Origin of the sequence: Prosthecobacter sp., from assembly GCF_044232965.1 — a bacterium.
Lineage (GTDB): Bacteria > Verrucomicrobiota > Verrucomicrobiia > Verrucomicrobiales > Verrucomicrobiaceae > Prosthecobacter.
Genome location: NZ_JBIIKX010000011.1, coordinates 1 through 56,627, shown reverse-complemented (window position 1 = coordinate 56,627; position 56,627 = coordinate 1). Strand labels below are relative to the sequence as shown.

At 60.7% G+C, this 56,627-nt stretch carries 52 protein-coding genes (1 of these 52 running past the window's edge); 30 read left to right on the top strand and 22 right to left on the bottom strand.

The features are described 5' to 3' along the window. Positions 1–1,157: the 3' portion of a DUF1501 domain-containing protein gene (locus tag ACILSI_RS07020; protein ID WP_395721148.1), read on the top strand. Its footprint begins 259 nt before the window's first position; the window shows 1,157 of its 1,416 coding nt (coding positions 260–1,416); its start codon lies off the left edge, out of view; the stop codon is at positions 1,155–1,157. 40 nt (positions 1,158–1,197) lie between these two features. Continuing rightward, positions 1,198–2,172: a ThuA domain-containing protein gene (locus ACILSI_RS07015; protein WP_395721147.1), complete on the top strand. Its 975-nt coding sequence runs from the start codon at positions 1,198–1,200 to the stop codon at positions 2,170–2,172. Here ACILSI_RS07015 and ACILSI_RS07010 read toward each other — a convergent pair whose 3' ends face one another. Continuing rightward, positions 2,173–4,098 (bottom strand): type II secretion system protein GspD, encoded by a 1,926-nt coding sequence (locus ACILSI_RS07010; protein ID WP_395721146.1) that lies wholly within the window; start codon positions 4,096–4,098, stop codon positions 2,173–2,175. Positions 4,099–4,378: 280 nt separating this feature from the next. Between ACILSI_RS07010 and ACILSI_RS07005 the strand changes: the two genes are divergently transcribed. The 13 genes from ACILSI_RS07005 (at position 4,379) to ACILSI_RS06945 (ending at position 21,367) form a co-directional block, all read left to right on the top strand. Continuing rightward, on the top strand, positions 4,379–5,974 hold the full coding sequence (locus ACILSI_RS07005; protein ID WP_395721145.1) for a choice-of-anchor K domain-containing protein: 1,596 nt from the start codon (positions 4,379–4,381) through the stop codon (positions 5,972–5,974). A gap of 4 nt (positions 5,975–5,978) precedes the next feature. Continuing rightward, on the top strand, positions 5,979–7,043 hold the full coding sequence (locus tag ACILSI_RS07000; protein WP_395721144.1) for a type IV pilus twitching motility protein PilT: 1,065 nt from the start codon (positions 5,979–5,981) through the stop codon (positions 7,041–7,043). Next, a complete protein-coding gene (locus tag ACILSI_RS06995) occupies positions 7,030–7,899 on the top strand; it encodes a hypothetical protein (protein ID WP_395721143.1) in 870 nt (289 codons plus the stop codon). Before ACILSI_RS07000 ends, ACILSI_RS06995 begins: the two co-directional genes overlap by 14 nt. A gap of 22 nt (positions 7,900–7,921) precedes the next feature. Then, on the top strand, positions 7,922–8,476 hold the full coding sequence (locus ACILSI_RS06990) for a hypothetical protein (RefSeq protein WP_395721142.1): 555 nt from the start codon (positions 7,922–7,924) through the stop codon (positions 8,474–8,476). Between the two features lie 19 nt (positions 8,477–8,495). Then, positions 8,496–9,104 carry a hypothetical protein gene (locus ACILSI_RS06985; RefSeq protein ID WP_395721141.1) on the top strand — a complete coding sequence of 203 codons (609 nt, stop codon included), beginning with the start codon at positions 8,496–8,498 and terminating at the stop codon, positions 9,102–9,104. Positions 9,105–9,107: 3 nt separating this feature from the next. Then, entirely contained in the window at positions 9,108–9,932 is an 825-nt protein-coding gene (locus ACILSI_RS06980) for a hypothetical protein (protein ID WP_395721140.1), read from the top strand. Beyond that, the gene (locus ACILSI_RS06975; protein ID WP_395721139.1) at positions 9,929–10,912 is read left to right on the top strand and encodes a hypothetical protein; all 984 of its coding nucleotides are present in this window, start codon (positions 9,929–9,931) and stop codon (positions 10,910–10,912) included. The genes ACILSI_RS06980 and ACILSI_RS06975 overlap by 4 nt, the downstream gene beginning before the upstream one ends. A gap of 9 nt (positions 10,913–10,921) precedes the next feature. Next, positions 10,922–12,544, top strand: a complete 1,623-nt coding sequence (locus ACILSI_RS06970) for a hypothetical protein (RefSeq protein WP_395721138.1) — start codon at positions 10,922–10,924, stop codon at positions 12,542–12,544. Continuing rightward, positions 12,541–13,074, top strand: a complete 534-nt coding sequence (locus ACILSI_RS06965) for a prepilin-type N-terminal cleavage/methylation domain-containing protein (RefSeq protein WP_395721137.1) — start codon at positions 12,541–12,543, stop codon at positions 13,072–13,074. The genes ACILSI_RS06970 and ACILSI_RS06965 overlap by 4 nt, the downstream gene beginning before the upstream one ends. Before the next feature lie 42 nt (positions 13,075–13,116). Then, entirely contained in the window at positions 13,117–14,343 is a 1,227-nt protein-coding gene (locus ACILSI_RS06960) for a type II secretion system F family protein (protein ID WP_395721136.1), read from the top strand. Between the two features lie 151 nt (positions 14,344–14,494). Next, on the top strand, positions 14,495–14,758 hold the full coding sequence (locus ACILSI_RS06955; protein WP_395721135.1) for a hypothetical protein: 264 nt from the start codon (positions 14,495–14,497) through the stop codon (positions 14,756–14,758). Positions 14,759–14,937: 179 nt separating this feature from the next. Beyond that, positions 14,938–16,020: a L,D-transpeptidase gene (locus ACILSI_RS06950; protein WP_395721134.1), complete on the top strand. Its 1,083-nt coding sequence runs from the start codon at positions 14,938–14,940 to the stop codon at positions 16,018–16,020. A 421-nt stretch (positions 16,021–16,441) separates the two neighbouring features. Then, positions 16,442–21,367: a protein kinase domain-containing protein gene (locus ACILSI_RS06945; protein ID WP_395721133.1), complete on the top strand. Its 4,926-nt coding sequence runs from the start codon at positions 16,442–16,444 to the stop codon at positions 21,365–21,367. On the opposite strand, the gene ACILSI_RS06940 is transcribed toward ACILSI_RS06945, so the two are convergent. After that, the gene (locus tag ACILSI_RS06940) at positions 21,330–21,869 is read right to left on the bottom strand and encodes a hypothetical protein (protein ID WP_395721132.1); all 540 of its coding nucleotides are present in this window, start codon (positions 21,867–21,869) and stop codon (positions 21,330–21,332) included. The two genes, ACILSI_RS06945 and ACILSI_RS06940, sit on opposite strands and share 38 nt — an antisense overlap. 295 nt (positions 21,870–22,164) lie before the next feature. On the opposite strand from ACILSI_RS06940, the gene ACILSI_RS06935 reads away from it, so the two are divergent. Next, a complete protein-coding gene (locus ACILSI_RS06935) occupies positions 22,165–22,662 on the top strand; it encodes an FKBP-type peptidyl-prolyl cis-trans isomerase (protein WP_395721131.1) in 498 nt (165 codons plus the stop codon). A gap of 4 nt (positions 22,663–22,666) precedes the next feature. Here ACILSI_RS06935 and ACILSI_RS06930 read toward each other — a convergent pair whose 3' ends face one another. Next, a complete protein-coding gene (locus tag ACILSI_RS06930; protein WP_395721130.1) occupies positions 22,667–23,965 on the bottom strand; it encodes a PQQ-binding-like beta-propeller repeat protein in 1,299 nt (432 codons plus the stop codon). 72 nt (positions 23,966–24,037) lie between these two features. Next, positions 24,038–25,465, bottom strand: coding sequence for an adenylosuccinate lyase (gene purB / locus ACILSI_RS06925; RefSeq protein ID WP_395721129.1), 1,428 nt, complete (start codon positions 25,463–25,465; stop codon positions 24,038–24,040). A 439-nt stretch (positions 25,466–25,904) separates the two neighbouring features. Between purB and ACILSI_RS06920 the strand changes: the two genes are divergently transcribed. After that, a complete protein-coding gene (locus ACILSI_RS06920; RefSeq protein WP_395721128.1) occupies positions 25,905–26,474 on the top strand; it encodes a response regulator in 570 nt (189 codons plus the stop codon). 69 nt (positions 26,475–26,543) lie between these two features. Here the strand turns inward: ACILSI_RS06920 and ACILSI_RS06915 are convergent, their stop codons facing one another. Next, on the bottom strand, positions 26,544–27,473 hold the full coding sequence (locus ACILSI_RS06915) for an amidohydrolase family protein (RefSeq protein ID WP_395721127.1): 930 nt from the start codon (positions 27,471–27,473) through the stop codon (positions 26,544–26,546). A gap of 112 nt (positions 27,474–27,585) precedes the next feature. Between ACILSI_RS06915 and ACILSI_RS06910 the strand changes: the two genes are divergently transcribed. Continuing rightward, positions 27,586–28,176, top strand: a complete 591-nt coding sequence (locus ACILSI_RS06910; RefSeq protein ID WP_395721197.1) for a TIGR00730 family Rossman fold protein — start codon at positions 27,586–27,588, stop codon at positions 28,174–28,176. Here the strand turns inward: ACILSI_RS06910 and nspC are convergent. The 4 genes from nspC to ACILSI_RS06890 form a co-directional block, all read right to left on the bottom strand. After that, the gene (gene nspC, locus ACILSI_RS06905; RefSeq protein WP_395721126.1) at positions 28,173–29,366 is read right to left on the bottom strand and encodes a carboxynorspermidine decarboxylase; all 1,194 of its coding nucleotides are present in this window, start codon (positions 29,364–29,366) and stop codon (positions 28,173–28,175) included. The genes ACILSI_RS06910 and nspC overlap by 4 nt on opposite strands. 100 nt (positions 29,367–29,466) lie before the next feature. Then, complete coding sequence (locus tag ACILSI_RS06900) at positions 29,467–30,564, bottom strand: PfkB family carbohydrate kinase (protein ID WP_395721125.1); 1,098 nt, start codon at positions 30,562–30,564, stop codon at positions 29,467–29,469. Positions 30,565–30,655: 91 nt separating this feature from the next. After that, entirely contained in the window at positions 30,656–30,955 is a 300-nt protein-coding gene (locus ACILSI_RS06895; protein WP_395721124.1) for a hypothetical protein, read from the bottom strand. Between the two features lie 64 nt (positions 30,956–31,019). Next, positions 31,020–31,982 carry a phosphoglycerate dehydrogenase gene (locus tag ACILSI_RS06890; protein WP_395721123.1) on the bottom strand — a complete coding sequence of 321 codons (963 nt, stop codon included), beginning with the start codon at positions 31,980–31,982 and terminating at the stop codon, positions 31,020–31,022. A 177-nt stretch (positions 31,983–32,159) separates the two neighbouring features. Here ACILSI_RS06890 and ACILSI_RS06885 point away from each other — a divergent pair, with 177 nt between their 5' ends. Together ACILSI_RS06885 and ACILSI_RS06880 are read left to right on the top strand one after the other, a co-directional pair. Then, positions 32,160–32,747 (top strand): acyloxyacyl hydrolase, encoded by a 588-nt coding sequence (locus ACILSI_RS06885; RefSeq protein ID WP_395721122.1) that lies wholly within the window; start codon positions 32,160–32,162, stop codon positions 32,745–32,747. Between the two features lie 63 nt (positions 32,748–32,810). Further along, positions 32,811–34,040, top strand: a complete 1,230-nt coding sequence (locus tag ACILSI_RS06880) for a serine hydrolase domain-containing protein (protein WP_395721121.1) — start codon at positions 32,811–32,813, stop codon at positions 34,038–34,040. A 12-nt stretch (positions 34,041–34,052) separates the two neighbouring features. On the opposite strand, the gene ACILSI_RS06875 is transcribed toward ACILSI_RS06880, so the two are convergent. After that, positions 34,053–34,880, bottom strand: coding sequence for a LamG-like jellyroll fold domain-containing protein (locus ACILSI_RS06875; protein WP_395721120.1), 828 nt, complete (start codon positions 34,878–34,880; stop codon positions 34,053–34,055). 57 nt (positions 34,881–34,937) lie between these two features. Further along, on the bottom strand, positions 34,938–35,171 hold the full coding sequence (locus ACILSI_RS06870) for a hypothetical protein (RefSeq protein ID WP_395721119.1): 234 nt from the start codon (positions 35,169–35,171) through the stop codon (positions 34,938–34,940). Positions 35,172–35,322: 151 nt separating this feature from the next. On the opposite strand from ACILSI_RS06870, the gene ACILSI_RS06865 reads away from it, so the two are divergent. Continuing rightward, positions 35,323–35,676: a hypothetical protein gene (locus ACILSI_RS06865; protein WP_395721118.1), complete on the top strand. Its 354-nt coding sequence runs from the start codon at positions 35,323–35,325 to the stop codon at positions 35,674–35,676. 53 nt (positions 35,677–35,729) lie between these two features. Here the strand turns inward: ACILSI_RS06865 and ACILSI_RS06860 are convergent, their stop codons facing one another. The 4 genes from ACILSI_RS06860 to ACILSI_RS06845 form a co-directional block, all read right to left on the bottom strand. Then, on the bottom strand, positions 35,730–36,473 hold the full coding sequence (locus tag ACILSI_RS06860; protein ID WP_395721117.1) for a TolB family protein: 744 nt from the start codon (positions 36,471–36,473) through the stop codon (positions 35,730–35,732). A gap of 80 nt (positions 36,474–36,553) precedes the next feature. After that, complete coding sequence (locus ACILSI_RS06855) at positions 36,554–37,174, bottom strand: hypothetical protein (RefSeq protein ID WP_395721116.1); 621 nt, start codon at positions 37,172–37,174, stop codon at positions 36,554–36,556. 67 nt (positions 37,175–37,241) lie between these two features. Continuing rightward, entirely contained in the window at positions 37,242–37,706 is a 465-nt protein-coding gene (locus ACILSI_RS06850; RefSeq protein WP_395721115.1) for a CYTH domain-containing protein, read from the bottom strand. Positions 37,707–37,829: 123 nt separating this feature from the next. Beyond that, entirely contained in the window at positions 37,830–38,855 is a 1,026-nt protein-coding gene (locus ACILSI_RS06845) for a DKNYY domain-containing protein (protein ID WP_395721114.1), read from the bottom strand. Positions 38,856–39,202: 347 nt separating this feature from the next. Here ACILSI_RS06845 and ACILSI_RS06840 point away from each other — a divergent pair, with 347 nt between their 5' ends. From ACILSI_RS06840 to ACILSI_RS06830, 3 genes are all read left to right on the top strand, one after another. Further along, positions 39,203–39,550: a hypothetical protein gene (locus ACILSI_RS06840; protein ID WP_395721113.1), complete on the top strand. Its 348-nt coding sequence runs from the start codon at positions 39,203–39,205 to the stop codon at positions 39,548–39,550. Positions 39,551–39,725: 175 nt separating this feature from the next. After that, a complete protein-coding gene (locus ACILSI_RS06835) occupies positions 39,726–42,830 on the top strand; it encodes a DUF1553 domain-containing protein (protein ID WP_395721112.1) in 3,105 nt (1,034 codons plus the stop codon). After that, positions 42,827–44,233, top strand: a complete 1,407-nt coding sequence (locus ACILSI_RS06830) for a DUF1501 domain-containing protein (protein WP_395721111.1) — start codon at positions 42,827–42,829, stop codon at positions 44,231–44,233. Before ACILSI_RS06835 ends, ACILSI_RS06830 begins: the two co-directional genes overlap by 4 nt. Positions 44,234–44,240: 7 nt before the next feature. Here ACILSI_RS06830 and ACILSI_RS06825 read toward each other — a convergent pair whose 3' ends face one another. After that, complete coding sequence (locus ACILSI_RS06825) at positions 44,241–45,365, bottom strand: ROK family protein (protein ID WP_395721110.1); 1,125 nt, start codon at positions 45,363–45,365, stop codon at positions 44,241–44,243. A 135-nt stretch (positions 45,366–45,500) separates the two neighbouring features. On the opposite strand from ACILSI_RS06825, the gene ACILSI_RS06820 reads away from it, so the two are divergent. The 5 genes from ACILSI_RS06820 to ACILSI_RS06800 all read left to right on the top strand — a co-directional run bounded on the left by ACILSI_RS06820 (position 45,501) and on the right by ACILSI_RS06800 (position 50,548). After that, positions 45,501–46,652, top strand: coding sequence for an LLM class flavin-dependent oxidoreductase (locus tag ACILSI_RS06820; protein ID WP_395721109.1), 1,152 nt, complete (start codon positions 45,501–45,503; stop codon positions 46,650–46,652). A gap of 1 nt (position 46,653) precedes the next feature. Beyond that, positions 46,654–47,700 carry a Gfo/Idh/MocA family protein gene (locus tag ACILSI_RS06815; RefSeq protein ID WP_395721108.1) on the top strand — a complete coding sequence of 349 codons (1,047 nt, stop codon included), beginning with the start codon at positions 46,654–46,656 and terminating at the stop codon, positions 47,698–47,700. A 29-nt stretch (positions 47,701–47,729) separates the two neighbouring features. After that, the gene (locus ACILSI_RS06810; protein WP_395721107.1) at positions 47,730–48,566 is read left to right on the top strand and encodes an alpha/beta fold hydrolase; all 837 of its coding nucleotides are present in this window, start codon (positions 47,730–47,732) and stop codon (positions 48,564–48,566) included. 105 nt (positions 48,567–48,671) lie between these two features. After that, on the top strand, positions 48,672–50,195 hold the full coding sequence (locus tag ACILSI_RS06805; RefSeq protein WP_395721106.1) for a peptidyl-prolyl cis-trans isomerase: 1,524 nt from the start codon (positions 48,672–48,674) through the stop codon (positions 50,193–50,195). A gap of 11 nt (positions 50,196–50,206) precedes the next feature. Then, the gene (locus ACILSI_RS06800; RefSeq protein ID WP_395721105.1) at positions 50,207–50,548 is read left to right on the top strand and encodes a tetratricopeptide repeat protein; all 342 of its coding nucleotides are present in this window, start codon (positions 50,207–50,209) and stop codon (positions 50,546–50,548) included. A gap of 4 nt (positions 50,549–50,552) precedes the next feature. On the opposite strand, the gene ACILSI_RS06795 is transcribed toward ACILSI_RS06800, so the two are convergent. The 6 genes from ACILSI_RS06795 to ACILSI_RS06770 all read right to left on the bottom strand — a co-directional run bounded on the left by ACILSI_RS06795 (position 50,553) and on the right by ACILSI_RS06770 (position 54,502). After that, complete coding sequence (locus tag ACILSI_RS06795) at positions 50,553–50,744, bottom strand: hypothetical protein (protein WP_395721104.1); 192 nt, start codon at positions 50,742–50,744, stop codon at positions 50,553–50,555. 297 nt (positions 50,745–51,041) lie between these two features. Next, the gene (locus tag ACILSI_RS06790) at positions 51,042–51,854 is read right to left on the bottom strand and encodes a VacJ family lipoprotein (protein ID WP_395721103.1); all 813 of its coding nucleotides are present in this window, start codon (positions 51,852–51,854) and stop codon (positions 51,042–51,044) included. Next, positions 51,851–52,432: a phospholipid-binding protein MlaC gene (locus ACILSI_RS06785; RefSeq protein ID WP_395721102.1), complete on the bottom strand. Its 582-nt coding sequence runs from the start codon at positions 52,430–52,432 to the stop codon at positions 51,851–51,853. The genes ACILSI_RS06790 and ACILSI_RS06785 overlap by 4 nt, the downstream gene beginning before the upstream one ends. Further along, a complete protein-coding gene (mlaD, locus tag ACILSI_RS06780; protein WP_395721101.1) occupies positions 52,429–52,917 on the bottom strand; it encodes an outer membrane lipid asymmetry maintenance protein MlaD in 489 nt (162 codons plus the stop codon). Before mlaD ends, ACILSI_RS06785 begins: the two co-directional genes overlap by 4 nt. Next, a complete protein-coding gene (locus ACILSI_RS06775) occupies positions 52,914–53,723 on the bottom strand; it encodes an ABC transporter ATP-binding protein (protein ID WP_395721100.1) in 810 nt (269 codons plus the stop codon). Before ACILSI_RS06775 ends, mlaD begins: the two co-directional genes overlap by 4 nt. 2 nt (positions 53,724–53,725) lie before the next feature. Next, complete coding sequence (locus ACILSI_RS06770) at positions 53,726–54,502, bottom strand: MlaE family ABC transporter permease (protein WP_395721099.1); 777 nt, start codon at positions 54,500–54,502, stop codon at positions 53,726–53,728. Positions 54,503–54,710: 208 nt separating this feature from the next. Here ACILSI_RS06770 and ACILSI_RS06765 point away from each other — a divergent pair, with 208 nt between their 5' ends. Then, a complete protein-coding gene (locus ACILSI_RS06765) occupies positions 54,711–56,516 on the top strand; it encodes a GAF domain-containing protein (protein WP_395721098.1) in 1,806 nt (601 codons plus the stop codon). The last annotated feature ends 111 nt before the right edge of the window (positions 56,517–56,627 follow it).

Sequence of the window (56,627 nt, the reverse complement as noted above, 5' to 3'; positions counted from 1 at the left end):
TCACCGGCATGACCTCGGGCCAGAAGACGTTTCCGGTGGCTCCGTCGATGTTTAAATTCGCGCAACACGGCCAGAGCGGCGCGTGGATCAGCGAGTTGATGCCGAATATCTCGAAGATGGCCGATGAACTGTGCTTCATCCGCTCCATGCACACGGAGGCGATCAATCATGATCCGGCGATCACCTTCTGCCAGACCGGTTCGCAGCTCGCTGGACGTCCAAGCATCGGCTCATGGCTCAGTTATGGCCTTGGCAGCGCGAATCGTGATCTGCCAGCCTATGTGGTGCTCACCTCGTTCGGCACAGGCCGTCGTGACGATCAGCCGCTTTACGACCGCCTCTGGAGTTCCGGCTTTCTGCCCACTCAGCATCAGGGTGTGAAATTCCGCAATGTGGGCGATCCAGTTTTGTATCTCTCTGATCCCGCCGGGGTGAACCGTGGCATGCGGCGCGGCATGCTGGATGAACTCGCTGCTTTGAATCAGCATGATCATCAGCTTTTCGGCGATCCTGAGATCACCGCCCGTGTGGCGCAGTATGAGATGGCCTTCCGCATGCAAGCGAGTGTGCCGGACCTGATCGACATCTCCAAGGAGCCGCAGCATATGATTGATGCTTATGGCCCCGATGTGAAGACGCCCGGCACCTATGCTGCCAACTGCCTGCTGGCCCGTCGCCTGGCGGAACGTGATGTGCGCTTCATCCAGCTCTTTCACATGGGCTGGGACCATCACGGCGGCCTGCCGAACGCGATCAAGGGCCAGTGCCGCGACACGGACCAGCCCACGGCCGCCTTGATCAAAGATTTGAAGCAACGCGGCCTGCTTGACGACACGCTGATCGTCTGGGGCGGCGAGTTTGGGCGCACGATCTACTCCCAGGGCGCGCTGACGGAGACGAATTACGGTCGCGATCATCATCCGCGCTGTTTCACCGTCTTCATGGCTGGTGCAGGTGTGAAGAAGGGCACGACCTACGGCGAGACGGACGATTACTGCTACAACATCACGCGTGATCCGGTGCATGTGCATGATTTGAACGCCACCATACTGCACCTGCTCGGCATCAACCATGAACGGCTCACCTTCCCGTTCCAAGGCCGCGATTACCGCCTCACCGACATCCACGGCACCCTGGTGAAGGGCGTGATTGCTTAGACGAGCTTGATTTGAGGCGGCAACGACGAATGATGAGCGCATGAAGCCGCTCATCTTCGCCGCCCTCTCTCTCACCACCCTTTCCACACTTCAAGCCGTCACGCCCGACGGGAAGCAGAAGCTTGTCTTTATTGCTGGAAAGCCCTCGCATCCGCCTGGCATGCACGAATTCCGTGCTGGCACGATGCTCTTGGAACAATGCCTCAAGAGCGTGCCCAACCTCGTGGTGGACCGTCATGACAACGGCTGGGTGAGCGATGAGAAGACCTTTGCCGATGCCGACGCGGTGGTGATCTACGCGGATGGCGGCGGCAAGCACCCGGCAGTGGTGGAAGGGCACCTCGAAACACTGCGCAAGCTGATCGCCAAGGGCGTGGGCTTCGGCTGCATGCACTACGGTGTCGAGGTGGTGGCCGACCAGGCAGGAAAGGAGTTTCAGGAATGGCTGGGCGGGCACTACGAAAACAGTTTCTCCTGCAATCCGATCTGGGACGCGAACTACACCCAACTGCCGAAGCATGCGATCACGCGCGGCGTGCAGCCGTTCACCACGAAGGATGAGTGGTACTTTCAGATGCGTTTCCGCCCGGCCTTCAAAGACGGCATCGCCGTGGCGGAAGATGCGACGGCAAGTTTTGCGCCGATCCTGACCGCGACACCGACCGATGCGACGCGTGATGGTCCGTATGTGTATCCCAAAGGCCCGTATCCACACATCCAGGCAGAGAAAGGCCAGCCGGAGACGATGATGTGGGCCATTGAGCGAAAGGATGGCGGACGCGGCTTCGGCTTCACCGGCGGCCACTTCCATGACAACTGGAGCAATGACAATGTGCGCAAAGCCGTGTTGAACGCGCTGCTTTGGGTGACGAAAATCGAAGTACCGGAGCAAGGCGTCGAGTCGGCCGTCACGGCAGATGATTTGAAGCAGAACCTTGATCCCAAGCCTGCACCGAAGCCCAAGAGCGCGGGAATCAGCACGCCACGCGTGTTTGAGCGCGTGGTAGCCCGCTGATCAGAGGTACTTCTTCGTGAACATCATGCGCTGGAAGTAAACCAGACGTTCCAGCGTGTTTTTCAGCATGAGCTGGTGCTGGTCGATCATGGCGTAGCTGCCCGGCTCTGAGATTTTCATGGACTCACACTGCTCCAGCACCTGCTCGACGGCGATTTTGAGTTCCTTGAGCTTCTGGCCGACCTCGTCGGTGATGCGACCTTCCTGGATGGTGTTGCCGAGTTTTTCTCCTTCGCGGGAAAGATAAGCGGCGGTGTTGGGAAGCGCTGAACTGCCCCCCATGAGCATGCCGCTGGCGTAATCGACCTTCGGTTTGCCCGGCAGATTCGGGCGCTGCGGAACCACGGACTGCGGCTCTGACGGAAGTCCGCCATTTCTGGCATCAATGATGGTCGGCGTGATGAAGAGCATCAGGTTCTTGTGGTTCTTGCTGCGGCTTTTGTATTTGAAGAGCCACTTCAGCCCGGGAATTTTGCTCAGGAATGGAACGCCGGCCTCCCCTTCACGCTCCCGCGCCTCATCCATGCCGCCAACCGCCACGGTGTAGCCGGAGTCGATCTCCACTGGAGCGCTGTACACGCGGGAAGAGGCGATGGGATAAGGATTGCCGGAGATGACCTCGGTGCCGATGATGCTGGAGACCGTGACGGCCATGTTGAGGAGCACCTTGTCTGACTGCATGCGCTTCGGCAGGATGTTCAGCACGGTGCCGATGGGAAGATAGGCCACCTGCGTCGTCGTCGTGGCACCGACAGCACCGGCGCTGGCCGTGGAGCTGGCATCGAGCACGGGCTGGTTCACCACGCTGCGAATGGCCACCTCGCGATTGCTCAAGGTGACCATGCGCGGATAGGAAGTGGTGTTGGTCTCCTCGTCACGCATGATGGCGCGGAGCTTCACATTCACATCCTGGGCGCTGAGGATGCTCAAAGCAGGCCATCCGAGAGTGCCTCCAATGTTGCCCACATCTAGGGCGCTGAGCAACGGTGCCAGATCCGTGCGATAACCTCCATTGGTGGGCACAGAGTTGTATTCGATATTAAGCTGTGGCTGGCCGCTGGCATCGTTTGTGACCTCCGTTTTATCCACCTGACGGAAATTGCCGTTTTCCAAGGTGCCGGTCCAGTCGATGCCGAACTCGCGCTTCGGATCACGCGAGGTTTCGATGAATTTCACCTCAATGGCGATGAGCGACTGCGGCTTGTCTGCGGCGGCGAGATAACCCTCCACCCACATGTGCTGAAGACGGGTGGCGACGATGTAAAGCGTGTTGGAGTCAGACTTCCAGATGACCTTCGGTTTGCGTACAGAACTAAGCTCGTTGGAATTCATCGCCCGGGCGGCATTTTCGTCCTGGCCGCCGAGCACGCCTGCCGCAGCACTCTGCCCAGCTTCCATCTCCTCCGGCGGCAGTCCGAGCAATGCACGAATGTCATTGATCACCTCGCTGCGCCGAACGGCAAAGGTCTGGCTTGTCCCTTGAAGATCGAGCCCGCCTGATGCTCCGCCACCACCACGGCTGCCACCGCCACCACCACTGGCCGCCCCCGTCGAGGACATTCCGCTGCCGGAAGACACTCTGTCCACTCGTTCGAGCGCGTTGTGACGGATCTCATAAGATTTGCCGATCAGTTCACGATCATCCGCCGGACGAATGTACCAGATTCCGTTGTCTGGAATGATGGCAAGACCATTGGCCTTGCAGAGGGTCTCCAAAACCTGAAACGGGCTGGATTTGATGGAAAAGGTGATCAAGCGGGAGCCTTCCGAGCTGTCGTCTGGCAGTGAGAAAAAGGAAATCCCGGCATCGGTGGCCAGGAAGCGCAACACGTCGCTCAGCATGGCTTTGGAAAAGTCATATTGCTGCGGTGCTGAGCTCCTGAGTCGTGAAGCCTCAGCTTCATACTCCGGGGAAAGCAGGTGCATATTGCTTTGGTTGAACTGAGCACTCGAACGCCTCGCGGGAAACAGCACCAAGGCTATCGCGAGGAGTAAAATGAGCGACGAATTTGCTAGAAAATAGCGCATATTATGGTAAATATAGCAAACAGCGAAAAACAAATCAATCAACATTTATCACCGTGACAGGATGATGTTCAAAAAAGGCTAAGTTTATCAAAACTTACAGCCGTGGCCTCAGATACAATATAATTTCCATATTTAATAGCTTGAATTGAAGCGCTTTTAAATATTTAATATATCCATTATGTATTCCAGATCGTCTTCAGCTACAGCCCATGAGGCGTGCGGTTCGTTCCGCCGTGCCGGGTTTACGCTGCTCGAACTGGTAATCACCATCTCACTCATTGGAGTGATCACTTCCGTTGGGGTATCCCTGCTTTATGACGACTCCGGCTCGGCCAAAACCGCCAAGCTGGAGTCTGACCTGGCAACGCTCAATCAAATGGTGGCCATCTACACAGCAGATGGTGGCAGCGTTGCCGGACTCACCAGCCCCCAGGCGGTCATCGACAAAATGAAGCGTATCCGGCCGCAGGCGGAGTGGCAGCGCCATGTGGGAGCTGCCTCCGGCAGACTGGTGGATGTGCGGCTTCGCGCCCGTCTCACCACCCAATCCCCTCCAGATGGCAATCCACGCGCCACCTGGAACCGCACGAAGCAGCGGTTTGAGCTGACCACGGGGACTGGCAGCGCCGTTTCGGAGTTTTATCTGGATGAATCACTGGCCGGAACAGATTTTGGCTCCGAGTCACGCACCAAATCAGCGGTAACCTTCAACACCAGCTCCAAAGGCTGGGTCTGGGGAGACTCCTCCAACGCCCCAGCGGTCAACTACCTCAATCCGCAGCCTTTCGACCCTGCCGCGCCTGCGGAAGGCTTCAACCCTGACGAGGCTGCCCCGAGCACCTCTGATCCCACCACCACAGACAATTCGGGAGGAGGCAGTGGCGGCGGAGGTGGCAGCGGCGGGGGGGATGGCAGCACGCTTCCCACCTTGGTAAAGCTGCCACAGCCCACCATCTCGCCCTCGGGCGGCACCTTCGCCTTTGCCAGTTTTCCCTCTTCCGCCACGATCAGCCGCAACGGTGCGCCACCTTCGGCTTCGGACATGATGTACCGCATCAATTCAGGCTCATGGGTGGTGTATAACGGCGGCCCTATCCCAATCACGCCAGCCATGAGACTCCAGGCTCGCAATGTGAGCACGCGCCCGGCTGAGTATGCCGACAGCAACATCACCTCGCAGACCTACTACCGTCTCACCAGCGGCTTCAGCGGCACGGGTGATGGGAACTGGGGCAACGCCATCGGCGGCACGAACCTCGTCACCAACATTCAAAATGGCAGCGAGACCTCCACCTTCAAGCATGGCAACACCAAGCTCGACCTCGGCAATGGTGAGTACCTCGATGCCGGTGTGGAAAACGTGATCTCCTTCGCCCCGGAACAGTTCGACACCATCACCCCGAACACCTGGTTTAAGTTTGGTGAGATGACGATGCTCAACGGCACCACGTTCTACAACAGCGAGGCCACCGCAGTTACTCTCTCAACGAATCTGAACCTGACCCAGCCATCGCTGGATTTCACCGCACACATCGATCTGGGGCTCACCAGCACAGAAAACACCAGCGATCGTCTGGCCAGCGCCGACATCGTTGAACTGAAAAACCCCACCACGGACGTGCGCGTCACCATCGACGGCGTCGAATATCGCCTGGAGCTGTCCTGGACCACGCTCGATCCGGGCGCGGGCGTCGTGCAAGGAAACAAATTCTACATCTTTGAAGGCGCCACCGCGAAAGCAGAGCTGCGCGCCCGATTCACCAGCAACCGCTAACACCATGGAAGACATTCACGAACGCAGTCAGCTCGGCTACCGGATGCTCCATCTCTCGAAGGACTCCGGGGTGAGCGACTTTTACGTCACCCCGTGGGAACCGCTGACCTACAAGCGCAACGGCAAGCTGTTTTATGACTCGTTCATCTATCAGCCGGAGCGCCCGTTGGAGTTCACCGCCGGCTGTATCGACTACGCCCTACAGCTCGGCCCGCGCCGCTACCGTGTGAACCGCATGGTCACACGCGGACGTCCGCGCTGGGTGCTGCGCTTGTTGCCTGAAAACATCCCCGATATCAGCAAGCTCATGGTGCCGCCGCCGGCGATCAAAGCCTTCCTGGAGGCCAAAAACGGCCTGTTCCTCGTCTGTGGCGCCACCGGCTCCGGTAAATCGACCACGATTGCCTCCATGATCCTTGAGCGGGCCAAACGCCGACAGGAGCATGTGCTCACATTCGAAGATCCCATCGAGTTCGTTTATCCTTCCGGCATCCCTTCCCTCGTTTCACAGCGTGAGATCGGCACCGACGAGCTGGACTTTAACAAATCCCTGCGCGCCGCCCTTCGTCAGGCACCGGATGTGATTCTCGTGGGAGAAATTCGTGACGGCGAAACCGCCGAGATCGCGCTCCAAGCTGCGGAAACCGGCCACGTCGTCGTGGCCACGCTGCACACCTCATCAGCCGCGCAGACGGTGCAACGTTATCTCAAACTCATTCCGAGCGACCGCATGGAAAACGCCATGCTCTCCTTCGCCGACTCGATTCGCGGCATTCTCTGCCAGCGCCTGCTGTTTGACGAGAACCGAGGCAAACGCTTCCCCATTCACGAGCTGCTGCTGCCTTATGACTCCGTCTGCGGCATGATCCGGCGCGGCGAGTTCAAGAACCTCGACCAGGAGCTCGAAGCGGGATTCACACGCGGCATGGTCAGTTTTGAACGCTGCCTGAACATGCGCATGGCCGACGGCTGGAAACCTTCCACCGCACGCAAGACCGGCTACACCGAGCATGAGGTGTACGACTTCCTTTCCAAAGAACAACTTACTTCCATTTATGCTGTTGGATGAAATCAAATCTGTCCTGAGCTTCGCCGCTTTCAAAGCCGACCCCGACGATTCCGCCGTCCCATGGGGCAAACGCTTTGAGACACGCAAGTCTCTTCTCATCAACGTCAGTCGCGGCTCCGTGAGCTGGCGTTCGATCAACAAACGCGGTCGCTTCGAGGAGGGCGGCGTGCAGGAAGGCGAGCTGGCCGACGCTGCGCCACAACGCGCCGATGAATGGCGCGGCATGGTGGAAGGCGGCTGGTGCTCCGTGTCGGTGAACCACCGCTTCATCATCAGTTTGGAAAACAACCTCATGCGCGGTGACAACTGTGTGAGCCTGCTGCGCACCAATCCACGCGCCGTGCTCGGTCCCAAGTATGACCGTGGCAAGCGCTACGCCATTTGCCATCATCCTGAAACTACCGCCAGCCTGCTGCTCGCCGTGGAAGAGTCGCTGGTCAAAGTGACCGAGGATGTGCTCAAAACGATCAACCTGAAGCCTGGGCGCGTCAGTTGCGGCCTGTTTGCCATGCTGGAGCATGCCATTCTGAGCATCTTTAGGGCGAGCTCCGGTGGCACACCGTCAAACTTCGTGCTCATCGCCGCGTGCGAGGGGTCTCTCGGCGTTCTGGTGCAGCAGGACGGACAGTGGCGTGACATTCGCTGCCGCAGCGGCCTCGGCCCCGAAGCGGTGGAGACGGCGCTCCAGATCATCAGCCCCTTGCTGGCCAAGGTGCCTGAAGGCAGCCCGATTTATTTCATCGGCGACGGCCACGACAACAAGTTCCGCACCGAGATCATGCTGCATCTCGAAAAAGTCGGCGCCTCCGACCTCACGCAGGATGACCTGCTCTGGACCATCATCGGAGAGCATTGATCCACCCCGCCCTTCCACCGCCATGAGTGAATATCTCTGCCACGATTTCAAAACCCCGCGCACTGACACCTCGCGTCGGCTGCCCTCGTCGTTTCGTGCCATTCCGGTCATCTTCTATGTGGCGCTGGTCGGCAGCGCCTATGTGATGACGATGGACTACTTCAACTACAAGAAGGCCCTCACGCAGAAAACCGAGGCCGAGGAGCGCAAGAAGCTCAGTGAAAGCCAGCGCGACGCGTTCAAAAGCGAAAAAAGCACGCTCGAGTCCGAGGCCATGAAGGCGGAAAAAGTGGCTGAATGGATGGAGGGCGCGCGCAACATCCAGCCCATCGCTGTGAAGATCGCCCGAGCCGTGCAAACAGAGACGCGCATCACCCAGGTGGCCCTGGAACGCAGCGAGCAGGTGCCTGCGAACCTTGCTCTCACCATCCACCTCAATGGTTCCAAGGTTTCCAGCGAACTGTCCGCCATCGAGTCCGCGCTGGGCCAGCTTCTCTACCGCTCTTATTCGCCGCAGCAGACGAAGAACGGCGATGTCGTCGAATACCATTCCACGCTCGTGCGCCAGGCAGAGTGATCCCCTTCCCTTCTCCACCATGAACCCGAAACAACTCGCCTGCGTCATCCTGCTGATGGTCATCGGCGGCATGACCTACACCGCGCAGATCATCCACAACAAAGTGGCCACCACCCGCGCCGAGGCCCAGGATGCCGAGGACGGCGCCACCGCCGCGCAGCAAGAGCGCGAAACCGCCGAAATCGAGACCACCGTGTTCAAGACAGACACCGAGGACGTGCGCCGCTTTCTACGCGGCTGGCTGCCCGCCATCGAACGCGTGCAGACACAGCAGGAGGCGGAGCAGGCCATCGAACTGAGCCTGCGCGAGCGGGGCATCAACCTCGTCCGCTCCCGCAAAACCGAGCTGAAGATCTCCAACAACAACAAAATCATCCCCAAGTCCGTCCTCACCACGCTTACCATTGAGGAAGAGTACGCCAAGGTGCTCAACTGGCTCGGCGACATTGAACGCCGGATGCCCACGGCGCGCATGAAGGTCGTGCAAATCACCGGCGGCAGCACCGGAAGGCAGTTGAAATTGGATGTCTCGTTTGAGACGCCCATCTTTGACCTCGCCGCGGCGGATGCTGAAAAAGCCAAGTCCAAGGACAAAGACAAGGAGAAGGACAAAGCCAAAAAATCCTAGCCCATGAACCGATCAAACCGCCACCTCATGCTCCTTGGCCTCGGGCTTGCCGCCCTGGCCATGCCGCTGCGCGCCCAGGAAGAGGCGGTGGACGGCGAGGAAGGCAAACGCGTCCAGTACCAACTCGTCCTGCCGGAGGAAAAGACACCGGAGAGCGTCAAGCCAGAGGAGCATAACCCCTTTGAATCCGAGTCCGAGGCGCAGAACCGGCTGGCTCCCGGAGACACCGAGGAAAACCGCGTGCGTGACAAGCTACTCAAGCTCCCCGTCGTCGGCACGGTGCGCATGCCAGACGGACGCATGAGCGTGCTGCTGGGAAATATCAAACTGGAGACAGGAAAGATCGTCCCCCCCGTGCTGCCGGAGCAGTTGGTGGAACTGAAGGTCAAGAGCATCACCACGCAATACATCGAACTGGCCTGGCAGGAAAAACGCGCCACCGGCCTGCCGCCGAAGCTCATGATCATCCCTATCAATATCTCCCCCAAGGTACGCTATCAGATGCTGGGACAGACCGATGAAGACACCAAGACGGGCAAGGCCACCAACGCCACCATGGACCTGCCTCTGCGTCAGATCGCCAAACAAGAGACCACTCCGCCTGTGGCGCTGCCCGTCGTGGAAAACAACCCCGTCCAGGATCTGCTCATGGACGCGCCTGTACAAAAACCAGCCGCCGCCACCGTCTCCTCGGCCCCGCCGCCTGCCGCCGCATCACAGGAACCCAAGGAGCCGGAAAAGCCGGCCTCGTCCACGCCACCACCGTCACCTGCGGTTGAGTCCATGGTGCGGATGCTCTTCGGCAACCCAACGCCCGCGCCCAAATGAACCGCCGCGTCCATCAGCCGGGGGGCTTCACCTCCGTGGAACTCCTGCTGGTGCTCGCGCTATCCGCCCTGATTCTGGGGGGCGCCGTGGTCACCTACGGCACGCTCGTGCGCAGCCAGCCGAGCGCCTCCTCCGTCGTCACCGTGCCGCTGGGTCTCCAGCGCATGCAGAATTTTTACGGCAGCACCGCCAGCACCAGCAATGTGGCCATGGCCCCGCAGTACGGCGCTCTCTCACTGGCGGAGGAATTGCGCGAGCAGTTTGTCACGGACACGCTCAGCGCCACCGCCGTCTTCTGCCTGCCACGCGACGGCGTGAACACCTGGAGGCCAAGCCTCATTCCCCACAATCCCGCGCTGCACGAGGAACTCGACACACCGCAAAAATTCCGCGCCCACGTCGTCGCCAATGCCGGCGTGTCCGCCGCTCTTTACCGCGACTACCGCAATCCGCTCAACGACTCCGCCACCGTGCCGCAAAACGCCAGCATCTTCGTGCTTGGTTACAGCAAATGGCCCGGCTACCTCAAGGTCAACGCCATCTACGACATCGACCTCGTGCGCTTCACGGCCGCCACTGAGCCGAACGGATTTCACGCATCGGTGAAACGCTACGCGGACACGGCTTCGTCCCTCACGCCCTCCACACTCAGCTACACCGGCGGCTACGAGGTGTTTTTTCCTCCTTCCGTGCCGAATCCGACCAGCAGCGCCCAGTGGGCCGCCGACGGCTTCGCTCCGTTGTTCATCACGTTTGAACGGTCGGCCCGCCTCGCGCTGCGGGAGACGCCCGCCACCATTGAGCGCTTCAAACGTGCCGCAGAACGCCCCTTCTACTTCATTTGGTGGCCTGACCCCGCCGCGCGTCATCTCGGCCCCGTGGCGAACACCTTCGCCTCCAGCGATCCGCGCCAGGCCTACAACCAGATGGCGGGCCGCACCTCGTTCATGTTCACCACACCGATGTTTCCGGCCCTTTGATCCCACGTCATGCGCATCCCACGACAGCATCATCGCAGCACGCTCGGCGCCCTCATGGCGGCGGCGCTCATGCTCATGATTGTCGGCGGCATCTTCGTCTCATCCTGGGTCACCCTGATGAGCACCCGCGCCATTCAGGTGAGTTTTCTTGAGGACATCTGCAAACGCCGCGTTGGAGTGGAAAGCTCCCGCCTGCTCGGCTGGCAGTTGATCAGCGACCGGGGCTTTGAGCGCAATGGCACGGAGAGTGCGAATGAAACCCTCAGCCTGGGAGACGGTCTCGGCAGCCTCAGCACCGCCAATGGCTGGAGCAATCTCAACGTCTATACCTCCACCAGCACGGCGGGCGGCATGAGCACCGTCTTCCCCTACAATCACACCGGCCTGCGGCCAGGAGCGTCCTACATCACCGTGGAGCAGCTCATTCGTCCCTCCTATGCCACTGCTGGCAACATCGACGACTACAACGGCTGGCAGTTCCTCAAAGCGGTGCCCCCCGTGCTCAGTGGCGATGTGTTCTGTGTTTATCGCAAGCCCGACGGAGTCGCCACCGAGCTGGACATCTACCGTGACGCTGGCAATGGCAGCAACGGCCACAATGCCAACTGGACCGTTGAAGGCCGCACCGTCGTGCGTCATCCGCCCTCGTTCTTCGTCAGCAGCACGCCCAGCCCGCTGCAACTGCCCTTCTTGACTAAATCGCTTTATATCCAGTCCTACGCCGCCGCAGAGCCGCCGAACATCCCCTACCCCGTGTATGGCACCGACCTCGACGGCGACGCGCTGCTGCCCTCCAACATGCCGGTCGTTCCCAGCACCACCGGCCCCATCGGTGGCACCGGAGACCGCAGGCACCACGGCTATCTCAAAGTCGTGCGCAACGACGACAACCCAGACAACTCCCTCTGGCACTTTCAGGACCGCGAGGCCGCCGCCGGACGCACCGCCACCGTCACCATCGACGTCGGAGGTGTCTTCAACTCCGCCACCGAGGCCTACTGGATCTCCGAGCAGAAGAACCCCACCTACAAACCGCCCGGCTGGCCCTCTGGATATGATGACAAGCTGAAGGTGCTCTTCATCAAACTCGACAGCCAGTATCTCAAAAACATGCGCATTTACGGCGTCGTCGATCAGATCATTTTCGTCGGCCAAAGCAACGCCACCGCCTTCACCAACGCCGCCGCCATGAAGCCGGTCATCATCACCGTCATGCCCAACGGTGCCAGGGGACGCTGGGTGCGTGACATCCGCTTTGAGCGTGAGAACAACCGCCGCCACGTCCTCGCCTTCCAAGATGACAACGGCCGCCCCGTCGAGTTTTCCTGGGTGAACAGCCCCATCAGCGGCAACGAGTTCCGCTGGCGCTGCGTGCTCGTCAACGAGTACCAGAGCCTCATGTTCAACATGCCCAATCCGCTGACACGCAGCATCCGCTGGATCGGCGGTGTCATGACCAACTGGACGATCAAACGCCGTGCCGCAGGCGGCAACAATCCCAGCCGCCTGCTCTTCACCGGCGACAGCGACCCCGCCGTACCTGCGGCCACCAGTGCCGGCCCCGCCTTCGCCACCTTCCTGCCGCGTGACGCGTGGCTGGAGACTTACTTCCTTCCTGTCGCACCGCCATGAAGACACCCAAACGTTTGCCATGGTTGGCGGTGGTTGGCGATGGTTGGCGATGGTTTGGCAAACCACTGCAAACAACCGCAAACCACCGCAAACAACCGCGAAGCGCGCACGGCTATACTCTCATCGAGGTGCTCGCCGCCGGAGCCATCTTCGCCGTCGGTGCCACGGCCATGGTCAGCCTCTCCTCCACCCTCATGCTGCAGGAGGAGTTTGCCACGCGCGTCGCCATCACACGCAATCAGCAGGAAAACATGGCGCGTCTCTGGCAGCTCGGCCTCTCGCCCGTGCAGGTCACGGCGCTCATGCCCTCCCAGTCCCAGAACGCCTTGCTCCAGCAGGCCGTGCATGGCACGCCCGCGCTTGTCGAGACCGGCCTCACCACCGTCAACGGAGTCGTCATGGAAACCGCGCTCTGCACCGCCGCCGTGAACATCTCCCAGGATCCGCGCACCGAGGTCGAGGGAGCTTCCTTCACCCTCACCGCCTACCGCCCCCGTCTCGTCACTGATCTTCGCCCGCCGCCCCCATAAAATCTGAGGTTTCAGTTTGAAACCTCGAATCCTTCCGACGCCATGCTCAAAAAAGTCAAAATCACCAACGTCCACTCCGGCAAGTCCAGCGAGGCGCTCGTCGAGACCGACACCGACGAAAAAGCCCTCATCGGAGCCGGCGTCGGGGCCAATGAGAGCACCAGCGTCCAGACCATCACGGGCATCGACGAAAAACTTCACCGCATCACCAGCCCCAAGCCCAATACCGAAGACAGCGCCGCCTTTTTTTCGGGCCTAGCTCGCTGCCTCGACCGCAACATCTCCCTCACCAAGGGGCTCATGCTCCAAACCAACCGCGTCAAGTCCCCCACCTACAAGGGCATGATCGCCGAGGTCATCAGCGCCATCGCCACCGGGGACAAGTTCAGCGACGCCATTGCCAAATTCCCCAAGCTTTTCCCTGATGACATGCTCTCGCTCATCATCGCCGGTGAAGAGGCAGGCCAGCTCGCCAAGGTCTGCAAGCGCATCGCCGTCTCGCAGAAAAAATCCTCCAAGGTCATCAAGAAGCTCAAGGGCGGCCTCATCTATCCCGCCGTCGTCATTGTCCTGGGCGTGGTCGTCGTCATCGCCATGAGCTTCACGCTCGTGCCCGCCATGGCCAAGCTCTTCACCGCTTTCAAATCCGAGCTGCCTCTGGGGACAAAAATCCTCATCGCACTTTCGGACCTTTTCATCCACAAGCCCTACATGGCCATCCTTCCCTTTGTAGGCCTCTACTTCTTCTTCGCCAACTGGGGAAAAATCAGCTCCATCCGCGCCATGCAGGATCTGTTCCTCAAGCTGCCAGCCATCGGCGTCATTGTGCGCAAATCTGCCGCAGCCACCGGCTTCCGCACCCTCTCCATGCTCACCGAGTCCAACGTCCGCCTCTCCAGCGCCCTGGACATCACCGCCCAGGCCTCCTGGCACTACCATTACAAGGAGCTCTTCATCCGCCTGCGCGAGCACATCGCCGTCGGCCGCACTTTGCACGAGGCTTTCCTCATGGAGGCCCACTGGCTCGGCCCGGATGCCCGCAACCTCTGCGGTCTCATTGAACTCGCCTCGGAAACCGGCTCGGGCACCGAAATGCTCTCTGAAATCGCCGACGACTACGAGGAGGAGCTCGACAACCTCGCCGCCACTCTCGACAAAATGATTGAGCCTCTCACCATGATGATTCTCGGCGTCATGGTCGGCTTCCTCATCTACGCCATCTACGGCCCCATGTTCAGCCTCGGCGATGTCATCTTGAAGAAGAAGTAAGCAAGCGGCTGCCGTATCCGGTGAGGTCGCCTGCATCGTAAAATGACTCACAACACGCTTCCCCTCGAATATCGCGGCGCGTTCGAATGCGGACTTCCACTTTAAATTTCAAATCTCGAATACCCGCGTCGCCCTCTCGTCACAGGTGGGCATGAAAAAGCATTTCAATCGTCTCGTTCTCGCCGGTCTCTTCCTCTGCCTGGGCGTCAGTTGCACCACCACCTACGATGCCCAGGGGCGTCCGCACAACTCGGTCAACCCCGCCGCCGCCCTCATCGGAGTCGCAGTGGTCGGCTTGATCGCCTACGGCATCGCCAATAGCGACGACGACGACGATGACCATGACCACCATCGCTGCCGGAACAACTCCGGCTCCAGCTACGGCTATCGAAATGGCCGCCGTAACTACTATTGAGGAGAAACACCCGCCGCCGACGGCTCACGGAGTGGGTCATGGCATCCTTCCTGCGTGCTGCTTGATCACTCATGGAAGAACATCTCCACCGGGGGGCGCTTGCACAATCGCCCGGCGTGGCTATGGAACTCCACGAAGAGTTGTTTCAGCTCCGCATGGCTTTTCGTGCGCACGCCCCCATGAAAAATTCGTCCCTTCCTGCTCTCGCCCTGCTGTTCCTCGCGTTCACTTCCGCGTCGGCACTCGTCATCCCCGATCCGCTGCCACCAGCGCCGGAACCCATTGATGACATCCTGCGGGTGCAAATCTTCCTCGACACCCAGCTCTTTGGTCCCGGCAAGCTCGACGGTCGTCCGGGCGAATTCACCAGCAAGGCACTCAAGCGCTATCAGCGCGCCCAGGGTCTCCCCGAGACGGAGCTTGCCGATCACACCCTCGATCTCGCCAGTGTTCCTGAGGTTTACACCACCTACACCATCCGTGAGGAAGACCTCCAATACATCGGCTCCGTGCCGCGCCAGCCCTCCGCGCAGAGCAAAAAGAAATACCTGCCCTATGACTCGCTGCTGGAGTTCCTGACCGAGCGCTTTCACAGCGCCCCCGAACTCCTGGAGTTCATCAACCAGCCCATGAAGCTCGGCGCGCTCAAAGCTGGAGACGTGGTGAAAGTTCCCACAGTGCAGCCTTTTCTCATCGAACAGCTCACCCCGCAGCCCAAGCTGCCCGAAGTCCCTGAATACCTCAACCGCCACATCAAGATCGACACCCGTGAAAAGATGCTCGATCTCTGGGAAGGAGAAAAGCTCCTCGCCAGTCTGCCCATCACCCCCGGCAGCGGCCACCTCGCCACCCCGCCCGGAAATTGGAAGATCGTCGGCATCGCGCAGATGCCCACCTTCCGCTGGGATGCCGGCGTGCTGAACTACGGCGTGCGCACCTCAAACTTCTACGAGCTGCCCATCGGCCCGAACAATCCCGTCGGCGTCATGTGGATCGGCCTCAACCGTGCCGGCATCGGCATTCATGGCACCAACTCGCCCCAGACCATCGGCCGCAGTTCCAGCCACGGCTGCATGCGCACCGCCAACTGGGATGTCATTCGCTTGGTGAAAATGATCACCCAGGGCATGCCCGTGACCATTGAGGGACCCGCCCCTTCGCCCCGCCCGGTCATCGCCAAGAAGAAAGAGACGACTCCCCCGCCTCCGCCGCCGGAACCACCCAAGAAAAGCTTCTTCCAGCGGCTCTTCGGCAAGAAGTAATTCTGTCCACGCAGCAGGAGGGCAAGGCAACGTTCCGACGCTGCCGCAGGCGACACTTCTCACGCCGGGGGCCGTCTCGCCTTGGGTTAACGCGAATCCAAACCGAATGGGCCGCGAATGACCACGAATCAGGTGGAGACGCCGGATTTGCGGTCATTCGCGTGTCATTCTTTTTCATTCGCGTTGGTTTGGAAGCCTCCCGCTGGGTTGATTGCATCTTGACCCTCCCATTGGATCCCCCATCAGGGCATTCTCCGTGATTTTGGCGCGTAAGCTCTGTCCCGCCTGTGCGATTCGCCTGCCCCACGCTTGACGCCCGCGTTATCTCTGGCTTAAAAAAAGGGGATTTCATTTAGCAGAACACGCAGAGAATTCATCGGTGGTGCACCGTACATCAGCATCTCCCTAAACACTCCACCGCATGCCTGACAGCCCTGATCCGACGCTCGACTCCGACGCCGCCACCCTGCCGCTTTCCGGGCCGCGTCCCACGCTGTCGGGAAACAGCATCGACCTCCCGCTGCCGGAGGAGCTCACCGCGCTGCTGCCGCATGGGATGTATCAGGTGCAGGGCTTCCTCGGCGCCGGCGGCATGGGTGCGGTGTACAAAGGCACGCAGGTCCGCCTGAAGCGTCCCGTCGCCATCAAGATCATGCGGCGGGACATGGGGCGAGACCAAGACTTCGAGGCCCGCTTCGAGAGGGAGGCCCAGGCGATGGCGAAGCTAAATCACCCAAATATTGTCAGTGTCATCGACTATGGCGAAGCGGGGCCGGACTACCTCTACATCGTCATGGAGCTCATCGATGGCGCGGACCTGATGGACGTCATCCGCGGCGGCCAGATGACGCAGGAGATGGCGCTTAGCCTGCTGCCGCAAATTTGTGACGCGCTCCAGTTCGCGCACGACCACGGCATCGTTCACCGCGACATCAAGCCCAGCAACATCATGCTCACGCGCGATGGCCGCATCAAGATGGCCGACTTCGGCCTGGCGAAGCACTTCGATGCGGAAAGCAGCTTCCGCACCCAGACCGGCACCGGCATGGGCACGCCCGATTACGCCGCGCCCGAGCAGTTCAGCCCGAACTCGCCCATCGACCACCGTGCGGACATCTACGCCCTCGGCGTGATGATCTACCAGATGATCACCGGCCAGCTCCCTCGCGGCGTGTGGAAGCCGCCGTCCCAACGTGCCGAAGTCGCCCCGCAGTGGGACAGCATCGTCAGCCGCGCCATGCAGAGCGATCCCATTGACCGCTACCAGCAGGCCAGCGAGGTGAAGACAGACGTCAGCAGCATCGCGCTGGTCAGTGCAGGTAGGGCGGCTGGTCCCTCAGCCGCCACGAGCGGCCCCACGACAGCGAATCAGCCCTCGGCGGCGCTTGGAGGACCAAGCGCCCCACCCCAATCCCGCGCTCCACTCCTCATCGGCCTCATCACCGGTGCTGTGGTGATCGCCCTCGGCGCGTTCTTCGCGCTGCGGAACACAGGCGATGGTAGGGCGGCTGGTCCTCCAGCCGCCGCGAATGGCCCTGAGCAGACGGCTCGTGAAAAAGCACCCGCCACACCCAACGCGGCGCTTGCGGGAGCAAGCGCCCTACCCATCGCCGCCACCGCGCTCCCCGAGTCCGGCTGGAAGCCGCTCGTCTCCCAAACCGAATGGCAGAAGTATTCCAAGGGAGCCACCGACTATCAGGGCCAGCAGGTCATGTCCCTGCGCGAGCACAAGGATGGCCTACTGCACATGTCGCGTATTGGCCTCTACGGGACTCAGCCCTTTCTCGATGGCGCGATTCGGGCACGGCTCGTCATGCGAGTTGGCAGTGAAGGCGGTGGCGTCAGTGCGCGGAACTTCAGCAAACAACGCTACTTCTTTAACTTGGCAGACAAGGGCACCGTCATGGTTCTGTCGGTCAAAACGCCGGACAGCCAGGCCGGGAAAACACTCGGCAGCTACAGGCTGCCCAAGCCTTTGCAGCCCGATGAGAAGTTCACCATCGAGCTGCGCATCCAAGGCGATCAACTGACCGGGCTCTTCAACGGCCAGGAAGTCGTGCGGGCCACGGATCAGCGTGTCAAAGAGGTCGGCACATGGGGCATCGACGCCAGTGACGCCTGGTTCGAGTCCGTCGAAGTCCAGCCGCTCCCGGCTGCCGCCACGCCCGCACCCATCGCCGCCACCGCGCTCCCCGAGTCCGGCTGGAGGCCGCTGTTCTCCGATGCGGAGTGGAAAGCCGGGAGATCCGAAGGAGAGACAGTGTATCGCGGTGCAAAGCTCAAATGGAGCCGGGAGTTCAAGGAAGGGCTTCAGCATCTCGTCAGGACTGGTCTGAACCAGCCGCAACCAGCGCCCGATGGAGCCATCCGCGCGCAAATCGTGATTCGAGAGGGCAGCAATATGGTCTCCGTCTCGGCACGAAACTCGACGAACCAGGGCAAATACCAATTGGCCACCGCACCGGACTTCAAGACACTCTCCCTCACTTACACCTCGCCCAAGGACAGCCCTTCGGTCTTGCTCGGCCAATACAAGCTGCCGAAGCCATCTCAGATTGGTGACAAGCTGTTGATTGAACTTCGTCTTCAGGGCGACCATCTGATGGGCCTGCTCAACGGAGTCGCGGTGATCCAAGCTCAGGATAAAAGGATCGCCGGTGGCGGTAATTGGGGCATTGATGCTGCGGACGGCTGGTTCGAGTCCGTCGAAGTCCAGTCGATCCCGGCCGGTGCTGTCTCCCCTTCTCCGAGTCCCCTTGTCTCCAAGTCTTCCGCCACCACCAGCACTCCCGCTTGGAACGACTGGATCGCGGAGAAGCGCCGCGCGGGGGCATTCTCCAACAATTCAAACCTGCGTGACGAATCGACAGGACTGCGCATTACGGCGGACCCGAGTGCTGAATTCTTCATCGGCCCAACCTTCCGCAATGGACGCGTCCGCATCTCGTGTGTTGCGCCAGAGTCGGGCGGTGAGGTGCCCCTTTTCCTGCGCAGCAAAACCGAGGCTGGCAACACCAGCCGATACCAAGTGGCCTTGAGCAAGAAGTCAGGAATCAAGTTCGCGTTCTTCCAAGTGTCAGCCGCAGGGGAAATGAAATGGGCGGAACTCAAGACCTGGCCGCTGCCGAAAGACTTTGATTGGGCGCATGAGTATGCGCTGGAGCTAGCCGCGATGAATGACCTGCTCACCGTGTCACTCAACGGCAAGGAAGTGGGCAGCGTTCAAGACACGAAGCTCACTGGAGCAGGGAGTTTTGGCTTCAGCGCACTGAAAGACACACGAATCACCAAGGTGGAATACCAGTCCCTCGATGGAAGCACTACTGCCGCCGTCTCCCCCGCTCCCAATCTCCCTGTCTCCAAGTCTTCCGCCCCGAAGTTCCCACCCGGCCAGTGGGTGAAGCTCTTCACCAAGCCCGAGGACCTGCCCGCCGACCTGCGGAAGCCCGGCAGCGTCGTGAGGTGGGAGGATGGGTGGGTTCGTTTTGATCGAAATGCCAGCGGAAGACCACGCATTGATCTGCCTTCGGGCGTGCCTGGTGTGACAAATTATGCCATCCGAGTGCGGGGCATTCGTAGCAAGGATGAGATTTCACAGACGGCGATCGTCCTTCGTAAACACGAGACAAAATTCCAGCAATACCAGCTCTCGCCGAAGGGAGTCTTCCTGACCATCAACCGGCGCGATGGGGAGGAATATCCCGAAATCATGCGTTTCTCAAAGCCCATCGTTCAATCTGGCGCGGAGTATGTCATGGAATTTGGCATTGTGGGCAGCCAGCTTGTCGCACGCTACAATGACGACTTCATGCGTGTGCAGGACACCACTTTCAAACAAGGCAGCGCCTACCTCAGCGGAAAGGACGACCTCCGCGACATCGAAGTCATGAACCTCGACGGTCTGTCCGAGGCCGAGGCGCTGCGCCTGCTGGGCGTGGATGAGCAGGGCAATGATCTGCGCGGGAAGGCGGGAGCGCCTTCGGCATCCACCATGCCAACCCATGTCTGGCGCGATGCTTTGGCCGAAGCACCGTTGAAGAAGGTCATCGCCACCGCTGATCACACGGACAAGGGCTACCTGCTACCGCCCGGCAACCACTGGGAGTTTCCCGCGCAGCCCGTGCGGGCCGGGGCGATCCGCGTCCTGGCCGTCACGGAGGCAGGCTCTCCCAATCACCTCTCGCTGAATTTTGGCCTGCCGGGCACCAGGGACCATTATCAGGTGTTCTTCCGCCGCAAACTCAATGAATGCGGGCTTGCCTACCTGAAGGAGGGCATGCCGGAAAGACGGCTCGCGCTCAAGAAAGGAGTGCATCTCGCGGACGGTGAGCCTCATGAATTCCTGCTGGCCCGGATTGCCGATCAATTCTATTTTCTTCTGAATGGTGAGGTGATCCTTCAAGCCGCCGAACCCGACGCCACCGCGAGGTATTTGACCCTCAACTGTTTTGGTGACACCCGCGCCCGTGTGCAGAAGGTCGAATACCTCAACCTCGATGGTGTGAGCGCAGCAGAGGCGTTGAAGGTGGCGGGTATCGTCACCGCTTCTCCAAGTCTCCCCGTCTCCTCTTCTCCCTCGTCTGCGACCAACGTCCGCCCCTTCATCAACACCCTCGGCATGAAGTTCGTCCCCGTGCCGATCATCGGCGGGCCGACGGACGGGAAGCGGGTGCTCTTCAGCGTGTGGGAGACACGGGTGCAGGACTATGAGGCGTTTCTGAAGGAGAAGAAGCGCGAGTGGGGAAAGGTGCCCTTCGAGCAGGGGCCGACGCATCCCGTGGTGGGGCCCAATTGGGACGAGGCGCAGGCGTTTTGCGACTGGCTCACCGAGACGGAGCGCAAGGCAGGCAAGCTCGGCACGACCGAACACTACCGCCTGCCCAGCGACCACGAGTGGAGCTGTGCGGTGGACCTGGGCGACAAGGAAGACGCGTCCAAGCTGCCCGCCGAAAAGCATCTGAAGATCGCGGATGTCTTCCCCTGGGGCACGCAGTGGCCACCACCGAAGGGCGCGGGCAATTTTGCCGGAGAGGAAATGCAGGCTGCGATGGCCGCCGGGAAATTCAGCAACATCAAAGGCGAGATGCCCGGCTACCACGATGGCTTCGTGGACACGGCCCCGGTCGGGAGCTTTGCCGCCAACCGCTTCGGTCTCCACGACATGGGCGGCAACGTCTGGCAGTGGTGCGCGGACTGGGTGGATGGATCGCAAAAGGCACGGGTACTGCGGGGCAGCTCCTCGCAGGACCGGGACCGCATGTTCCTGCAATCGTCCTTCCGCAACCGCTACCAGCCCCAGGCGCACATGATCAACCACGGCTTCCGCGTGGTGCTGGCTCAGCCGTAGATTCGACTGGCAGTCGAATCCGGATCGGCAGGAGCTGTAATCTCGCTGGCAATTGGCCGATGGCCCCTTCCGCCGGAAGCGCTGGCTCGTTCAACTCCCCGGTTGGCTCGTCCAGCTCCGCAGTTGGCTCGTCCAACTGCACACCTGGCTCGTTCAGCTCCGCAGTTGGCTCGTTCAACTCCGCAGTTGGCTCGTCCAGCTCCGCAGTTGGCTGGTTCAACTCCACAGTTGGCTCGTTCAACTCCGCAGTTGGCTCGTTCAGCTCCCCGGTTGGCTCGTCCAGCTCCACAGTTGGCTGGTTCAACTCCGCAGTTGGCTCGTTCAGCTCCGCAGTTCGCTCGTTCAACTCCCCGGTTGGCTGGTTCAACTCCCCGGTTGGCTCGTCCAGCTCCGCAGTTGGCTCGTTCAACTCCACGGCTGGCTCGTTCAGCTCCCCGGCTGGCTCGTTCACCAGAGGCAGTAGCCCAACCACCGATGGCGGCAGATCGTTCACCGGAATCATCCTGGCCCTTGGCCGAACCGCACCGGATGGCTGGATGCCGGGGGATTCCGAGACTCAAGCGAGAAGAGCGCGGGTCGGCCTCGAAACGAAGACCTCCTCCGCGATGCCCCGAAGGCCGCGATGAATCTGGAAGAAGCCCAGGCGAAGCAGTGCGTGCGTGAAACCGGCTGCCAGCCTGTGCATGGACGTTCCTTGAGCCGGCTGGCAGCCGGTTTCACATCATGCTGCGGCTTGACCGCAGGAGGCAAGTCGAGACACTGGGCCGATGAAGCCCCTTGCCGCAAAATCCAACCGCATGATCCGATCCATCACCCTGATTCTCCCATCCCTGGTCCTTCTGAGCTGCAGCCAGCCAACCAAGCCCAAGCCCCGCAAGGCCCCTGCCCTCCCGCCTGCTGCCGCGCTGGCCCCCACGCCCCCTGTCAATCTCAGCGTCGGCGGCGGCGTGCAGACCACCCCGTCAGGATTGCAGTTTGAGGTGCTGAGACGCGGTGCCGGTACGGTGTCCCCCAGAGCCACTGACACGGTGAACGTCCACTATCACGGCACCACGCTCAGCGGCGCGGTCTTCGACAGTTCGGTGGAACGCGGTGAGCCGATCAGTTTCCCACTGAACGGCGTGATCCGCGGCTGGACCGAGGGCGTGCAACTGATGAAGGTGGGCGACAAGTTCAGGTTCGTGATCCCCCACAACCTGGCCTATGGCGCGAGCAGCCCCAGCCCGAAAATCCCGCCTTTCAGCACGCTGGTCTTTGAGATCGAGCTGCTCGGCATCAACGGACTCACGCAATAAGCAATCACCGCGCTGCGGTCTGCGCGCTGCGTTTGCCGAGGCAGATAAGGCTTTTGTCGCCCCGGATGAAGATCTGGCCTTCGCTCAGCGCGGGTGAGGCGAAGACTTTCTCGCCGAGTTCGCTTTCGGCGAGGGCTTGATACGCCTTGCCGGGCTTCACCGTGCGCAGGGTGCCGGTGTCGTTGATGAAATAGACGCGCCCTTCGGCGCTGGCGAGAGAGGCATGGTGCTCCCGCAGGCGCTCCTCCCACAGGATGTCGCCGTTCTTCGCGTCGAAGCAGTGGCCAATGCCCGAGTCGGAAACGATGAGGAAGTGGCCGCCCTCGACGATGGGCGAAGGCACATAGCTCACGCCTTTGTTCGTGCGCCAGGCGATGTGGGTGTTGGTGACGTTGCCGCTGCCGTCGGGCTTGATGGCGAGGAGGTGATGCTCGGGGAAACCGCCGGTCATGTAGAGCAGGCCGGTTTGATCGCTGAAAACGAGCGAGGCCACGAACTGCTCGGTGGGGCCGTCGATGATCCACAGCAGCTTGCCGGTGCGTGGATCATAACTGGTGACGCACATGGTGCCACTGAGCACCATTTGCGTGCGACCGCCGATGTCGCGAATGAGCGGCACGCAGTAGCTGCGGGTGTGGTTCGGACGCTCGATGCGCCACAACTCCTTGCCGTCCGTTTTGGCCAGGGCGACGATGTAGCCGTCGCCATCGTGGTCGCAGTTCACAATGACCTTGTCCTCGAACACGACCGGGCTGGAGCAGAAGCCGTGCTTGCTAGAGAACAGACCGGGGCGCACCTGCCAAATTGGCTTGCCGCTGAAATCATGAGCGGAGATGACGACGGTGCCCTTCGGCACCTCGCCTTTGCCGATGACACGGCCGCTGTTGGCCAGGCGCGTGGCGTCGGTCTCGGTGTTGTCGAGGAAGGCGGTGAAGACGCGCTCGCCATCGGTGGCTGGCGTGCTGGAGGCCTGGCTGTTGAGGCGGTGGATGCTTTCGATGGGCGCTTTGACCACGTTCGACTGCCAGAGCGTTTTGCCCGTGGCTCGATCGAGGCAAAGCAACACTCGCTGCTCCGTTTCCGCCACGGCGGAGACGATGAAAATGCGATCCTGCCACACGATGGGCGACGCATGGCCGCTGCCGGGCAGCTCGGCCTTCCACGTCACCTGGCCTTCAGCCGAAATCGGAAAGCCACTGTCCCGCGAAGTGCCATCGAGCCGAGGACCGCGCCACTGCGGCCAGTTTTCAGCGAGAAGCGGAGAGCCGAGGGCGAGAAGCAGGAAGAAAGAACGCAGAATCATGCGCGAGGATGAACGCACGCAAACAACACGAGTTTGCGGCCCGTCTTGAGTTCTCTGACTGCGAACACCGCTTTAAAGAATCACCCCCGGCTGATACTTCGCAGCTTCAGGGAATTCCTTGGCAATGGCCTCGACGCGACCGCAGAAGGCATCAACCTGCTGCGGGGCATCGCCGGCGTTGGCCTTGCCAGCTTCGACGATGCGCTGCATGTCGGCCTCGGTGAGAGTCAGGCGCGGATCATGCACCAGGCGGACGAGGAGATCGTTTTCGCGGACCTTGCCGGTGCGCATGTCCTTGGCGACCTGCACGGCGTGCTCTTTGATGACCTCGTGCGCCGTCTCGCGGCCTGCGCCGGATTTGACGGCCTCCATCATGACGGTCGTGGTGAGCAGGAATGGCAGGTAGCGCATGAGTTCCTGCTCAATGACGGAATCGAAGACCTCCATTTGATCCAGGATCGTGAGGAAGGTCTCCAGCAGACCGTCAAGCGCGAGGAAGGCGTCCGGAAGCATCACGCGGCGCACGACGGAGCAGGACACGTCGCCCTCATTCCACTGATCGCCGGCCAGACCTGCGGCCATGGCGAGATAGCCTTTCAAGATGACGTGCAGGCCGTTCACGCGCTCGCAGGAGCGGCTGTTCATCTTGTGCGGCATGGCGGAGGAACCGACCTGGCCTTTGGCAAAGCCTTCGGAGGCAAGCTCCTGCCCGGCCATGAGGCGCAGCGTGCGGGCAAAACTGGCGGGCCCACTGGCCACCTGGCAAAGCGAGGCGATGACCTGCATGTCAAGACTGCGCGGATACACCTGTCCGACAGCCCCGAAGGCCGCAGGCATGCCCAGGTGATGCAGGATGCGGCTTTCCAACTCGCTGGCCTTGGCGGCATCCCCATTGAAGAGGGTGATCTGGTCCAGGCGCGTCCCGACCGCGCCTTTCAAACCACGGGCCGGATAAGTGGCGATGACGTTCTGCAAATCGCCAAAGGCGAGCAGCGTCTCCTCGCCAAACATGGCGAGTCGCTTGCCCAGCGTCGTGACCTGCGCGGCGACGTTGTGAGTGCGCGCCGTGAGAGGGATATCGCGCGTCTCAGCCGCCCGGCGCGAGATACCGGCCAGCACAGCGACGCTTTTCGAACGAATCTCCAATAGAGAACGGAAGACCTGAAGCTGCTCCACATTCTCCGTGAGGTCGCGGCTCGTCATGCCCTTGTGCAGATGCTCATGACCGGCGAGTTCGCAGAATTCCTCGATCCGCGCCTTCACATCATGCCGGGTGACACGTTCCCGCTGCATGATGGAGGCCACGTTGACCTGATCCTTCACCTTTTCATAAGCCTCGATCACACCCTCGGGCACCGGGATGCCAAGGTCACGCTGGCCTTTGAGCACCGCGATCCAATAATCGCGTTCCAGTCGGACTTTGCCCTCCGGCGACCAAAGGGCGCGCATGGGAGCGGTGGCGTAGCGTTCGGCGAGGACGTTGGGAATGGAATCGGACATATGGGAGCTTTTGATCTAGGCCAAGCTGCGACAAATCGCAAATCCGATGCCGGGCCTGTTCGTGTCGATTTCATTCTCAGAAACCCAGCTCTTGTATACCCTCGCATTTCAAACAGCCGTCGTAACCGCCATGACGAGTGCTGAAGAATGCATCCACTGGCTCTATTTTGGCCCACTCTTTGTTCGGATTCTGGCTTGAATCCTTTTGTATGAATTTCTTCAGGATTTCCGAAATTTTTCAGCAGTCATCCAATTTTGGTTTGCATTTGTGACTGTGATTCGCAAATCTACCAATTATCTGAAGCCCGCCTTTCTCCCGAAGTCGGAAAAAGACCTTGTAATGATGGAATTTATAAGCAACTGTTGAGCCGTAGCAAAAAAGAGACTCAAATTTCATTTTCTAAAGACACCCAACCTCCCAGTCCACTCCACTAACCATATGGCCGATCCAGCAGCACCCGAACTCATGACAGTGAAAGAGACGGCGGAATATCTCCGCATTCCTCTGCCCACCGTCTATTACCTCGTGCAGCGCGGGCAATTGCCTGCGGTTCAAATCGGAGGTCGCTGGCGCATCAAGCGCAGTCTGCTCGACCGCGATGTGCTGCGAAAAGAAGAGGAGGCCGGGCAGCCGACCGTCTTGGTCGTCGATGATGACCCTGCATTGCAGGCGCTCTTCAAGCAATTCCTCAAAAAGGCGGGATTCGGCCGGTTGGTCGTCGGCACTGGAGCAGAGGCCATCGCCATGGCGAAAAAGCAGAAGTTTGACTTCGTCTTCCTCGATCTCAAGCTGCCAGACGTCCCAGGAGATGAGGTCTATTCTCAACTCAAGGCGCTTTATCCCGACCTGCCCATCGTGGTGATCACTGGCTACCCGGACAGCGAAATCCTCAGCCGCATCCTCGGCCACGGACCAGTCACGGTGATCAAGAAGCCGATCGAGTACGATCAGCTCAACCTCGCCGTGAAGCAGCTCGGTCACAAAGGTGCCGAGGCCAACGCTGCCTGACCCCCCTCTCAACCTAGTCTCTCCCGAGACCAAGCCCCGTCAGCATCCCTGACGGGGCTTTTTCGTGTCTCAAACGGCCGCAGACGAGAAGAATACCTTCTGTGCCGTGCCGCGCAGCATCCAGGCTCTATCCGTCTCACTCAGGAAATCGAGCCGGTCCCGGATCAAGGCGATTGAATCACGGTAGTTGTGCCCCGGATCGACCTGGAACGGACAATCGCTGGCCCACATGACCCGCTGCGGACCAAAAGCATCGCGCACCTGACGAATGAGCGGCCCCAAGTCAGTATAAGGCGCTTTTTTGCGTCCCAGCGCATAAAACGCGGACGCCTTCACATGCGTCTTCGCATGACGGGCTAGGCGCAGGAGATTCCGCACATCCGCCTCTTTAAAACCACCCGCCATGCCGATGCGGGCAAAGTGGTCGATCACCACGCTCGTGTCGGGATACCATTCGCACATTTTGTCGATGAGCGGCAGCGTGTCGGGGTTGATCAACGGGCAGACGCTCACTTTCAGCTCGGCGGCGGTCTTCCAAAGTGTCGCCATGCCGGGGGAGCCGATCCACGCTGAGAGGTTGGTTGCCTTGCCGGAATAGATGCGGAAGCCACGCACGCCCTGTTTGACCAGTTGTGTCATCGTCGCGGCCAGATCCGGCGCGTTTTCATCCACGATGGCCACACCGCTGAAAGTGCCAGGATGCTGCCGCATCACGTCGAGCATGTAGCGGTTGTCGAACTGGTAGTGGCTCATCTGGATGAGCACGATGCGCCGCACGCCCTCCGGCCGGCAATGCGCGAACAACTGCTGCGGCGTGAAACTCGGCGGACGCATGTCGCTGACAGCATAACCACGCGCCAGAGGATACTTTTCCACCTCCGGCGTCCACACATGCACATGCGCGTCGATCCAGTCTCCTTTCTTGAATGAGGGAACCAGCGAGCAGCCGGTGAGCGCTGCGGCGGACGAGGCGAGGAAAGAGCGGCGGTTGGGATTCATGTGGAAAGAAACGGTGAGAGGTGAGAAGTCAGAGGTGAAATGCGCACAGGCACCTCTACTAACGTCTGACTTATCACTTTTTACATCTCACCCATTTCGCCCCATGAGCAAACTGCGCCGAATCTGTGTCTATTGCGGTTCCAATGCTGGAAATGATCCCGCGCATCGCGCCGCCGCGCATGATTTGGGTGCGTTTCTGGCCCGCGGCGGCCTCGGTCTTGTTTATGGCGGCGGCAATGTGGGTCTGATGGGCACTGTGGCGGATGGAGCACTCTCACAAAGTGGTGAGGTGATCGGTGTGATCCCAAAATCGCTGATGGAAAAAGAGCTCGGCCATGGCGGCGTCACGGAACTGCATGTCGTGACCAGCATGCACGAACGCAAGCAGATGATGGTCGATCTGAGCGATGGCTTCATCGCCTTGCCAGGAGGTTTCGGCACTCTGGACGAGTTATTTGAGACGCTGACTTGGCTACAGCTCTCGTTTCATGACAAACCGGTCGGCCTGCTCAATGTCGGCGGCTTTTTCGACGGCTTGATCGAGTTCATTGCCCACATGAGCCATAGCGGCTTTCTCAAGCCCGAACACGCGCAGTGCGTGCTCGTCGAAAACGAACCCGCAAAGCTGCTCACAGCCATGGAATCCTTTCGCCCGCCAGATCTGGGCAAATGGATCGAAAAGCTGGCCGCTGAGGCGCGCTAGGACAGCTTGTTCTTGAAGTCCGCGTAACCGAAGCGCCGCACCACGCGGTATTCCCGCGTCGCCGGATCATAGATGGCGATGTCAGGATGCGGCACGCCGTTGAAGGTCGTCGTCTTGACCATCGTGTAGTGCGCCATGTCGGCAAACACGAGTCGCTGGCCGACCTTGAGCGGCTCGGGGAATGAAAAGCCCGTCAGCACATCGCCTGCGAGACAGCTCATGCCGCCCATCTTGTATTTGTGCGGAAACTCCCCCGGCAAACCCGCGCCAAAAATGCGCGGCCGATACGGCATCTCCAGGCAGTCCGGCATGTGCGCCGTGGCGGAGAGGTCGAGGATGGCGGTGGGAGTGTCTGAGGCCACGATGTCCTGCACCTCGGCGACGAGATAGCCGGTGTTCAGGGCGGCGGCTTCGCCAGGCTCGATATAAACTTCCTTGCCCCATTTCTCGCGGAAGGTGCGCAAGACGCGGATGAGGCGCTCCACATCGTAGTCCTTGCGTGTGATGTGATGTCCGCCGCCCATGTTCACCCACTGCACCTGCTCCAGCAGGCGTGGAAACCGCGCTTCGACGGCAGACACGGTGCGCTCCAGCACGTCCGAATCCTGCTCGCAGAGCGCATGGAAGTGCAAGCCTTCGACACCGGTCAAATCCTCGCCTTCCAGCGCTTCGGCGCGAATGCCGAGACGGCAGCCGGGCGAGCACGGGTCGTAGAGCGAAACCTCGACCTCGGAGTGCTCAGGATTCACACGAATGCCGGGGCTGGACGCATGCCCCACCGCCTTTGCGGCATCCAGCATTGGCTTGAACTTCCGAAACTGGGCCAGCGAGTTGAAGCTGAGATGATGGGCGATGGGAATGATCTGCCGCATCTCCGCTTCTTTGAACGCTGGCGCATAGACATGCACCTCTTTGCCAAATTCCTGCGCCAGCAGCGCCTCATTGAGTCCACTCGCACAGCAGCCGCTCAAATACTCACGCATGATCGGGAACACGCTGAACATCGAGAAGCCCTTCAAGGCCAGCAACACCTTCGCGCCAGACTCGCTCTGCACGCGGCTGAGTTTCTCCATGTTTTTGCGCAACAACGCGACATCCACCACATAGGCGGGCGTTTCGATGGCGTTGATGTCGAAGGCCGGGAACGGCTGCTCGTAAACGTGGGAAGGCGTGAAGTCCGTGGAGGCCATGGGGGCGCGGAGAATAGCGGCTCACACCAACCTCGCAAGAGTCTCTCGTGCGTTGTTCACGCTATCGCATGAACAACGCACCGTTGAAGACGCCAGCAGATTACCGCACGACACGTGCGCCGCCACCGCCCATTGTCTTCTCGACTTCTTTGCGGGTCGCCATCGAAGTATCGCCTGGCGTTGTCGAAGCCAATGCGCCGTGGGCGGCGCCGTATTCGACGGCTTTCTGGGCGTCGTTGAACTCCATGAAGCCGAACTGCACGCCGGAGGCGAAGCTGTCGCCGCCGCCGACACGGTCGAGGATTTCGAGGTCGGGATACTTGCGGCTCTCGTGGAACTGACCAGCGTGCCAGAGGATGGCGGACCAGTCGTTGACGGTGGCAGTCTTCACACCGCGCAGCGTGGTGGCGGCGACCTTGAAGTTCGAGAACTCCTTCACCGCCGTCTCGATCATGGCCTTGAAGGCGTCGAGTTCGATGTTGGAGATGTTGTGGTCCACGCCTTTGACCTCGAAGCCAAGCGAGGCGGTGAAGTCCTCCTCATTGCCGATCATAACATCGACATACTTCGCGATCTCGCGATTGACCTCCTGGGCCTTTTGCAGGCCACCGATGGTTTTCCAAAGCGAGGGGCGGTAGTTGAGGTCGTAGCTGACGATGGTGCCGTACTTGTTCGCTGCCTTCACCGCTTCAACGGTGAGTTCGGCCGTGGTGGCGGAGAGCGCGGCGAAGATGCCACCGGTGTGGAACCAGCGGACGCCGAGTTTGCCGAAGATGTGCTCCCAGTCGATGTCGCCGGGCTTGAGCTGCGAAGCGGCGGTGTTGCCCCGATCAGGATTGCCGACGGCACCACGGATGCCAAAGCCGCGCTCGGTGAAGTTCAGGCCGTTGCGGACGGTGCGACCGATGCCGTCATCGGCACGCCATTGGATGAAGTCGGTGGCAACTCCGCCCTGCATGATGAAATCCTCAATGAGGTGACCGATCTCGTTATCCACGAAGGCAGTGACGACGGCGGTCTTGTAGCCGAAGCACTTCCTCAGGCCTCGGGAGGTGTTGTACTCGCCGCCGCCTTCCCAGGCCTTGAATTCACGGGCGGTGCGGATGCGGCCTTCGCCGGGATCGAGACGGAGCATGACTTCGCCGAGCGAGATTTGATCGAAGGCGCAGGATTCGCGAGGTTTGATGGAGAGGCTCATGGTGTGGGAAAGAAAGGATTATGTCTGAAAATCAGAACCTGCAAACGAGGAACGACATTTCTAAACGTCTCAGTATGAATGGCAGGGTTCGTCAGCCAGTAGTGGAGTCTTTGCGCCACTCGGCGTTCGGGTCATCGTAAAAAACAAAACCGCTCAATGGAAGTGCCCGGTCATCGGGCCAAGCATCCATCACTGACATATCTTCCACAGACATCCGAGGCGGATCATCGATAGAATTAGCCACTTTGGGCCGGAGCTTGGTCGAGGTGCGAACAAGCTCGATGGCTTGAATTTCTGCTTCCTCTGGAGTTGGGGTGTCGACATACGCATTAACGTAGAAGCCTTTTAATATAGGTTCTGTTGTGTCGGCCTCTTTGATGAGAAAATTCACGCCGTGAATCAATGCTACAAAAATCGGCATAACGTGAGCGAGCCGTGAAACATCCGAGTTCCGCTCAGAACGGGTTGGCGCGAGCGATGGGCTCCTTGCCCGCAAGGAATCGCGTGAGATTTTCCACAGCGCAACTGGCCTGGCGCTGCACGCTCTCGTGCGTGCGGCTGCCGATGTGCGGCGTGAGCACGGTGCCGGGGAGGCCGAGGAGCGGATGATCGGCGGGCGGCGGCTCCTGGTCGAGCACGTCGGCACCGTAACGGATCTTACCAGCCTTGATGGCCTCGACGAGCGGGGTGAGCGAGATGAGTTCGCCGCGGCCGGTGTTGACGATGACGGCACCGGGCTTGAGCAGGCCGATGCGGCGGGCGTCGATCAGGCCCTTGGTCTTTTCGGTGAGCTTGGTGTGGAGCGAGATGAAGTCAGCCTGCTTGAGTCCCTCGTCGAGATCTTCGACGCGCTCCAGATCATACCAGCGGGCGAAATCTTCCTCCCAGTAGTTGGCGTAAACAAGAACGCGCAGGCCGAAGGCACGCGCGCGGATGGCGACTTCCTTGGAGATGCGGCCAAGACCGACGAGCAGGAGCGTCTTGCCGCAGAGCTCATTGCCCGTGATGCGCGTCCAGTTGCCGGCAGCGACGTGGTTGGCCTCGACGACGAGGTTGCGCACGACGGCGAGCAGGAGGGCGAAGGTGTGCTCGGCGACAGTGGTGTGGTTGACACCTGGCGTGAAGAGCACGGGCACCTTGAGGTCGGTGGCGGCCTTCAGGTCGATCTTGTCGAGGCCGATGCCGTATTTCGAGATGACCTTGAGACGCGGCAGGGATTTCTGAATGACCGCACGGGTGAAAGCATCGTCACCGCAAAGAAAAGCGTCAAAGTCACCAGCCAGCTCGAGCATGCGGCTCTCGGGAAGCGGCCCGCGCTCACGAACGATCTCAAATCCGGCCTTGGCCAGCATGTCGTGATGGATGCCGGGAGTATCCTGGAATGACGTGGTGGTGAGGAGGACGCGGGGAGAACTCATGAGGAGAAAATGGTTGGATTCAGTGTTTTTCGGAGGCCATCGTGGCGGGGAGCAGGCTCGCAGCAAACACGATAACAAAAAAAGTGTTTTTCAACTCTGGAGCCTTTTCTCCTGAGTCTCGCCAGCGACCATTCACTCCATGCTGGCGTTTGCGACTCTTGACGCTAAATTGCTACCATGATCCGCCACCTTTTCGCCTCCCTAATCCTCTGCACCACCGCATTTGCGCAAATCTCCGCCCCAGCCGAGCTCAAGCCATGGAAGCAGCACGCGTTCGACTTTGAAACCGGCATGCTGTGGAAAGTCGGCGGCGACACCACCTTCAATTACCGCATCGTACCGTTCATGGTCTCCTGGCGTTCTCCCGAGGTGCTCGGCCTCGATTTCTCCAACGGCTCCAAGCTCACCATCCGCAACAAAGTCACAGTCATGGCCAACTGGTTCGAGGAAGGCTCCGAAAATCGCTACCTCGGCATCTCAGGCGCACCATCCATCGAATGGTGGGATCCAAGCATGACCTGGAGCGTCTTCGGTTCCATCGGCGGCGGTGTCGGCTGGGTGGATGCGCAGAATGTGCCCGGCGGCCAGGGCCAGGACTTCACGCTGAATTGGTACGGCCAGCTTGGTGTCTCCCGCGTGCTGACCGATTCGTGGTCCCTGCGTGCCAGCGCCATGTTTCAGCATCTTTCCAACGGTGGGCAGACCAACCCGAATCCCGGCCTCGATTCGCTGGGCTTCACGTTCGGTGTCAGTCGCAGTTTCTAAACGATGCAGCCGCGAATTGGGGCTCGCACGAAAGCGTGGGGTACTTCATGGTGTTCGCTCATCATGACCGCCCCACTGCTCACCGCTCTCATTTTCACCACTTCGGCACTTCATGCCGCAGACACTTACTTCCCGCCGCCAGACAGCGCAGGCGGCTGGCGTGAGGCGAAGACCGAAAAGGCCATGCGCGAGCAGGCTGGCATGGACCTGAGCAAGCTGGAACCCGCCTACACCATCACCGAGCGCAGCACTGCGCATGGCGGTCTGGTGGTGGTGAGGAAGGGCTGGCTGGTGTTCGAGCGCTACTTCGGACGTGCCAGTCGCAATGCGAACCCTGACATGGCCTCCACCGGCAAGGGCTTTTGCAGCATCGCCTGTGGCATCATGCTGCATGAGTTTAAAGACAATATCCCCGCAGGGCTCGACACGAAGGTGTTCACTGAAAAATACCTGCCACAGGCGCTCCCGTTCAACGATCCGCGAAAAGCGAACATCACCCTGGGCCAACTGCTCTGCATGACCGGCGGCTACTGGGGTGAAGGGCAGACACCCACCGGCTATGTCAAAGGCGACCCCAAGCCAAAGCCGCTCAAGCCCGTACCCGGCCAGAACATCCGTGATCTCGACAAATCCTCACTCGATGTGCCGCTGTGGTGCGATCCAGGCGCTGGTTACTCCTACTCCTCTCCTTCTCCACACATCGCCAGCATCGTGCTGCGCAACGTCAGCGGCATGGAGTTGAAGGACTTCATTCACGAACGCCTTGCCAAGCCGCAGGGCTGGGGCGCGTGGGATTACTGCCTGCATCGCGGCGATTTCGTCATGCCGCATGCGAATGGGGCCGGCAGCACCGCCTTGCATGCCACCGACGCCGTGCGCTTCGGCTACTGCCTGGCTCAAAACGGCAAGTGGAAGGACCAGCAGCTCGTCCCGCCCGACTACATCAAGAAATGCCAGACGTGGAGCCCTTACAACCCTCACACGCCTTTCAGTCTGCAATGGGAGCACAACGCCGACGGCCATGTGGCCGGAGCACCGAAGGACGCGTTCTGGAAAAGCGGCGCGGGGGGCTTCTGCCTCTACGTTGTGCCGTCGCTCGACCTCGTGATCTACAAGCTCGGCGGCAAGACCGGCCAGTATGACCCCACGCTCACCCGCATTCCGCAGCCGGAGCCGAAGACCGACCGCGACGACTGGCAGCCGATCCCTGGCAACGCCTTCCAGGAAGGCACTGGAGCGGCCTCGCTGGGCCGTGTTTTAGAAATGGTCTGCGCGGCCGTGCGTGTAGAGTAAATCCACTCGCCTTCACCGCAAACTCGCGACGCCGCCTTCAAGCTTGAAGAGCTGCTCCACCTCCGCGTCGCTCAGGGCACGATCAAAGACGGCCAGATCGTCCTGATGGCCCACATACGAAGCTCCCAGCACCAGCGCCACGCTTGCTGGATCCCAGCCGAAACGCAAATCCCAGTTCTCGATGCGGCCTTGCAGCTTGCCGTTGATGAAGAGGCTGCCGCCCGGCTTCGCCGCCTGGTTGTTCACGTTTGAAAGCGTGAAGGCCACATGCGTCCATGTCTCGCGGCTGAAGGGCGCGTTCGCCACCTGCACCATCGGCCGTTTTTCGAAGGGAATGTCCGCCCACTGCACATTCGTGGGATTCCAGATCTCAAACAACGGACGAATGGCGTAGCGGAAGAAGCGCGGCGTCTCATCCTTCGACCACTCCAGGAAAATAAAGCCCTTCTTGCCATCATCACCCACGATCTGCACCGGATCGCAGTAGCCCGGCTCCAGATCCTCGTCCGGTGTGAGCTTCAACCAGGTGGAGACCGTGGCGCTCCAGCTCTTGTCGTTGTAGCCCAGGACGTTCACACCGCTGAATTGTGGCCGCGTGGCACCCTTCTTGGGAAAGTGCAGACAAGAACCGAATTTTCCACCCGAGGCGAGTTTCACGTCGTCGTTGAACACGCAGGGCACGAGATCCTTGCCCTTCTTGATCAGGCAGGTTTTGTCCCCCTTGCTGAAGTCGGCGTTCAGTCCCGCATCAAACGACGCATGAAAGGTCAGCGATGACTTGAGCGCGTCCTGGGCAAGAAGCGGCGAGGCAAGACAGAGAAACAGGGCGAGTGATTTCATGGCGGCACCTGCCAATACGCGCCCTCGGGGCGTTCTCGTGCGCGGGTTCGGCCTGTTCTACGGATTCATCCACGTTTCAAACGCCGCGTCCACTCGCCGCAGCATTTCGGCGTTGTCACGCTTCGCATCGGTGAACTTGGCCCAGGCGTTCGGGTCCGTGTTCTTGCCCGTGCCCTCGAATTCGGCGATGAACTCCTCCACCAAAGCTCCCTCTCCGGCAAATTGCTCCCGCAGGTGCGCTTTGCAGGTCGTTCCGATCAGGTTCAGGCGGTTCTTGGTTCCGATGCTCATGGTGCGCCATCCTAGATGCTATCATAGGCATTGAAAGAGCTTGTTGAACCCAAGAAAGGCCTGTGAAGAGATCACTCTCCCTTCGCAGTTGCGCCCAGTGCGCTGAAGAATTTTCTTGAGTTCTCGCACGGTACGCGGACAGCACGCGACCATGCAACGCCTCCTCATTCGTGCCGTTTTCGTCTTCCTCCTCACCGCCACCCTCGCCTTCGCTGATGAGCCGGTGACCCGCCTGCACAAGGTCAACGCTCCAGTAGGGTTGATCATCCGCAGCAAACCCGGCACAGACGGCAAGCGCCTCGGCAGCCTGGAGGAAGGGGCCAAAGTCACCCTGGCAGGCAAAGCAGTCGCAGGAGACAAAAACCAAGTGGTGCCCGTGGTGTCCAAAGATGCGCAAGATCCCGACGCCTCCTGGATTCAAATCTCCGCCCCAAAAGCAGGCTATGTGCTCTACCGCGTCGGCGGTGCGGCTCCTTACGACTATTTGGTGCCTTACAGCAAGTGAGCAGCGAAAGGCTTGCATCCACCCTCTGCACCCGACCACGTTTCTGCTTTCGCTCAATAGCCCGTCACTTCAAACCGGCACAGTCCATCGGCATCCACGGCGATAAACTCCAGCACGCCATCGCTGCGGAACACCGGCCCGCTCGTCACGGGCGCGTAGGTCGCACGCACCACGCCATCGACAACGATATTCGCAGCCCCATGCGTGTCTTGAGCCGCCATGTAGGCGAAGTGCCGACTATCGGCACTGAAACTCAAGTTGAAGCCCATGCCAGTCTTGGAACCGGGGCCCGCCTTGCCATCAACCACCCAATGCATCGATCCCTGGCTCATCACGCAGCAGGCGAGCCGTCGCGAGTCGGGGCTGAACACGATGGGCTGTGAGTTGCGGTAATCGTCCATCGTCACATCCAGCACCACGGCCTTGCCATCCATCCAGATGGCTTTTTTCCCATCGCGGATTCCAGCAAAGGCCAGATGGCGGCCATCCGGGCTGCTGGTGAGGGACCAGTCGTACATCGCGTCCACAGCGAGGGGCGGCGCTCCACTGGCAAAAATTCGGTACTGTTTGCCATCAAGCGCCATGAAGGCATGCAGACTGCCATCCATGGAGAACAGATTGTCGAAGCCGATGGTGTCGTGCGGTTCGCTTGTCTTTCCATCCACCACCATGATCGCCTTTCCTTCGGTGGTGAAGGTGCCATAGGCGAAGTGCTTTCCATCCGGCGAGAAATGGAGATTGAACGCCTCAGGATGTGCACGCTCCTCCGTGATGGGCCCCTGAAGTTGCACAGACATGAAGGCACCGAATCCAGGCGACTTGTGCATGGCGATGCCAGGGTGCCAAGGTACGGCTTTCCCGTCGAGTTTCACTCGCATCAGCTTTTCAGAGCGATCACCTCCACAAAAGCCAGCCGTGCCCCGTCCGCGCTGAACACGGGCGCGGCGTCCCATGGCATGATGCCGTCCCATTTCCCCTCGGCATGCACTTTTCCATCCACGATCAAAGCGGCTTGCCGAAAACGAGGGATCACCACATACGCATGATGCTTCCCGTCCGCGCTGAAGGCAAACGAGGTGGGCGTCAGCTCCGAATAGCCCGGCCCCTCCACACCATCGACCACCCACAGCCATTCCGTCCCCTTTCGCGCCGCATAGGCCAGCGAACTGCCATCCTCGCTGAACACGGGCGTTTCCTTGGCGATCTCCGCGTAGCTCGGCCCGGCCTTGCCATCATAAACAACCCTGAATCCATTCAGCGCATTGCCCGTTATCTTGGCCACATGACAACCACCTCGTGTGGCCGAAGTGGCCATGCTCACCAGGCTTTCACTGCTCATCGTCGAGGCAATCCTCGCCGTGGCGTTCGTGTCGAGCAGCGTTTTCTTCACCTGGGCAGGCTTCCAATCGTTGGTGTCGGCCGACAAAGACAGGCCATCCATGAGAACTAAAGCGAGGCTCTGGCAAAACACAGTGCGGCATAAACGGGCGGCGTTCATGAGCACAGTCTGAGCGTGTGGCGCTCCGATGACAAGCCTCGACTGGCCTTCCACGAAACACGCCCCTTCACCTCCAGCTTTGAAAGGGCAGCTCGGACAGGCGTGAATTCGTGTAGCGCGGGTCGTGGGAGACCTCCTCACCGATCCAGTCCGGCCGCGTGAACGGCGTGTCCTCGGCGGGCAGTTCGATCTCGGCCACGATGAGGCCCTCGTTCGCACCGCGGAAAACGTCCACCTCCCACAGCATGCCGTCGTGCAGCACCTCATGCCGTATTTTGTCGATCACCGGCTGATGGCAGAGCGCCATCAGGTCACGCGCATGATCGAGTGCGATGGGAAACTCGATCTCCGTGCGCGAGATGCCCGTGCGGCGGCTCTTCACCGTCATGAAAGCTTCCTCACCTACAATGCGCACCCGCACCGTGCGGTCTGGATCACGAGAAAGGTAGCCCTGCATCATCCGCCGACCGGTGCCCTCGGGCTGCCAGCGGTTGGGTTTAAGAGGAAATTTACGTTCAATCTCGGTGGCCATGGTATCAGAGTTCCCTCATCTGGGTTGATTCGCTATTCCACTTTGGATTGGTGGTTAGGTCGCACCTTAAAAACCGTGCAACGACAGTCCCCTCATCACGCCCCCCCTCGTCCCAGCCTTGATCTACTTGATGGGCTCGCCGTAGCGATAGCGCCGGTTCTTGTCCGAAGCATTTTCGGGGTCGTTCGGGTCCACCACAAAACTCGCCGGATCAGCGCCGGTGATGACATTGGCACCTTGGTACACCTGCTTGGCATCCTTGGCATAACCGAAGCCCTGTGACGAGGGCCCGATCACTTCGAAAGTCTTGGCATCCGAGCCGGGCAGCACAAGCGGCGGGCTGCCGCTGGCATAACAGAAGTACGCCAGCTTGCTGTCTTTGGCGTAACGGAGCTTGAGCACTTGAAACGTCGCGGCATCGCAGCCGTCCACCACCTGGCCTTGCCAATAGACATGCTTCGCGTCCTTGGCGAACTCGCCCGACTCGCCGCCGACGCCTTGAAAGGTGGCCGCATCGGCACCGGCGAGAACCGAGCTGCCGAAGTACACCTGCTTCGCATCCTTCGCATACCACGACTGTACCACTTGGAAGGTGGCGCTGTCGCTGATCTGCGTGGCCTTCGCGCCCGCATAGTAGTCAAGACTGTCCCGCGCCCAGATGTGGTGATCGTTTCTCCACGCATTGGCCTCCAGCACCTTGAAGGAGGCCATGTCACGCACATGCAGCGGCTCGTGACGGAGGTAGTAGTCCTTCTTGTCCTTTCCCAGGTCAAACATCTCCGTGAGGACAAACGTCGCAGGGTCCGCGCCCGCGATTGCATGACCGTCGAGGTACACCCGCTTCACATCCTTTGCCAGATCGACACGCTTTCCGAGCATCTGAAACGTCGCCGCGTCTGCGTCCGCTATCCGCCGACCGCCATGATAGACACTCGTGGCATTCTTCGCGTAGCCCTGGGGCTGGAGAATCTCGAAGCCACGGGACTCTGTCAGCTCCGCCTCAGACCAGCGGCCAAACAGACCGTCGCCCTGCCAACTGTTCCAGATCACCTTGTCCCCACGAATCTCATAGCCCTCCTCCCGGCCACAACTGACAAGCAGCAGCGGGATCAGGGTCCAAATCAGGCAGGCGCGGAGGGATGGCTTCATAATGGGTGGAAATAGCCCTGAGAAGCCACCTTTGACAAACATCCAAACCATCTTTCTGACGGCGAGAATTGAGCGCCCAATAGAAACACACCGAAGACTGTGGAAGGCCGCATCGAAAGGCGCTTTGAAAAGGCATTCACTGCGGTCTTCCAATCTCCTGCGGTGCAAACCTCCGGACCAGGAACGAGGCGGCCGAAGTTCAGGGAGACCACCGGGCGGGAAAAAAACTTGCGAATGAGCGACGACGGTGTCCTCGTGATGCGCACCTACATCGGGTGCGGGAGCTTCCTCCGATGAGAGAATGCCCTCTTCAGTGTGCGCCAACCTGATCGAACCCACTCACGACCATGAAACAACGCCTTCGCATCCTGCTCCGTGCCTCCTTCGTCATGCTCATGCTGGGCATCACCGCCACGCCTCTCCTCGCCGATCTGCCCCAGCAGCGCAAAGCCCTCGACGAACTCCAGGCCGCCAAAAAAGCCGCCGATCCCTTGCCTCTGCTCGAGTCCGCCAAAAACCGCATCGCCAAGGCCAACAAGGGAAACAAGGGTGGAGACAAAGAAGACGTTCTGGACAAGATCGACGAGGCCATCAACGAACTCAAAGCCGGGAACAGGGACAAGATGGAGTCGAAGATCAACGCCGCCATCGCCAACCTCCATCAGGGCAAGGACAAGTCGAAACGCCCGAAATGAGGCAGCCCAGCTCTGCGTCGCCAGAGATTGAACGACCATCGATCAGGGTGCGCCTTTGAGGGGATTTGCGCCCGTCAGAGCTACCACACCACCGACGAGGTTCGGCATAAGATCAAGGAGGGCAACGTGGTGGCAAGACCGCCTTCAATAGGCGCGTCTCCCTTCATGCCCCATCATGCGCCGCCCTGATTTCATCTGCCTCCTCGCCCTCATGCTCTCCAGCATGAGTGTGACGCAGGCGGCTGAGGCCAGGGTTCAGTTCAATCGCGATGTCCGGCCCATCCTCTCGAACAAATGCTTCCGCTGCCACGGTTTCGATGAAAAGAGCCGCAAGGCCGACTTGCGGCTGGATCAACGTGACGGTGCCATCGCTGATCACGATGGCAAACAAGCCGTGGCACCAGGAAAGCCGCAGCAGAGCGAGTTGATCCACCGCATCGACACCACCGATGCCGATGACCTCATGCCTCCGCCGGAGGCGAAACAAGCGCTGACCGCTGCGGAAAAAGACATCCTGCGCCGCTGGATTGCCGAAGGCGCGGAATACGAGGCGCATTGGTCGTTGATCCCGCCAAGGAGCGGCGCTTTGCAAGCGCCTGCGGCGGTTGCAAACCGCCGTTCCTTGAATCCCATCGACGACTTCATCCGCGCCCGCTTGCAGCAGGAAGCCATCAAGCCCGCACCCGCCGCCTCACGCGAAACGCTCCTGCGTCGTGTCAGTCTCGATCTCACCGGCCTGCCGCCGACTTTGGCAGAACTGGATGCCTTCATCGCCGACAGCAATCCGCAAGCCTACGAGCACGCGGTGGATCGGCTGCTCGCCTCAAAACATTTCGGCGAGCGCATGGCCGTCGAATGGCTCGACGCGGCGCGTTATGCTGACACGAACGGCTATTTTGGCGACAAGACGCGCAGCCTGTGGCCCTGGCGCGACTGGGTGATCGACGCCTACAACCGCAACATGCGCTTTGACCAATTCACCATCGAACAGCTTGCTGGTGATCTGCTGCCAAACGCCACCACCGCGCAGCGCATCGCCACCGGTTTCAATCGCAACCACATGGCGAACAACGAGAGCGGCATCATCGACGAAGAATACCGCGTCGAATACGTCGCCGACCGACTCGAAACCACCGGCACCACCTGGCTCGGCCTCACCATCGGCTGCGCCCGCTGCCACGATCACAAATACGATCCCATCACGCAGCGTGAGTTCTACCAGCTCTTCGCCTTCTTCAACAACCTGCCGGAACAGGGCCTCATCAAAGCTGACAATCCACCGCCGCTGCTGAGCGTGCCTTCGGCAGAGCAGGAGCGGGCATTGAAGCAAGCCACTGCGGAATCACGCGCGGCTGCTGCGGTGTTTACCCCGCTCAAACAGTCGCTGGAGCCGAAGATCATCGCATGGGAACAGAACGCGCCAAGCACACTGCCCATGCCGCCGAGAGAGCGTGTGTTGCATGAGGCGTTCGATGGAGCGCTCGCCCCCGGAATGATTTCACGCGGCACAACGCTGGTCTTTGAACCTGGGCTGCGCGGACAGGCGGTGAAGTTTGACGCCACACAGCATGTGGAGACCGAGGTGCCGGACTTTGATCCCGATCTGCCGTGGAGCATCGGCCTGTGGGTGAAGGCGGACGGCTCCTTGAGCTGCCCACTGTCCGTGATCGAGCCAGAGGGCAACCGGCGCGGCATCGAGCTGATCTGGCAGAAAGGCCGGGTGCAGGTGAACTTGGTCCACCGTTGGGGCGTGAGTGCCATCGAGGTCTCGACCGTGGAATCTCTGAGCGCGAAGAACTGGCATCAGATCGTGATCAGTTACGATGGCGAACGTCAGGCCAGGGGGCTGCGCGTGTTCCTGGACGGTCGTGCGGCGACTCTGGAGATCAGGCGCAACACCTTGAACGGCACGCTGGCGAACCATGAGCCTCTGCGCATCGGACGGCGGGACTCCGGACTTGGTTTTTACGGTTTAATCGACGAGGCGCGTGTCATTCAATTCGCGCTGGATGAGAAGACCGTGCAGGACTGGTTCTGGGGCGAGCGACTTCGCGGCATCGTCGAAACACCAGCGTCCAAACGCAGCGCGATCGATGCGGAGACACTGCTGGATTATTTCCAGGAGAGATTCGCCGACCCGGCGACACGGCAGGCGCGCGCACGCGTCAAGCAGACCATCCAAGCAGAGAAAGCTCTGCGTGAAAGCATTCCCACAACGCTCGTGATGCAGGAGATGGCCCAGCCGCGCACGGCGCATGTGCTGACTCGCGGACAGTACGATCATCCGGCGGATGCGGTGCAACCGGGAGTGCCTGCGGCCTTGTCAGCGTGGCCTGTAAACGCGCCGACGAATCGTCTCGGCTTCGCCCAATGGCTTGTCTCGCCCGACAACCCGCTCACGGCACGCGTGGCGGTGAATCGGCTCTGGCAGCAGTGCTTTGGCGAGGGACTCGTGCTTACCGTGAACGACTTCGGCTCGCAGGGCGAGGCTCCAACGCATCCTGAACTGCTCGACTGGCTCGCCCTGCGCTTCATGCTGAGCGGCTGGGATGTGAAGGCGTTGCTAAAGCTGATTGTGATGAGCGAAACGTATCGGCAGAGTTCGCAGTTTACTGCTCGTGATCCTTCCAATCGTCTGCTCGCACGCGGGCCGTCATTTCGATTGAGCGCTGAGATGGTTCGCGATCAGGCGCTCGCGGTGTCGGGTCTGCTCGTGCCGGAAATCGGCGGGCCGAGCGTGCGGCCGTATCAGCCGCCCGGCCTGTGGGAAGCCGTGTCTTACAATGGCGAGGAAACCTACACCGCCGATTCCGGCGAAGGTCTGTGGCGACGCAGCCTCTACTCGTTTTGGAAACGCCAGTCCCCTCCCCCTGCCCTGCTCACCTTTGACAGCCCGACCCGCGAGAAATGCACCGTGCGCCGCGCCCGCACCAACACACCGCTGCAAGCGCTCGTGCTGCTTAATGATGAGACCTACGTCGAAGCTGCCCGTGCTTTGGCGGCATGGACGCTGGCACAGAAAGGCGAGGACATCTCACGCCTGGCACTCGCCTTTCGTCGTGTGACTTCGCGCATTCCTGCAGCCGATGAGATCGCCACACTCATGAAACTTCTTCACTCACAGCGCACACGGTTTGCTGCTCATCGTGATGAAGCCGCCAAACTCATCGCCATCGGCGCTTCCAAGCATGGCCATGAACTCGATCCCGTCGAACTGGCCGCCTGGACGGTGGTGCTTCACACGCTGTTCAACCTCGACGAAACCATCACCCGCCGATGAATCTCGAACTGACACGCCGGCAACTGTTTGGTCGTGCCTCCGCAGGCATCGGCGGCGCGGCGCTGGCCTCGCTGTTGGGAGAAGGCCGCAGTTTCGCCGCGCCACACTTCGCGCCGAAGGCGAAGCGTGTGATTTATCTGTTCATGCACGGCGGCCCGTCGCAGCTCGACCTGTTCGATCACAAGCCCGGTTTGAAAAAGCTGCACGGCCAGGAGTTCCCCGCCTCCGTGCTCGGCGATCAGCGTCTCACCGGCATGACGAGCGGACAAAAATCCAAACCCGTCACCGCTTCCCTGTTTGATTTCAAACAGCATGGTCAATCCGGCGCGTGGATGAGCGAACTACTGCCAAACATGGGCCGCGTGGCCGATGAGCTGTGCCTCATTCGCTCGATGAACACGGAGGCGATCAATCACGATCCCGGCGTGACCTTGCTGCAAACGGGTCACCAGCAGCCAGGCCGCCCGAGCTTCGGTGCCTGGGCCAGTTATGGTCTTGGCAGCGAAAACGCGAGCCTACCGGCCTTTGTGGTGCTCATTTCACGCGGCAGTGCCGCCCGTCCTGCCGACCCGCTCTATGCGCGACTGTGGGGTTCCGGTTTTCTGCCTTCCAATCATCAAGGCGTCAGCTTTCGCAGCAGCGGTGATCCCGTGTTGTATCTCTCCAATCCGCCCGGCATCGACGCATCATCGCGTCGTGAGCAGCTTGATGCCATTCAGTCGCTCAACCGCCGTCAATTCACCCAGCAGCTCGATCCTGAGATCGAAACGCGCATCGCGCAGTATGAGATGGCCTATCGCATGCAGACCAGCGTGCCCGACTTGATCAGCCTGCGCGATGAAAGCGAGGCCACCCTCGACGCCTACGGCCCGCAATCACGCGTGCCCGGCAGCTTCGCGGCGAACTGCCTGCTCGCACGTCGCATGGCCGAAAGCGGCGTGCGTTTAATCCAGCTTTATCATCGCGGCTGGGACCAGCACTACAACCTGCCCAGCGACCTGCGCCTGCAATGCGGCGACATCGACTTGCCCTGCGCCGCTTTGATCAGCGATCTCAAGCAACGCGGCCTGCTGGATGACACGCTCATCGTCTGGGGCGGCGAATTTGGCCGCACCACCTATTCCCAGGGCAAGCTGGAAGCCGCCAATCACGGTCGCGATCATCATGGCCGCTGCTTCACCATGTGGCTGGCCGGTGGTGGCGTTAAACCTGGCCTTCAGTTCGGCGAGACCGACGACTTCTGCTTCAACATCGCCCGCGATCCCGTGCATGTGCATGATCTCAATGCCACGCTGCTGCATCTCCTCGGCTTCAATCACGAGCACCTCACCTTCCGCGCCGAAGGCCGCGACTACCGCCTCACCGATGTGCATGGCCGCGTGATGCGAGGCTTGCTCGCGTGACCTGATCTCACAAGGCAGGCTGCCACGCTTCCATGGCGTGACTCGCGGCACCAAGAGCGCCAGCGTCATCGCCGAGGGCAGATGCCACGATGTTTGGCGGCATGTCCTTGAGCGCGGGCATGAGCCTGATGGCTTGAAGGGCGATGTCAGTGCCAAAACGCGGCCCCAAAGCCGTCAGCGGCCCATGCAGGAAATAAGCCGGCGCATCCAGTAACAAATGCAGCAGGCCAACCACACGCGCGTAATCACTCACGACGCCCTGCCATGCCTCACCATCCGTCTGCGCGAGGCTTTGCAAGGCCGCACGCAGATCTACCGGAAGCGTTGCGCTGTCGCTGGCTCCGGCCAGTTTGCGCCAGACGGCGGCTGAACAGAGCGCCTGCTGCATCTCACCACCCTCGCCGTTCAGAGGCCACACCCAGCGGCCGATTTCACCTGTCGCGTGATGCTGGCCGTCGAGCAGCCGCCCACGTTTCACCACCGCGATGCCAAAGCCTCTGCGCGGGCCCAGAATGACGTAGTCATCGAGTTCACGACCGCCTCCGAACCAGCGTTCCGCAAGCGCGATGACGCGCAGGTTGTTTTCGAGGATGATTGGAACCTCGAAGTGCTTCGCCAGTTCGGCCCGTACCGGCACATTGCGCCAGTCGGGCAGGAAGGTGTAATGCAACCCCACCCCGGCGGCAGGATCGATCAAGCCCGGAGCGCCAATGCCAATGCCAAGCAGAGAGCCTTTGTGCCCCTCATGGAGTTCCGTGATCAGCCGGGTGATTTCTTGGAGAACAGATGCTGTGTCCGCATCCTCCGGCAGCCGGTGCGTCAGCGTCCGTGTTTGTGATCCTGAAAAATCCACGCGCACCGCCTGCACACGCTCGGCATTGAACTCGATGCCCGCAAACCAACCCGCTCCGGGCACCGTGCGCAGCATCCGCTTAGGCCGTCCCATGCGTCCTTGCTCCAGGCCCGACTCGGCCAAGTGACCGGAGGCGATCAACTGGTCCACATAATAACCGGTGGTGCTCGGCGACAACCGCAGCGCGTCTGACAGCACACGACGCGACGTGGCATGGCCGCTGCGCACGTGCAGAATGGCCTGCGAGAGGTTATGGCGAAGTTCTTCGGGGCTTCTCATCTTTTAGATTCTGATTAGGAAATTGATCTTGCAGGAATACGTTGCCCAGCATCATATTGCTATATTGAAATATGTGTGGCGCGCGCAATCTCCTGCGCAGCCCTTCCTAAACCGAAATATCCACGCAAGTCCACGATGAGTGCTCCTACTATTCGCACACCTGGACGCCGCTGCGAAGTCGCCTGGTTCTCCGCGCTTTGTTCCGACGACTACGAATTTCTCGGCGTTCCCGACGGTTCCCTGCGTTCCAGCTACGAGCACTGCGGCGACATCGTCCGCAAAGCCGATGCTCTTGGCTATCAGAACATCCTTCTGCCGTCCGGCTGGATCGCCGGGCAGGACGCGCTGGCCTTTGCCGCCGCCATGGCTCCGCAGACGACGCAGATCAATCAGCTCGTCGCCCTGCGCATGGGCGAAGTCTGGCCTCCCATGCTCGCACGCGCCCTCGCCACCGTCGATCACATCGCCAAAGGCCGCCTGTGCATCAACATCATCTCCTCCGACATGCCCGGCATGAAAGAGAGCAACGAAGTCCGCTATGCCCGCGCCAGTGAGATCATTCAGATCCTCCAGGCCCTCTGGCGCACCGACGGTCCCTTTGAATGGAAGGGCGAATTTTATCAAATCTCCCTTCCCAACACCGAACCCGCCAAGCCCTACCAGCAAAACGGCGGGCCCCTCATGTACTTCGGCGGCATTTCGCCCGCCGCGCAGGATTTGTGTGCCAAGCATTGCGATGTCTTCCTCATGTGGCCGGAGACGGAGGACCGCATCGCCGAAACCATGCGTGGCATGTCCGAAAAAGCCGCGGCCTATGGTCGCCAAATCGACTTTGGCTTCCGCGGGCACATCATCGTGCGTGAAACGGAAGCCGAGGCCCGCGCCGCCGCCGACCGGCTCATCTCCAAGCTCACCGCTGAAAAAGGCGCGGAGATCAAGGCCCGCTCTCAAGACAGCCAGAGCGCCGGTGTGAAGCGCCAGGACGAGCTCCGTGCGCAGTCCAAAGACCTCTACATTGAGCCGCATCTCTGGAGCGGCATCGGCCTCGCCAGAAGCGGCTGTGCCAGCGCCATCGTCGGCGATCCCGATCAAGTGCTCGCCAAACTCAACCGCTACATGGACATGGGCATCCGCGCCTTCGTTCTCAGCGGTTATCCGCATCTCGATGAATGCGATCTCTTTGCGAAGCATGTGCTCCCGAAGCTCCCCACCTGCCGCCTGAACGAACTCCAAGGCCGCCGCGTTCCCAATCCAGTTACACCGCTCACCACCGCTCCTCGTCGCTGATATGTCTTCACCCATTCGCTTCGCCCTCGCCGGATTCGGTGCCTGGGGCCAATTTCACGCTTTATCGATCGGTGGAAACCCGGATGCACGCCTCGTCGCCATCACCGCTCCGTCGGAGGCGTCGCGCGAGGAGGCTCGAAAGCTCTATCCCGAGGCACAAATCTTCGCCGACAGCCTGGAAATGATCGCGCAGGCGGAGTTTGACATCATCGACATCGCCACGCCGAGCCACACGCATCGCGAGATCGCGCTCGCGGCGATGGCGAAGGGCAAACACGTCCTGCTGGAGAAGCCGATGGCCATCACGCTCGATGACTGCAAGGCCATCGTCGCCGGAGCGCGGCAATACGGTGTGCATCTCGCTGTCGGGCACGAGCTGCGTCTCTCCAGCCAGTGGGGCCGCATCAAAGAAATCATCGACGCGGGCACCATCGGCGATCCGCAATACGTCCTCGTCGAGCTGTCGCGGAAACCCTACCGCCAAGGAGCCAGCGGCTGGCGCTACGATCAGAACCGCGTCGGCTCCTGGGTGCTGGAGGAGCCGATCCACTTCTTCGACCTTGCCCGTTGGTATCTCGAAAGCAGCGGTGATCCCATTGAACTCCACGCCTACGCCAACTCGCGCGATCCGCAGCGCCCGACCTTGTTCGACAACTTCAGCGCCATGTTCAAATACGCGAACGGCAGCTACGCCGTCGTGTCGCAGACCCTCGCCGCCTTTGAGCATCATCAGACCGTCAAAGTCAGCGGCACCAAGGGCGCGCTATGGGCCGCGTGGAGCGGTGCGCTGGATCGCACGCTGGAGCCGGAATACTTCCTCAAGGTCTTCGACGGCGAGCACCTCGAAACAGTGAAGCTCGAAAAGCACAGCGGCGAGGTCTTTGAGTTGCGCGAGGAGATCGCCCAATGCGTGGAAATGGTCCGCAGCGGCAAGAAGCCCGCCGCCACCGGCCTCGACGGTCTTTGGAGCGCCGGATTGTGCCTCGTGGCCGAGGAATCCATCCGCCAGAACAAACCGTTGCCCGTGGGCGAGATGCTGAGGTTTTAGCGGGTGGCCCCATGGGCCAGACTCATGCCATGAAACGTCTCCTCCGCTGGCTGCCCCGCCTTTTGATCCTCGGACTCGTGCTGCTTGGGCTCCTCTACTGGGCCAGTTGCACGCAGGCTCCCGTCCTGCCCTCAGGCGTGACCAAGGAAGTACGCCATCTCACGCTCGCAGGCAGCCAGGTCTCGGTCACGTTTTACTTTCCGGCGGATCACGCCGCCCCCGCACCGCTCGTCGTCGTCGCGCACGGCTTCACGCGGTCCAAGCGCTACATGGCCGGCTGGGGCGCGGAACTGGCCGCGCAGGGCTTCCTCGCCGCCGTGCCCACGCAGCCAGCCCTGGCAAACCACGAACTGAACGCGCGGGCGCTGGACGGGCTCGTCACGCAACTGCGGACGAATGCGCTCCCGCTCAAAGTCCGCTGCAATGGCAAGGCCGCGCTCATGGGCCACTCCATGGGCGGACTCACCACACTCATCGCCGCGTCGAAAACACCCGTGGATGCCTGGGTGGGCCTTGATCCCGTCGATATGGACGGCAGCGGCCAAAAAATCGCCGCCACGCTGAAAATCCCCGCCGCCGTCCTCCGCGCCGAGCCAGAGGCCTGGAACATGCAAGGCAACGCCCAGCCCCTCGCCGAGGCTTTCACTGGCCCGAAGTTCGTTCTGAAGATCCGGGGCGGCACCCACCTCGACGCCGAATGGCCCACCGACCTTCTCGGCCAGCTCGCCTGCGGCTTCGTCCATGCCCCGCAGCAGGCCCTCTTCCGCCGCCACGCCCTCGCCTTCCTCAGATCGACCCTCATGAACGACACCGCAGCCGCCCAAGTTTTGATAAGCGCACCCGCCGGCTCGGTGCTCACCGACTAGCTTTGATCCACCTTCAAGCATTCTGGCGGTTGCCGGAACGTTTTTCCGGTTGCCGCCTGAGTGTGGAGCGCCTAATTGCGCGCCCTTCCACCGCCCCGCACGACCATGCTCGAATTCTTCCGCCACCATCGTGGTGCCTTCCTTATCACGCTGACAATCATCATCATCATCTCCTTCTCCGTCTGGGGGGGCTGGCGTGGCGATGCCAGTTATGAAAAGCGGACGCAGATCACCGACCATGCGCTCACCGTCTTTGGCAAGGACCACACCGTCGGTGATGTGCAGCGTGCCCAGCGCGCCCTCCAGTTCGCCCAGTTCTACATGCAGGCCTATGAGCTGCCCGGCATGCTCATGCAGCTCTCCGGCGGCGGATTCGGCGGCGGCGCGGACACCATCATCAATCTCTTCGTCGCCCGCCACCTCATGGAGCAGTCCGGCATCCGCGTCAGCGACGCCGAGGCCCGCGCCGCGCTGGAGCAGCTCCCCGTCCTCCAGACCAACGGCAAGTTCGACATCTCCCGCGCACAGATGCTGGAAGAAAACGCCGGTGCCATGGGTTTCGAGCCCGGTGACCTGCTCGGCATCATGAAGGACACCCTTGGCCTGCGGAAGCTCCAAGACCTCGTCTCCAAGAGCTACGTCGCCTCTCCGCTCGCCGCTGAAAAGCAGTACGCCAGCGCCCACCACACCTTCAAGGGCTCCAAGATCGTCTTCGAGACTGAGACCTTCAAAAAGGCCGCCGTCGTCACCGACGACGAGATCAAAAAGTACTACGACGAGAACAAGGACAGCTACAAGACCGTCGAAAAGCGCGCCGTCAGCTATGTGTTCTTTGAGAATCCCAAGGACCTCGACAAAAAGCCCCTCGAAGAACGCCAGAAGGCGCAAAATGCCCAGGTCGAACGCGTGAACGCCTTCAACAAGCTCACCGCCACCGGCATGAAGTTCGCCGAAGCCGCCAAGCAGACCAAGGAAAAGGTCGAGGTCGTCCCCGCTTTCGTCCAGGCCGAGCCACCTGCCGCGCTGAAGACGGAAAGCGAACTGCTCAACCTCATCTTCGCCCGTGCGAAGGATTCCAAGACCATTCCTGAAGCCGTCGAAGGCACCGCAGGCTGGTACGTCTTTGACGTCACCGCCATTGAAGAGCCCAAGCAGCAGGATCTCGCCGCCGTGAAGGACAAGATCAAGGAAACCCTCGTCGGCCAGAAGGCCAACGAGGCCCGCTCCAAGGCTGTCAACGAAGCCCGCACCGCGCTCAACGACGGCTTGAAGGCTGGTAAGAAGATCGAAGACCTCGCCAAGGAAAAGAAGCTCACCCTCGTCGCGCTGCCAGACATCGACATCGCCAACCCGCCGCAGGAAGTGCCCAATGGCTTCCTCATCGCCCAGCAGGCCGGGAAAACCGCCGTCGGCGCCGTCTCCAACGCGGTCGATTACGATCAGGGCACCCTGCTCATCCACGTCAGCGCCAAGGAGCTGCGCAAGCGCCCCGACGCCGCCGCCGTGCGCCAGAGCCAGACCGATTCACTCTCCAGCCAGGAGCGCATGAGCCTCTTCCAGAGCTGGTTCAAGAAGCAGAACGCCGCCGCCAAAGTCGTCACCAAGTTCGGCCAGGGAGCCGCCTCCTGAGCCTCATCTTCATGAGCGACACACCCGCCAGCGTCGAGGACTTGTTCGATGAAGCCAGCGGTCACGTCGCCCTCGGCGAACTGCCGGAGGCCATCGCCCTCTACCGCCGCTGCGTGGCCCAGCAGCCGGATTTCTTCGAGGGCTGGCACGCCCTCGGCATGGCCCTGCTGAGGAATGGTGAGATCAAAGAAGCCATCGGCGCCGGCATGATGGCCACCACGCTCCAGCCGAACGATCTCCTCGCCTGGACCGCCCTCTCGCAGATGTACGTCGCCAACAAGCAGATCGCCGAAGCCGAGGACGCCAAAGGCAAGGCCCGCATCCTCTCCCTCGGCGGCAAGGTGGTGAGGTAACCGCTCACCGCCCGCTGTCACCCGGCAGCCGCAGGCCGGTCTTGCGCTCATTCGGGTAATACTTCTCCCGGTGCATGCGGGAATGCCCCGCCGGATCAAACGAGCGCCAGGCCGTGTCCAGTTTCTCACCGCTCCCCGAGCAGCCGGGCAGCAGGCAGAGCAACGGAAGGAGGAGGCAAGGCAAGGGTGACTTCATGCCAGCACTTCTTCCCCGCATCCGCAGGGCCGTCCAGCGACTTCCTCGTTCCCAGGCAATGGCACTTCGATCAAGCTGGGGTGGATCCGAAGCGACCATGCTGAAATGCCCCACTAGCGTATGATACCAGGATTGATCTTACCATCACATGGTCAATCCTGACCTTGCAGCCCTTGTCCAGGGCGCATTCGACGAGCGAACTCACTCTCGCCGATGCCGCAAAAGTGAAAGGGATGATATGAAAAAGGTGCGAACGGTGAATCCGTCCGCACCCTTGAGCTTGAAACAACGCAGCCGTTATTTCCTGGCCGCTTCGGCGCGGTTCTGGATGAAAGCGCTGCGTGCGGAGATGTAAGGATCGACAGCGTCTTTCGTGGCGGCGTCGTATTTCTCCAACTGGTCGGGCAGAGAGCGCAGGGTGTTGGCAGAAGGCGGGATGATGGTCCAGTCGTGCTCCCAATCGCCACCGCCATGCCAGAAGAGCCCCCAATTGACGGGGTTAAGCGCATAGTCACCCGCGAGGCCAACGGTCTCACGGACGGTGCTGGGGCCCAGCAGCGGCAGCACGATGAACGGTCCATGCCCGATGCCCCACTTCGCGAATGTCTGGCCGAGATCCTCAGCCGGGATGTTGACGAGCGAGGGGACTTTGTCCGAGAGACGGAAGATGCCGCCTACACCGCCCAGAGTGTTGACGAGGAACTTGCCAGTTTCCTGGCCGGCACGCTTGAAATTGCCCTGCAACGCAGAGTTCACGAAACGCACCGGGAATTTGACGTTTTCGAAGGCATTGTCGATGCCCTTGCGCACAGGCTTGGGCAAGATGAACTCGTAGCCTTTGGAGATGGGGCGGAAGATGACGAGATAAAGACAGTCATTCGTCTTGAACATGATGCGGTTGAAGGGCTCCAGTGGGTCGGCAACGGAAGCCTCCGCATAGTCATCCAGCTCATCCGTGCCGGTCTTTGCCGCCGGAGCAGCCTTGCTGGTGGCCGCTTTAACCACGGTCGGTTTGCTGGCAGCCACCGCCTTCGGTGACTTGGTGGAGGTACAAGCCGCTGCAAAGGCAACGGCACCCGAGAGCATAAGGCGAAGGATGATAGTTTTCATTGGGGACGGGAGACGGACTGCGTAAGAGAGCTTAAGACAGCTTCCGCGCCACCTTTTTTATACTGGGCGTCGAGCTGGCTGCGGTAGTTGGCGATGAGGCTGACCCCTTCGATCACGACATCGGCGATGCGCCAGCCGGTGTCCTGCTCCATGCGGTAGGTCACGCTGTAGTGGCTGCCTTTGTACACCATGCTGGTGGGCACATCGACGCGACCGGCGGCAGGAGTCTGCGCTTTCTGATAATTGATGACCGGATGCTCACCGGGCGTGAACTTGCTGCCGTAGCTGCGGATGATGAGCGTGGTGAAAAGCTGGGTGGCCTGCTTCTGCTGCGCCGGTGTGAACGTCTTCCAGCCAAGGCCGACGGCGCGGCGGGTCATGGTCTCAAAGCTGATGTGCTTCTGCAGCGTCGGGCGAAGACTCTCGGCCATGGTAGCACGGTTCGAGACGCGGTCGGCGACGCCAAGAACCTCGTTCACCGCGGATTTCAAACGTTGCTGTGCCTCTTCGGGCGAGGCGGCAAGCCCGGCGGCAAACGAGCAGGTGATGAGAGTGGTGAGAAGGATGCGCGAGATCATGGTGCAGGAGCGGGAGCGGGGGCTGGGGAATTTTCTTTATCAACACTGCCGAAAGCCATTTTGCCGATCAGGGATTCAATATCGACCGAGGATTCAGTCATGGTGATGCGATCACCGGCTTTGAGCGAGGTCTCATCGGCACCAGGGGCGAGCAGGATGTACTTGTCGCCGATCAGGCCGGTCGTTTTGATCGAGGCCATTGAATCGGTGGGCAGCTTCAGCCCGGACATGACACGCAGCGTGGCGATGGCCGTGTAATCCTCCGCATTGACACGGATCGCCTCCACACGACCAACCGAGACGCCGGCCACCACGACACTGCTGCCGGGGTTCAGTCCGCCAGCGTTGGTAAACCGCGCCTCGATCTCGTAGGTGTCCCCGCCCAGCAGGGAGCCGGAGCCTAGCATAACCGTCAAATAGGCGACGGCGGCGATGCCGAGCACCACAAAGACACCGACGAGGAGTTCCAATCTGGCCTGTTTCATGAATCTGCGGGTTGAGGGGCTGGCACACGACGAATGTCAGCAAGAGAGCTGCCAAGCGCGGAGGTACTATCACGAAAATCACGCACCACGGAAAGCTCCGAGGTGGAAAATTCGGCAGGCGTGCCTTCAAAGCACATGAGCCCGTTGTCAAGCAGCGCCACGCGGTCGCTGGCCACCAGGGCCTCCGGCACGTCATGCGTCACGACCACCGCCGTGAAGCCGAACTGACGCTGATACTTGGCGATCATGGCAAACACAGCGTTGCGCCGCAGCGGGTCGAGGCCGGCGGTCGGCTCGTCAAAGAGCACCAGCTCCGGCTTCGTGACGATGGCACGCGCCAGGGCTAGGCGCTTCTGCATGCCGCCGGAAAGCTGGCTGGGATAGCGGTCGCGATGTGCCTCCAACTCCAGCTGACGCAGCGCCTCCAGACTGCGCGCATGGATTTCCTTGTCAGCAAGCCGGGTCGTCTGCTCCAGCGGCAGCGCCACATTTTCCAACGCGGTGAGGGAGTCGAACAGCGCGTTGCTTTGAAACAGGAAGCTGCAACGGCGGCGGAATTCAGCCCGAGCGACGGGATCACCGGCGCTCAAGAGACGACCATCGAAAGAAATGCGCCCTGCGTCAGGCTGCATCACATCGACCAGGCACTTGAGAAAGACAGACTTGCCCGCGCCGCTGCGGCCCAGCACGGATACGAGGCTGCCACGCGGCACATCGAGGCTCGCGCCATCGAGCACGACGTTGTCACCGAAGCGTTTACGCAGCCCTTCGACATGGAGCAGCAGAGGTGGGGAGTCGGCGGCCATGCTCAGACAAGAAAGGAGGTGATCACATAATCCGCAGCGAGCACGATGATGGAGGACTGCACCACCGCGCGCGTGGTGGAGGCGCTCACCGCCCGCGCCCCGGTGGCGGAACGGCAGCGGTGCGCGTTGAAACCATGATAGGAGCAAAGGGCGATGGTGAGCAGGCCAAAGACCACGGCCTTGGTGAAACATTCCCGCACATCCTGCGACTCCACCGCCCGCTCCACCGCCGACCAGTAAATGCCAGGTTCCAGCCCCAGCAGTAATGAACCGGACAAACTGCCGCCCCACAGCCCCACGGTGATAAACAAGGCCGCCTGCATCGGAAACACCACCAGCGCCGCGATCAAACGCGGGGCCACCAGATACGCATGGCTGCTCACGCCCATGGTTTCGAGCGCGGCTATCTGCTCTGTGTTGCGTTGAATGCCGAGTTCCGCCGCCAGGGCCGACCCCGCCTGCCCCACAAGCATGAGCGCTGCCAGCACCGGCCCCAGCTCACGCACGAGACTGAGCGAGACCAGCGTCCCAAGCAGGCTCTCTGAGCCGAAGCGATTCAGCACATAATACCCCTGCAAGCCAAGCACCAGCCCGGTGAACATGCCCACGATCAGAATCACCGGCAGACAACGCGTGCCCTGCTCAAAACCCGCACGGGCGATGCGGCGAACGATTTTCCGCGAACCGATGGCGGAACGAAACGAGATGCCGGTGAAGAGCGCAAAGTCGCCCATGACCTGGACGAGATTGAGCGTGTGTCTTCCAATGGTGCGCAGCATGCGATGAAAGACATACTCACGCAGCAGACGCACCGACGCAACGACTCTGAGAGCATGCCGGCAAGATATATTGACGTGATCAGGCGACAAAAGGACAACTGGAGGCGTGGAATGAGCGTTGCTCTCCAGCCAGGGAGCGCTGTCATTGCCAATCAAAACGAATGAACAATTCAGAACACTCCGCCACCAAGCCACACCCTTGTGACTCATGAGTGACGCAGCGAACCCAACACCCCCCACCCCCATAGAAAGCCTGACCCGCTGGCGCAGTCTGGCGGCGAAATTCAGCATCAGAGGGCTGCAAGCGGAGGCCTGGTGGGTGGCAGCAGCCTATGCTTTATCTGCCACGCTCTGGATTGTCTTTTCCGACCGCGCATTGCACGCGTTGATCGCCGATCCGAGGCTATTGATTCAAATCAGCGTTTACAAAGGCCTGGCATTCGTGATGACGACCTCGCTGCTGCTGTTGATTCTGGTGCGCCACTACTTTGGCAAAATTGAGGATGGCTACCAGGCCCTGAAAGCACACGAGTCCGAGATCGAGCGGCTCAAACGATTGTATGCCGCGCTCAGCCACATCAACCAGGCGATTGTACGCACCCCTGACCGTGACGCGTTGTTTCAGGAGGTTTGTGAGGCGCTGATCGATCATGGCGGTTTCCGCATGGCCTGGATCGGCTGGCCGGAGGCGGAAACCCGGAGGCTGCTGCCCGTGGCTGAAAAAGGCGACGTGTACGGCTATCTCAAAAACATCCAGATCTTCACGGACGACCGCCCGGAGGGGCGAGGCCCGACCGGCACGGCCTTCCGCGAGGGCAGGCCCTGCATCTGCAATGACATGATGAACGATCCGGCTCTTCTCCCATGGCGGGACGAAGCCAAATGCCGCGGCCTGCGCGCCTCCGCCGTTTTCCCCATCCGGCTCAAAGGAGACGTGTGCGGCACGCTCACCGTTTATGCAGGTGAGACAGGCTTCTTCCAGGACAAGGAAACGGGGCTGCTCGAAGAGGCGGCGCTCGACATCTCCTTCAAGTTGGACAATCTGGCACGGGCGGACGAGCGCCGTCAAATGGAGCAGAAGCTCCACGAGGGCGAGACTGTGCAGCGCCGGCTTGCGGAAACCCAGATCGCCATACTCAACGCGCTGCCCGCCCACATCACACTCGTTGACACCGAGGGCCGCATTGTTTCGGTCAACGAATCCTGGCGGCGCTTTGCCAGCGCGAATCTCATGAGCGGCGACGATTTTGGCGTGGGTCAAAACTACCTTGATGTGTGCAAAAAAGCCCACGGTGAACACTCTGCAGAAGCCAGCACCACCGCGCTCGGCATCCAGCAGGTGCTCCGCGGTGAGGCTCAGGAGTTCATGCTGGATTATCCCTGTCATTCCCCCGGCGAGCAGCGCTGGTTCCGGCTGATCGTGGCCCCCCTGCATGACGGCAGCCGCGAGGGAGCGGTGGTCATGCACATCAACATCACCGAACAGCGCAAAACGCAGGAAGCCCTGCAAAAAAGCGAGCAGGAACTAAGGCTGCTGGCGCAGCAGTTGGAGATCGAGCGCTCCCGTCTCGTGACCGCCCAGCAGGTGGCGAAGGTCGGCAGTTGGGAGACCGATCTTTCCAGCCTGGCTGTCATCTGGTCGGAGCAGACCCACCGCATCTTTGAAACCGATCCGGCCACGTTTCGACCGACTCATGCGGACTTCCTGAAGCTGGTTCACCCAGACGACCGCGAGGAGGTGAACACGGCGTTTGCCCATTCTCTCGAACAGACAGACGTGCGGGAGATCCAACACCGGCTGCTCATGCCAGACGGCCGGATCAAGCATGTCATCGAACGCTGGCAGGTCTTCCATGATGAGCAGGGCAAGCCTGTGCGATCCCTGGGCACCTGCCGGGACGTCACCGAAAAAGTTCTGGCCGAGGCTGAAATGAAACGCACGTCAACCCTCCTTCAGGCCGTGGCAGACGGGGTGCCTTACGCGGTTTACGTCAAAGACCTAGCAGCCTGTTGAAAAACCTCTCCTCCTGGGTGATGAGAACAACCCTGCATGTTTGAGCAACGCCAAACCAAGCAACGCCAGCAGGAACTCTGGATAGTCGCCGGAGAACTTCCCGCAGCCACC

Bases quoted from the DNA above. Each gene is read 5' to 3' on its own strand.
- ACILSI_RS06875 (WP_395721120.1), bottom strand. From the start codon at position 34,880: ATGAAATCACTCGCCCTGTTTCTCTGTCTTGCCTCGCCGCTTCTTGCC.
- ACILSI_RS07010 (WP_395721146.1), bottom strand. From the start codon at position 4,098: ATGCACCTGCTTTCCCCGGAGTATGAAGCTGAGGCTTCACGACTCAGG.
- ACILSI_RS06915 (WP_395721127.1), bottom strand. From the start codon at position 27,473: ATGAATCCCAACCGCCGCTCTTTCCTCGCCTCGTCCGCCGCAGCGCTC.
- ACILSI_RS06985 (WP_395721141.1), top strand. From the start codon at position 8,496: ATGAACCCGAAACAACTCGCCTGCGTCATCCTGCTGATGGTCATCGGC.
- nspC (WP_395721126.1), bottom strand. From the start codon at position 29,366: ATGGCCTCCACGGACTTCACGCCTTCCCACGTTTACGAGCAGCCGTTC.
- ACILSI_RS07000 (WP_395721144.1), top strand. From the start codon at position 5,979: ATGGAAGACATTCACGAACGCAGTCAGCTCGGCTACCGGATGCTCCAT.
- ACILSI_RS06965 (WP_395721137.1), top strand. From the start codon at position 12,541: ATGAAGACACCCAAACGTTTGCCATGGTTGGCGGTGGTTGGCGATGGT.
- ACILSI_RS06795 (WP_395721104.1), bottom strand. From the start codon at position 50,744: ATGAAGTCACCCTTGCCTTGCCTCCTCCTTCCGTTGCTCTGCCTGCTG.
- ACILSI_RS06870 (WP_395721119.1), bottom strand. From the start codon at position 35,171: ATGAGCATCGGAACCAAGAACCGCCTGAACCTGATCGGAACGACCTGC.
- ACILSI_RS06950 (WP_395721134.1), top strand. From the start codon at position 14,938: ATGAAAAATTCGTCCCTTCCTGCTCTCGCCCTGCTGTTCCTCGCGTTC.
- ACILSI_RS06855 (WP_395721116.1), bottom strand. From the start codon at position 37,174: ATGAACGCCGCCCGTTTATGCCGCACTGTGTTTTGCCAGAGCCTCGCT.
- purB (WP_395721129.1), bottom strand. From the start codon at position 25,465: ATGTCCGATTCCATTCCCAACGTCCTCGCCGAACGCTACGCCACCGCT.
- ACILSI_RS06830 (WP_395721111.1), top strand. From the start codon at position 42,827: ATGAATCTCGAACTGACACGCCGGCAACTGTTTGGTCGTGCCTCCGCA.
- ACILSI_RS06825 (WP_395721110.1), bottom strand. From the start codon at position 45,365: ATGAGAAGCCCCGAAGAACTTCGCCATAACCTCTCGCAGGCCATTCTG.
- ACILSI_RS06850 (WP_395721115.1), bottom strand. From the start codon at position 37,706: ATGGCCACCGAGATTGAACGTAAATTTCCTCTTAAACCCAACCGCTGG.
- ACILSI_RS06805 (WP_395721106.1), top strand. From the start codon at position 48,672: ATGCTCGAATTCTTCCGCCACCATCGTGGTGCCTTCCTTATCACGCTG.
- ACILSI_RS06920 (WP_395721128.1), top strand. From the start codon at position 25,905: ATGGCCGATCCAGCAGCACCCGAACTCATGACAGTGAAAGAGACGGCG.
- ACILSI_RS06800 (WP_395721105.1), top strand. From the start codon at position 50,207: ATGAGCGACACACCCGCCAGCGTCGAGGACTTGTTCGATGAAGCCAGC.
- ACILSI_RS06865 (WP_395721118.1), top strand. From the start codon at position 35,323: ATGCAACGCCTCCTCATTCGTGCCGTTTTCGTCTTCCTCCTCACCGCC.
- ACILSI_RS06935 (WP_395721131.1), top strand. From the start codon at position 22,165: ATGATCCGATCCATCACCCTGATTCTCCCATCCCTGGTCCTTCTGAGC.
- ACILSI_RS06940 (WP_395721132.1), bottom strand. From the start codon at position 21,869: ATGATTCCGGTGAACGATCTGCCGCCATCGGTGGTTGGGCTACTGCCT.
- ACILSI_RS06775 (WP_395721100.1), bottom strand. From the start codon at position 53,723: ATGGCCGCCGACTCCCCACCTCTGCTGCTCCATGTCGAAGGGCTGCGT.
- ACILSI_RS06975 (WP_395721139.1), top strand. From the start codon at position 9,929: ATGAACCGCCGCGTCCATCAGCCGGGGGGCTTCACCTCCGTGGAACTC.
- ACILSI_RS06790 (WP_395721103.1), bottom strand. From the start codon at position 51,854: ATGAAAACTATCATCCTTCGCCTTATGCTCTCGGGTGCCGTTGCCTTT.
- ACILSI_RS06835 (WP_395721112.1), top strand. From the start codon at position 39,726: ATGCGCCGCCCTGATTTCATCTGCCTCCTCGCCCTCATGCTCTCCAGC.
- ACILSI_RS06765 (WP_395721098.1), top strand. From the start codon at position 54,711: ATGAGTGACGCAGCGAACCCAACACCCCCCACCCCCATAGAAAGCCTG.
- ACILSI_RS07015 (WP_395721147.1), top strand. From the start codon at position 1,198: ATGAAGCCGCTCATCTTCGCCGCCCTCTCTCTCACCACCCTTTCCACA.
- ACILSI_RS06890 (WP_395721123.1), bottom strand. From the start codon at position 31,982: ATGAGTTCTCCCCGCGTCCTCCTCACCACCACGTCATTCCAGGATACT.
- ACILSI_RS06960 (WP_395721136.1), top strand. From the start codon at position 13,117: ATGCTCAAAAAAGTCAAAATCACCAACGTCCACTCCGGCAAGTCCAGC.
- ACILSI_RS06945 (WP_395721133.1), top strand. From the start codon at position 16,442: ATGCCTGACAGCCCTGATCCGACGCTCGACTCCGACGCCGCCACCCTG.
- ACILSI_RS06955 (WP_395721135.1), top strand. From the start codon at position 14,495: ATGAAAAAGCATTTCAATCGTCTCGTTCTCGCCGGTCTCTTCCTCTGC.
- ACILSI_RS06820 (WP_395721109.1), top strand. From the start codon at position 45,501: ATGAGTGCTCCTACTATTCGCACACCTGGACGCCGCTGCGAAGTCGCC.
- ACILSI_RS06980 (WP_395721140.1), top strand. From the start codon at position 9,108: ATGAACCGATCAAACCGCCACCTCATGCTCCTTGGCCTCGGGCTTGCC.
- ACILSI_RS06860 (WP_395721117.1), bottom strand. From the start codon at position 36,473: ATGTCTGTGCAACTTCAGGGGCCCATCACGGAGGAGCGTGCACATCCT.
- ACILSI_RS06990 (WP_395721142.1), top strand. From the start codon at position 7,922: ATGAGTGAATATCTCTGCCACGATTTCAAAACCCCGCGCACTGACACC.
- ACILSI_RS06885 (WP_395721122.1), top strand. From the start codon at position 32,160: ATGATCCGCCACCTTTTCGCCTCCCTAATCCTCTGCACCACCGCATTT.
- ACILSI_RS06995 (WP_395721143.1), top strand. From the start codon at position 7,030: ATGCTGTTGGATGAAATCAAATCTGTCCTGAGCTTCGCCGCTTTCAAA.
- ACILSI_RS06845 (WP_395721114.1), bottom strand. From the start codon at position 38,855: ATGAAGCCATCCCTCCGCGCCTGCCTGATTTGGACCCTGATCCCGCTG.
- ACILSI_RS06900 (WP_395721125.1), bottom strand. From the start codon at position 30,564: ATGAGCCTCTCCATCAAACCTCGCGAATCCTGCGCCTTCGATCAAATC.
- ACILSI_RS06930 (WP_395721130.1), bottom strand. From the start codon at position 23,965: ATGATTCTGCGTTCTTTCTTCCTGCTTCTCGCCCTCGGCTCTCCGCTT.
- ACILSI_RS07005 (WP_395721145.1), top strand. From the start codon at position 4,379: ATGTATTCCAGATCGTCTTCAGCTACAGCCCATGAGGCGTGCGGTTCG.
- ACILSI_RS06815 (WP_395721108.1), top strand. From the start codon at position 46,654: ATGTCTTCACCCATTCGCTTCGCCCTCGCCGGATTCGGTGCCTGGGGC.
- ACILSI_RS06770 (WP_395721099.1), bottom strand. From the start codon at position 54,502: ATGCTGCGCACCATTGGAAGACACACGCTCAATCTCGTCCAGGTCATG.
- ACILSI_RS06810 (WP_395721107.1), top strand. From the start codon at position 47,730: ATGAAACGTCTCCTCCGCTGGCTGCCCCGCCTTTTGATCCTCGGACTC.
- mlaD (WP_395721101.1), bottom strand. From the start codon at position 52,917: ATGAAACAGGCCAGATTGGAACTCCTCGTCGGTGTCTTTGTGGTGCTC.
- ACILSI_RS06880 (WP_395721121.1), top strand. From the start codon at position 32,811: ATGACCGCCCCACTGCTCACCGCTCTCATTTTCACCACTTCGGCACTT.
- ACILSI_RS06785 (WP_395721102.1), bottom strand. From the start codon at position 52,432: ATGATCTCGCGCATCCTTCTCACCACTCTCATCACCTGCTCGTTTGCC.
- ACILSI_RS06970 (WP_395721138.1), top strand. From the start codon at position 10,922: ATGCGCATCCCACGACAGCATCATCGCAGCACGCTCGGCGCCCTCATG.
- ACILSI_RS06840 (WP_395721113.1), top strand. From the start codon at position 39,203: ATGAAACAACGCCTTCGCATCCTGCTCCGTGCCTCCTTCGTCATGCTC.